Source organism: Lacrimispora sp. (assembly GCF_047605665.1).
In the GTDB taxonomy this organism is placed as follows: Bacteria; Bacillota; Clostridia; order Lachnospirales; family Lachnospiraceae; genus Lacrimispora.
Genome location: NZ_JASGFH010000005.1, coordinates 1 through 57671, shown reverse-complemented (window position 1 = coordinate 57671; position 57671 = coordinate 1). Strand labels below are relative to the sequence as shown.

Annotated in this window: 43 protein-coding genes (1 of these 43 running past the window's edge); 35 read left to right on the top strand and 8 right to left on the bottom strand. The window is 45.3% G+C overall.

Going from position 1 to position 57671, the window contains the following annotated elements:
* On the top strand, window positions 1-271 hold the final stretch of the coding sequence (locus tag QM657_RS05115; RefSeq protein ID WP_415065483.1) for an adenine deaminase C-terminal domain-containing protein. Its footprint begins 1433 nt before the window's first position; 271 of the gene's 1704 nt are visible here — the last part of the coding sequence; its start codon lies beyond the left edge, outside the window; it ends in the stop codon at window positions 269-271.
* Window positions 272-277: 6 nt separating this feature from the next.
* A complete protein-coding gene (locus tag QM657_RS05110) occupies window positions 278-1609 on the top strand; it encodes an amidohydrolase (RefSeq protein ID WP_415065482.1) in 1332 nt (443 codons plus the stop codon).
* Window positions 1610-1625: 16 nt separating this feature from the next.
* Here the strand turns inward: QM657_RS05110 and QM657_RS05105 are convergent, their stop codons facing one another.
* On the bottom strand, window positions 1626-4199 hold the full coding sequence (locus QM657_RS05105) for a PAS domain S-box protein (RefSeq protein ID WP_415065481.1): 2574 nt from the start codon (window positions 4197-4199) through the stop codon (window positions 1626-1628).
* Window positions 4200-4387: 188 nt separating this feature from the next.
* On the bottom strand, window positions 4388-6556 hold the full coding sequence (locus QM657_RS05100; protein ID WP_415065480.1) for a methyl-accepting chemotaxis protein: 2169 nt from the start codon (window positions 6554-6556) through the stop codon (window positions 4388-4390).
* Window positions 6557-6906: 350 nt separating this feature from the next.
* On the opposite strand from QM657_RS05100, the gene rpsO reads away from it, so the two are divergent.
* From rpsO to QM657_RS05075, 5 genes are all read left to right on the top strand, one after another.
* A complete protein-coding gene (gene rpsO, locus QM657_RS05095) occupies window positions 6907-7173 on the top strand; it encodes a 30S ribosomal protein S15 (RefSeq protein WP_415065479.1) in 267 nt (88 codons plus the stop codon).
* A gap of 181 nt (window positions 7174-7354) precedes the next feature.
* Window positions 7355-9475, top strand: a complete 2121-nt coding sequence (locus tag QM657_RS05090; protein ID WP_415065478.1) for a polyribonucleotide nucleotidyltransferase — start codon at window positions 7355-7357, stop codon at window positions 9473-9475.
* Window positions 9476-9564: 89 nt separating this feature from the next.
* The gene (locus QM657_RS05085) at window positions 9565-11205 is read left to right on the top strand and encodes an amidohydrolase (RefSeq protein WP_415065477.1); all 1641 of its coding nucleotides are present in this window, start codon (window positions 9565-9567) and stop codon (window positions 11203-11205) included.
* A 105-nt stretch (window positions 11206-11310) separates the two neighbouring features.
* Window positions 11311-12612, top strand: a complete 1302-nt coding sequence (locus QM657_RS05080; protein ID WP_415065476.1) for a DUF1576 domain-containing protein — start codon at window positions 11311-11313, stop codon at window positions 12610-12612.
* A gap of 18 nt (window positions 12613-12630) precedes the next feature.
* Window positions 12631-14508: an ABC-F family ATP-binding cassette domain-containing protein gene (locus QM657_RS05075; protein ID WP_415065475.1), complete on the top strand. Its 1878-nt coding sequence runs from the start codon at window positions 12631-12633 to the stop codon at window positions 14506-14508.
* Window positions 14509-14555: 47 nt separating this feature from the next.
* Here the strand turns inward: QM657_RS05075 and QM657_RS05070 are convergent, their stop codons facing one another.
* From QM657_RS05070 to QM657_RS05060, 3 genes are all read right to left on the bottom strand, one after another.
* Window positions 14556-15917, bottom strand: coding sequence for an NCS2 family permease (locus QM657_RS05070; RefSeq protein ID WP_415065474.1), 1362 nt, complete (start codon window positions 15915-15917; stop codon window positions 14556-14558).
* Window positions 15918-16154: 237 nt separating this feature from the next.
* Window positions 16155-20681 (bottom strand): SpaA isopeptide-forming pilin-related protein, encoded by a 4527-nt coding sequence (locus QM657_RS05065; RefSeq protein WP_415065473.1) that lies wholly within the window; start codon window positions 20679-20681, stop codon window positions 16155-16157.
* Window positions 20682-21020: 339 nt separating this feature from the next.
* Entirely contained in the window at window positions 21021-25877 is a 4857-nt protein-coding gene (locus QM657_RS05060; protein WP_415065472.1) for a collagen binding domain-containing protein, read from the bottom strand.
* Window positions 25878-26127: 250 nt separating this feature from the next.
* Between QM657_RS05060 and QM657_RS05055 the strand changes: the two genes are divergently transcribed.
* A complete protein-coding gene (locus QM657_RS05055; RefSeq protein ID WP_415065470.1) occupies window positions 26128-27582 on the top strand; it encodes a hypothetical protein in 1455 nt (484 codons plus the stop codon).
* 106 nt (window positions 27583-27688) lie between these two features.
* Here the strand turns inward: QM657_RS05055 and QM657_RS05050 are convergent, their stop codons facing one another.
* Window positions 27689-28324 (bottom strand): hypothetical protein, encoded by a 636-nt coding sequence (locus QM657_RS05050; RefSeq protein ID WP_415065469.1) that lies wholly within the window; start codon window positions 28322-28324, stop codon window positions 27689-27691.
* Between the two features lie 905 nt (window positions 28325-29229).
* On the opposite strand from QM657_RS05050, the gene QM657_RS05045 reads away from it, so the two are divergent.
* From QM657_RS05045 to QM657_RS05010, 8 genes are all read left to right on the top strand, one after another.
* The gene (locus tag QM657_RS05045; protein ID WP_415065468.1) at window positions 29230-30297 is read left to right on the top strand and encodes a PTS transporter subunit EIIC; all 1068 of its coding nucleotides are present in this window, start codon (window positions 29230-29232) and stop codon (window positions 30295-30297) included.
* A gap of 87 nt (window positions 30298-30384) precedes the next feature.
* Window positions 30385-30729 carry a cupin domain-containing protein gene (locus tag QM657_RS05040; RefSeq protein WP_415065467.1) on the top strand — a complete coding sequence of 115 codons (345 nt, stop codon included), beginning with the start codon at window positions 30385-30387 and terminating at the stop codon, window positions 30727-30729.
* Between the two features lie 182 nt (window positions 30730-30911).
* Window positions 30912-32345, top strand: a complete 1434-nt coding sequence (locus QM657_RS05035) for an ABC transporter substrate-binding protein (protein ID WP_415065466.1) — start codon at window positions 30912-30914, stop codon at window positions 32343-32345.
* Between the two features lie 75 nt (window positions 32346-32420).
* The gene (locus QM657_RS05030; RefSeq protein WP_415065465.1) at window positions 32421-33356 is read left to right on the top strand and encodes a carbohydrate ABC transporter permease; all 936 of its coding nucleotides are present in this window, start codon (window positions 32421-32423) and stop codon (window positions 33354-33356) included.
* An 11-nt stretch (window positions 33357-33367) separates the two neighbouring features.
* Entirely contained in the window at window positions 33368-34252 is an 885-nt protein-coding gene (locus tag QM657_RS05025) for a carbohydrate ABC transporter permease (RefSeq protein WP_415065463.1), read from the top strand.
* Between the two features lie 119 nt (window positions 34253-34371).
* On the top strand, window positions 34372-36195 hold the full coding sequence (locus tag QM657_RS05020; RefSeq protein ID WP_415065462.1) for a cache domain-containing sensor histidine kinase: 1824 nt from the start codon (window positions 34372-34374) through the stop codon (window positions 36193-36195).
* Window positions 36195-37802 carry a response regulator gene (locus tag QM657_RS05015; RefSeq protein ID WP_415065461.1) on the top strand — a complete coding sequence of 536 codons (1608 nt, stop codon included), beginning with the start codon at window positions 36195-36197 and terminating at the stop codon, window positions 37800-37802. Before QM657_RS05020 ends, QM657_RS05015 begins: the two co-directional genes overlap by 1 nt.
* Before the next feature lie 13 nt (window positions 37803-37815).
* Window positions 37816-39795: a heparinase II/III family protein gene (locus QM657_RS05010; RefSeq protein WP_415065460.1), complete on the top strand. Its 1980-nt coding sequence runs from the start codon at window positions 37816-37818 to the stop codon at window positions 39793-39795.
* Window positions 39796-39997: 202 nt separating this feature from the next.
* Here QM657_RS05010 and QM657_RS05005 read toward each other — a convergent pair whose 3' ends face one another.
* On the bottom strand, window positions 39998-40798 hold the full coding sequence (locus QM657_RS05005; RefSeq protein ID WP_415065674.1) for an ABC transporter permease: 801 nt from the start codon (window positions 40796-40798) through the stop codon (window positions 39998-40000).
* Window positions 40791-41558 carry an ABC transporter ATP-binding protein gene (locus QM657_RS05000; RefSeq protein ID WP_415065459.1) on the bottom strand — a complete coding sequence of 256 codons (768 nt, stop codon included), beginning with the start codon at window positions 41556-41558 and terminating at the stop codon, window positions 40791-40793. The genes QM657_RS05005 and QM657_RS05000 overlap by 8 nt, the downstream gene beginning before the upstream one ends.
* A 197-nt stretch (window positions 41559-41755) precedes the next feature.
* Here QM657_RS05000 and QM657_RS04995 point away from each other — a divergent pair, with 197 nt between their 5' ends.
* The 19 genes from QM657_RS04995 to QM657_RS04905 form a co-directional block, all read left to right on the top strand.
* Window positions 41756-42835: a sulfurtransferase gene (locus QM657_RS04995; protein ID WP_415065458.1), complete on the top strand. Its 1080-nt coding sequence runs from the start codon at window positions 41756-41758 to the stop codon at window positions 42833-42835.
* A 32-nt stretch (window positions 42836-42867) separates the two neighbouring features.
* Window positions 42868-43302 (top strand): hypothetical protein, encoded by a 435-nt coding sequence (locus tag QM657_RS04990; RefSeq protein WP_415065457.1) that lies wholly within the window; start codon window positions 42868-42870, stop codon window positions 43300-43302.
* The gene (locus QM657_RS04985; RefSeq protein WP_415065456.1) at window positions 43292-43972 is read left to right on the top strand and encodes a TVP38/TMEM64 family protein; all 681 of its coding nucleotides are present in this window, start codon (window positions 43292-43294) and stop codon (window positions 43970-43972) included. Before QM657_RS04990 ends, QM657_RS04985 begins: the two co-directional genes overlap by 11 nt.
* The gene (locus QM657_RS04980; RefSeq protein ID WP_415065455.1) at window positions 43962-44957 is read left to right on the top strand and encodes a (Fe-S)-binding protein; all 996 of its coding nucleotides are present in this window, start codon (window positions 43962-43964) and stop codon (window positions 44955-44957) included. Before QM657_RS04985 ends, QM657_RS04980 begins: the two co-directional genes overlap by 11 nt.
* 32 nt (window positions 44958-44989) lie before the next feature.
* Window positions 44990-45658 (top strand): TVP38/TMEM64 family protein, encoded by a 669-nt coding sequence (locus QM657_RS04975; protein WP_415065673.1) that lies wholly within the window; start codon window positions 44990-44992, stop codon window positions 45656-45658.
* Window position 45659: 1 nt separating this feature from the next.
* Window positions 45660-46112 carry a C-GCAxxG-C-C family protein gene (locus tag QM657_RS04970; RefSeq protein WP_415065454.1) on the top strand — a complete coding sequence of 151 codons (453 nt, stop codon included), beginning with the start codon at window positions 45660-45662 and terminating at the stop codon, window positions 46110-46112.
* A complete protein-coding gene (locus tag QM657_RS04965) occupies window positions 46113-47450 on the top strand; it encodes a TIGR04283 family arsenosugar biosynthesis glycosyltransferase (protein ID WP_415065453.1) in 1338 nt (445 codons plus the stop codon).
* Window positions 47451-47547: 97 nt separating this feature from the next.
* Window positions 47548-48552 (top strand): phosphotransferase family protein, encoded by a 1005-nt coding sequence (locus QM657_RS04960; RefSeq protein ID WP_415065452.1) that lies wholly within the window; start codon window positions 47548-47550, stop codon window positions 48550-48552.
* Between the two features lie 149 nt (window positions 48553-48701).
* Window positions 48702-49598, top strand: a complete 897-nt coding sequence (locus QM657_RS04955; RefSeq protein ID WP_415065451.1) for a rhodanese-like domain-containing protein — start codon at window positions 48702-48704, stop codon at window positions 49596-49598.
* 36 nt (window positions 49599-49634) lie between these two features.
* A complete protein-coding gene (locus tag QM657_RS04950; RefSeq protein ID WP_415065450.1) occupies window positions 49635-50906 on the top strand; it encodes an ABC transporter substrate-binding protein in 1272 nt (423 codons plus the stop codon).
* Window positions 50906-51781, top strand: coding sequence for an ABC transporter permease (locus QM657_RS04945; RefSeq protein ID WP_415065449.1), 876 nt, complete (start codon window positions 50906-50908; stop codon window positions 51779-51781). The genes QM657_RS04950 and QM657_RS04945 overlap by 1 nt, the downstream gene beginning before the upstream one ends.
* Entirely contained in the window at window positions 51778-52599 is an 822-nt protein-coding gene (locus tag QM657_RS04940) for an ABC transporter permease (protein ID WP_415065448.1), read from the top strand. Before QM657_RS04945 ends, QM657_RS04940 begins: the two co-directional genes overlap by 4 nt.
* A 44-nt stretch (window positions 52600-52643) precedes the next feature.
* On the top strand, window positions 52644-53666 hold the full coding sequence (locus QM657_RS04935; protein ID WP_415065447.1) for an ABC transporter ATP-binding protein: 1023 nt from the start codon (window positions 52644-52646) through the stop codon (window positions 53664-53666).
* Between the two features lie 6 nt (window positions 53667-53672).
* Window positions 53673-54542, top strand: a complete 870-nt coding sequence (locus QM657_RS04930) for a nucleoside hydrolase (protein WP_415065446.1) — start codon at window positions 53673-53675, stop codon at window positions 54540-54542.
* A gap of 273 nt (window positions 54543-54815) precedes the next feature.
* Complete coding sequence (rimP, locus tag QM657_RS04925) at window positions 54816-55283, top strand: ribosome maturation factor RimP (RefSeq protein WP_415065445.1); 468 nt, start codon at window positions 54816-54818, stop codon at window positions 55281-55283.
* A gap of 28 nt (window positions 55284-55311) precedes the next feature.
* Window positions 55312-56499, top strand: a complete 1188-nt coding sequence (nusA, locus tag QM657_RS04920) for a transcription termination factor NusA (RefSeq protein WP_415065444.1) — start codon at window positions 55312-55314, stop codon at window positions 56497-56499.
* 22 nt (window positions 56500-56521) lie between these two features.
* A complete protein-coding gene (gene rnpM / locus QM657_RS04915) occupies window positions 56522-56791 on the top strand; it encodes an RNase P modulator RnpM (RefSeq protein ID WP_415065443.1) in 270 nt (89 codons plus the stop codon).
* 19 nt (window positions 56792-56810) lie between these two features.
* Window positions 56811-57134, top strand: a complete 324-nt coding sequence (locus tag QM657_RS04910) for a L7Ae/L30e/S12e/Gadd45 family ribosomal protein (protein ID WP_415065672.1) — start codon at window positions 56811-56813, stop codon at window positions 57132-57134.
* The coding region (locus QM657_RS04905) for a translation initiation factor IF-2 N-terminal domain-containing protein (protein ID WP_415065442.1) at window positions 57121-57671 on the top strand (551 nt) is incomplete at its 3' end. The genes QM657_RS04910 and QM657_RS04905, both read left to right, overlap by 14 nt.

Below are 57671 nucleotides of genomic sequence, written 5' to 3'. Positions count from 1 at the left end.
TGTCAGAGACGGCAGGGTGACGGCTTCTGCGGCCCTTTCTGTAGGCGGTATTCTGTCTGATAAAAGCCTTTCCGATCTGGCTGCTGAAATGGCCGGGGTGAGAGAGGAGATTCAGGCCATGGGATATGAAAACAGCAATGAGATCATGTCCATTTCCACCCTGACCCTTTTAGTTTCTCCGGAATTGAAGCTGAGTGACAAAGGATTGTTTGATGTGAAGACAAAGCGGAAAATTCCCCTTGTAGAACGATATGAGAGTAAAAGAAGGTAGAGCAGTGTGAGAACGATAATTACAAATGTGGCAGCAGTAACCATGAATGAAAAAAGAGAAATCCATGCTCCGGGCTTTGTGATGTTTGAAAATGACATCATTACAGCGGCAGGTCCCATGGAGGAGCTTCCAAAGGAAGCCGGATTTCCGGATACAAAACAGATTGACGGCAGAGGCGGTCTCCTCATGCCCGGCATGGTCAATCTTCACACTCATATGGGAATGATCCCGTTCCGGGGGCTTGGAGATGACTGCAAGGACAGACTGCGTGTATTTCTTCTTCCCATGGAACAGAAGTCAGTGGATGAGGAGCTGGTTTACTTATCCACCCGCTATGCAGCCGGGGAAATGCTTCTTAGCGGAGTGACCACGGTGCTTGACATGTACTACTATGAAGGGGAAGCTGCAAGGGCTATGGATGAAATGGGGATGAGAGGAATTGCAGGGCAGACCATTATGGAAGAGGGAGCCTGTGATTTTGATGATCCATGGGAAGCCCTTCAATATGGGGAGAGACTGATAAAAAAATATGAATCCCATCCCCGTATTTCAGCCTGTGTGGCCCCCCACGGCACCAATACCTGCTCTATGGAGCTTCTTCAGAAAGCCTATCTTCTGGACTCTTCCTTAGGGGCAGCCTTTACTCTTCATACAGCGGAAATGGACTATGAAATGGATTATTTCCGGGAAGAATACGGCATGACTCCTGTACAGTATCTGGACAGCATCGGAGTTCTGGGTGAAAATACCCTGCTGGCTCACTGCATCCACCTGAATGAAAAAGATATTTCTCTTTTAAAGAACAAAAGGGCCAAGGTAGCCCACTGCATTGGCTCCAATACAAAGGCGGCAAAGGGCGTGGCTCCAGTCAGCGCTATGGCGGATTGCGGGGTCACGGTAGGACTTGGCACCGATGGTCCGGCCAGCGGAAACACCCTTGATTTATTCATACAGATGAAACTTTTTGCTGATTTCCACAAGACCGAAACGAGAAACAGGAGTGCATTTCCGGCGGAAACCATTGTGGCAATGGCTACCGCAGAAGGAGCAAAAGCCCTGGGCCTTGACCATAAAACCGGCTCTTTAGAGCCTGGAAAGCAGGCGGATCTGGTTCTGGTAGAGACGGATTCCCCCAACATGTTTCCGGTTTATGATCCTTATTCTGCCCTGGTTTACAGCGCAGGCCCTTCCAATGTGGAGGCCGTGTATGTGGCGGGGGAATGTCTGGTAAGAGATAAAAAGCTTTTAAAGGCAGATATGGGAAAAATCAGGGAAGAGCTTTCCGCTAAAATGAAGAAAACAGAATTTGCAGCCTATATGAAAGGCTATCATAAATAGAAGAAGCCGGCAGAATTTATAAAACCCTGCCAGCTTCTTTCTCCGCTTTAATCGCTTTTATCAAAACATATGTAATATTTGGATCAAACTGAATGCCCGCATTTCTTTCCAGCTCCAGAAGGGCTTCTTCGGTGCTCATGGCTTTCCGGTACACCCGGTCATTGGTCATGGCGTCAAAGGCATCAACCGGCGCAAGGATGCGGCAGATGAGAGGGATTTCCTCCCGCTTCAGTCCCTGAGGATATCCCTTTCCATCCCAGCGTTCATGATGGGAAAGGATGAAGTGAGAGACAGTGGCGAGCTCAGGAGTGGCCTGAGCGATTCGGTAGCCTATTTCCGGATGGTGTTTCATTTCCTCCCATTCCGACGGGGTGAGAGCGCCTGTTTTTTGCAGAACAGCCGGGTCAATGCTGACCTTTCCGATATCGTGGAGCAGGGAGAGAAGGGAAAGCTCATCCATTTCCTTTGAGGAAAGCTGAAGCTCTCTTCCCACACAGTGACAGTATTTCTCCAGACGCTTGGAATGCTCCTCGGTTTCATTGCTCTTTTCATAAAGGGTGGCGAGAAGGGTGTTGATGATGGAATTGCGGTAGCTCTGGCTGTCTAAAAGCTTCTGATGATACATGTATTCTTCCGCTTCCCTCATGACAGACTGAATGCCGTCTCTCATGGACTCCTTGCTGGCACAGCCAAGGGACAGGCTTAAGAAGAGTCCGCTTTCATTGATGGCGATATGAGCTTTTTTGATGTTCCGGATAATCCGCTCAGCCGCTTTTGCGCTGGTACGGGGCAGGAAGACCACAAACTCATCCCCTCCCCAGCGGGCAATTAAATCATTTTCCCCGCAGTTTTTTTCCAGGAGTCTGGCTACGCTTTGGAGCATAATATCTCCTGCATTGTGGCCGAACACATCGTTTGCAATTTTGAGGCCGTTGACATCTCCCATGATAACGGAAATAGGAAGATTTTCCGGCGTATCCAGCCTGTTTAAAATCCGTTCAATATAATAACGGTTGTAAAGGCCGGTCAGGGAATCGTGGTAGCTTAAGTATTCGATCTGCCTGTTGTGCTTTTTTTCATCGCTCACATCCCGGAATACCATGACAACTCCTGCGGTATGCCCGTCTTCCGTGCGGATGGGGGCTGCACTGTCGGCAATGGGAATGGCATGGCCGTCGCGGCGTACCAGCTCCGTATGGTTGGCCAGGCCGATGATCCGGCCCGTATCCAGAACCTTCTGAATCGGATTTTCCACCGTTTCCCCTGTATCCTCATTTTTTAATACAAACACATCGGTAAACGGCCTTCCAACGGCTGAGGAATTATCCCAGCCTGTCAGCTCCTGGGCCACGTTGTTTAGGCTGGTGATTTTGCCGCTTTTATCGGTGGTGACAACTCCATCCCCGATGGATTGGAGCGTGGTTTTGAGAAGCTCTTTTTCCTTTAATAAGGCGCTCCGGTAGATTTCCCGGTCTGTAGCATCAAATATAATGGAATAGATTAAGGTGCGGTTTCCATCGGAAATGGGGCAGGAATATACATCCAGCAGACGGATTTCCCCATTTTTCAGCCGGTATGGGACAGCGGAAAAATAGTTTCTTCCCGCCAGCTCACTTTGAAACTTCTCCCTCAGCTTGTCAGGCGGAAGCATGTTGATGTCCTGGACCATCATGCTGCAGAGCTCGTCCTTTGTATAACCGTAGAACCGGCAGGCGGAAGGGTTGGCTTCCACAATCTGTCCGGAATCGGGATCGTAGATCAGCTTAATGGCGCTGTGCTGGGTGAACATGGATTTCAGCCTCCGGGAAAGAAGCTCATTGTCCTTTTGCACCCGTTTCAGCTCTGACATGTCCTTGCTGAGAAGCAGGAGATAGCGGATGCCGTTGGAGCCGAATATGGGAGACACCTCTGTCTGCCAAATCCGCTTTCCTGGGGCAAAGTTAAATTCCTGTTCATAGCTGACAGGCCGTCCTGTCTTCATGCATTGCTCATAATATCTTTGAAGCTGCTTTCCTGTATAGCGCCCCACCAGATTGGAAAGCTCCATTCCTCTGACGTTTGAGGTGCCGGTGAGCTCTTGATGGACGGAATTGTTCTGTACGTAGAAGTATTTGCCGCTGCTGTATTCCAGAAGACTGACGGCGTCCCTGGAATTGCTGAACAAGGGTTCTAAGACTTCCAGAATATGAGCCGTCTCTTTATCCTGGGCAAGAGAAACAGCCTCTTCGCCGGACTCCCTCACTACGATCATAAGGGATACCCCTGCTGCAGGGATGACCGTAATCGTGATATATTTTTGCAATTCATCTATCCATTGGGTAGTTTCCTGGGTTTTATTGGAACACCGGACCGTTGAGTAAAGAGAAAGCCAGTATATCATGCCTTCTTTTGCCATGCGGGTAAAGGCGGAAGCCGGGACTCCGATGACTTCTTCCCTGGTCCAGCCGGTCAGATTTTCAAAAGCGGGATTGATTTCCTCAAATACAAAATCCACCGGTTCTTTTCGTTCATCTATCAAAAGTCTTACGTATCCGATGCCAAAAGACATTGCGCTTTGTTTTTGCTGTATATCATTTTCACATAAAATCATTTGTCCCCCCTGTAAAAACGTTTATTTGAATCAAATATAGTTTCCAGTATTTTCCTGTTTCATGTTCTTTTTAATTTACCACAATAAAGCGTGAATTTCAATAAATATTCTATGAACATTCCTCCTAAAAAACGACATAAATCGGGCCCTGAAGCATCTGTTTGATGCAGCAGGGCCTGATTTGAGATTTAAAAATATTTTCCTGGACCGGATGAAGGCTCAAAGGCCCATTCATCTGTTTCTGAAAAAGCTCTTTCAGGAGAAGGGGAAGAAGTACGCCCTTCATCAGAAGTATGCCTTTCACCGGAAGTCAGCTTGAATTTGCCCACTTCACTGCGCAGAGTGGCTGCCTGGGCTGACATTTCCTCGCTGGTGGCAGAGTTTTCTTCCGCTGTGGCGGCATTGGTCTGCACGACTGCGGAAATGTGGGACAGCCCCATGGTGATCTGTTCGATGGCAGAGGCCTGGTCTGCAGAGGCCTGCTCAATCTTTGCAAAGCTTTCGTTGATGGCTCTTCCCATAGTCTCCACTTCCAAAAGAATCTTTGCAGTGTCTGAGGTGAAGATCAAGCCTCTTTCCACGGTTTCCACAGAGGTCTGGATTAAGGAGGCGGTCTGATGGGCGGCTTCTGCCGATTTGGCAGCCAGGTTGCGGACCTCATCGGCCACTACGGCAAAGCCCTTTCCGGCTTCCCCTGCCCGCGCCGCTTCAATGGCTGCGTTGAGTGCCAGAATATTGGTCTGGAATGCAATATCTTCGATCACCTTGGTGATGTTTGCGATCTGGCTGGAAGCAGAGCTGATATCAGCCATTGCTCCGGTAAGCTGTTTCATATGCTCGTTTCCGGAATTGACACCGGTTACGGCCTGTTCCACATAATGAGCTGCGGTTTTGACGGCTGCAGAGTTTTCCTCTGCCTGTCTGGCGGTTTCTGCTACAGAAGCGTTTAACTCTTCTACAGAAGCGGCCTGTTCCGTGGCTCCTGATGCAAGGGCCTGGGCTCCGCTTGAAACTTGTTCGGCCCCAATGCTCACTTCCTCTGCTGCGATGTTGATTTTCGTCAGAGAATCGTTAAGGGAAACGGAAATGTTTTCAAAGGCAGACCGGATAGAAGCGAACTCGCCGGTATATTCCTGCTGCAAATGAATGCGCATATCGCCGTCAGCCATGCTTCCAAGGGTGTCTGTGATTTCTTTTATGTATGCAATGTATTGGCGAAGCTGTACCACGGTCCGGTTGATGGCCTCTGCCATCTGCCCCGTTTCATCCTGGGAAAGGACCTTGGCCTCCACATCCAGATTTCCATCCGCAATCAGGTTGGCAGTCCTGGTCAGGGACTTGATGGGCAGAACGATCTGCCTGGATATGAGTGAAAGCATGAGAAGGATGACCGCTGCAGCAGCGGCAAAAACAATCAGCAGAGTGATCCGCACTCCGTTGTACTCCTGATAAAATTCATCGTCAGGAAGGCCGGTGGCAACCACCCAGCCCGTGTCTCCGATGGACTGGACATAACCGTGGCTGTTTACCCCGTGAGAGGTATATTCCAGAGCGCCCTCCCGTTTTTCCAGAAATGCATTTTTAATGTTATCGGACATATCTGTTTCTGAAATGTTCTTATTGATGAATTCGGAAGCCGGATGGTAGATAAGCTGTCCAGCCTCTGTGGACAGTATGTAAAAGCCTGTGTTCCTTAATATATAGGATTTTATGGTGGCTGACAGACCGTCCAACATGAAATCCAGGCCCGCAACTCCTATGATCTCCTGGCTGCCTGGCTTGAATACAGGGGAAATAATGCTGACTACCTGTGATTTTGTAACACTGTCCTCATAAGGCTCTGTGATAATAGTATCCTGTTTTGCGGTAACCTGCTGATACCAGGGGCGTGTAGTCACATCCCAACTGGAGTCCGCCACATATCCGTCTGACATTGCAAGCTGGCTGGAATCCAGGTCCACGATCCAGGCGGCTAATATGGAGTCCGGATTTGCTTTATGGATATTTTCCAGGGTCTGTTTTACCTGCTGGAAATCTTTGGCCTGGCGGATATCATCGCCCCTGGCAATCGATTCGAACATTCCTACTATCTGGCTGTTCATGGAAACCTGGAACGTTATTTCATAAAATTTTTCCAGGTATGCCTGGATTTCGTTGGAGGCCGCAAGGGACTCGGAACGCAGTTCATTATTTGTAAGACGGGTAACTGTGGTTCCCACCAGGCTTGTGATGACGACTCCGACAATCACATAAGCGAGAACAATAGGTCCTCCTACAAATATCAGGATTTTGGAAAACAGGGTTTTAAAGCCCCGCCCGCCCTGATGATGGCGGCTGTCTTCTTTTTGTTTCGGCATAGCTTAACACTCCTTCTTTGCATTAATTTAACGTGGGTTTCAAATAATTGTTAAATTATATGAAAATTCATAAAATGTAACTAAAATAATTAACTTTTCCCCCTGGATTTCCAATAATTTTATATAATTTAACACATAATATGCCGGAAATCAACAGCATTCGACAGGGAATCCGGGGATTTTACGAAAGAAACTTTTTTGCTAACTTTTTTTGAGCTTTAACGGATTGACAGGGAATTGGGATTGTGATAAAATATGTTGGTGTAAATATGCGCCGTTGCCCGGTATTTTGGATACTCCAACCGATACTTGGTATGAGGTGAGAAGAAAAGAACAAGGAGGAAATCATCATGATTTCAAAGGAAAAGAAAGCAGCTATTATTGCAGAATACGGCAGAAAGGCCGGAGACACAGGTTCACCGGAAGTTCAGATCGCAATTCTGACAGAGAGAATCACAGAATTAACTGGTCACCTTCAGCAGAATCCAAAAGATCACCATTCCAGAAGAGGTCTTCTGATGATGGTTGGTCAGAGAAGAGGTCTTCTTGATTACTTAAAGAAGACAGATCTGGAAGGATATCGTTCTTTGATCGAAAAGCTGGGAATCAGAAAATAATAAACCATTTAGGGTGGAGAAGTTCTCCACCCTATCTGTCTATATGAAGAAAGAATATTAAAAGCAGAAGCATTTACCGAGACCGCTGATGTGGGTATAATAAATTGTATCCAGATCAGTAGTTTCGGACCTTCTGCTGTTAATTATAAAAAATGTAAATGTAAAAGGAGATACCTGAATTATGTACAAGAGTTTCAGTATGGAACTGGCTGGCAGAACATTGACTGTTGATGTCGGCAGAGTAGCAAAGCAGGCCAGCGGTGCAGTACTTATGCACTATGGAGATACTGTGGTATTAGCCACTGCAACTGCTTCTGATAAGCCAAGGGATGGCATTGATTTCTTCCCCTTGAGCGTGGAATATGAAGAGAAATTATATGCCGTTGGAAAGATTCCAGGCGGCTTTAACAAAAGAGAAGGAAAAGCATCTGAAAATGCTATCCTCACTTCCCGTGTCATTGACCGTCCTATGAGACCTCTGTTTCCAAAGGATTACCGCAATGACGTAACTTTGGACAACATCGTTATGTCCGTAGACCAGGACTGCAGCCCGGAGCTTACAGCCATGTTAGGCTCTGCCATCGCAACCTGCATCTCTGACATCCCATTTGACGGCCCATGTGCTTCCACCCAGGTTGGTCTGGTGGACGGAGAACTGGTCATCAACCCGACCCAGGCTCAGAAGCAGGCTTCTGATCTGGCTCTTACCGTTGCTTCCACGAGAGAAAAGGTCATCATGATCGAAGCAGGAGCCAACGAGGTTGCGGAAGATACCATGATCGAGGCCATTTTCAAGGCTCATGGAGTAAACCAGGAGATCATCAAATTCATCGATACCATTGTGGCAGAATGCGGAAGAGAAAAGCATACCTATACAAGCTGTGCTGTTCCGGAAGAATTATTTGCAGCCATTAAGGAAATCGTCACTCCGGAAGAGATGGAAGCTGCCGTATTTACTGATGAAAAGCAGGTAAGAGAAGAGAACTTGAGAAATATCACAAAGAAGCTGGAAGAAGCTTTTGCTGATAAGGAAGAGTGGCTGGCAGTGCTGGGAGAGGCTGTTTACCAGTATCAGAAGAAGACTGTCCGCAAGATGATCTTAAAGGATCACAAGCGTCCTGACGGACGTGCCATGAACCAGATCCGTCACCTGGCAGCAGAGATCGACATGCTTCCAAGAGTTCACGGTTCCGCCATGTTCACCCGCGGTCAGACCCAGATTTTAAATATCTGTACTCTGGCTCCTATGTCAGAGCGCCAGAAATTAGACGGCATTGACGATATGGAAACCTCTAAGAGATATATGCACCATTATAATTTCCCGTCCTTCTCCGTAGGAGAGACAAGGCCCTCCAGAGGACCTGGACGCCGTGAAATCGGTCATGGAGCATTGGCAGAGAAGGCGTTGATTCCGGTTCTTCCTTCAGAAGAAGAGTTCCCATATGCCATCCGTACCGTATCCGAGACAATGGAATCCAACGGTTCCACCTCTCAGGCCAGCATCTGTTCCTCCTCCATGGCTTTGATGGCAGCAGGCGTTCCTATTAAAGCTGCTGTTGCAGGAATTTCCTGCGGTCTGGTTACAGGAGACAGCGATGATGATTATATCGTTTTAACCGATATCCAGGGACTGGAAGATTTCTTCGGCGATATGGACTTTAAGGTTGGCGGCACCCATAAGGGAATCACTGCCATTCAGATGGATATTAAGATTCACGGCCTCACCAGACCCATCATTGAGGAGGCTATCCGCACCACCAGAGAGGCAAGGCTTTACATCCTCGATGAGGTTATGGCAAAGGCCATTGCAGAGCCACGCAAAGAAGTGGGCAAATATGCTCCAAAGATCGACCAGATATCCATTGATCCTCAGAAGATCGGCGATGTGGTAGGAAAGCAGGGTAAGGTGATCAACAAGATCATTGATGAAACCGGTGTGAAGATCGATATTTCTGACGACGGCAACGTAGCTGTATGCGGAACTGACCGTGAGATGATTGACCGTGCAATCCAGATCATCAAGAGCATCGTGACTGAGATAGAAGCAGGCCAGGTATTCACCGGCAAGGTAGTGAGAATCATGAACTTCGGTGCCTTTGTTGAACTGGCTCCTAATAAAGACGGTATGGTCCACATTTCCAAGCTTTCTGATAAGAGAGTGGCAAAGGTGGAGGATGTGGTAAATATCGGCGATGAAGTGACTGTCAAGGTAATGGAAGTTGACAAGATGGGCAGAATCAATTTGAGCATGAAGCCCAGCGACTTAAATCCCAAGGCAGAAACAGCAAAAGAATCCCAATAATCCGGCTTATGCCTATGGCAGGCAGTGGACAGAACCATTTCTGTCTGCTGCCTGTTTTTGCATTGGCTGACCGGAAACCAGGAGGTATTATGAAAGATATTTATTATAATGCAGTGATTTATGTCAAAAAAGGCATGTATGTGTCTGCGATTGGGGTAGAAAACGGGCGTATTGGAGCCGTGGGCGACAGGGCGGATATGAAAGCCTGGGAAGAGGAAGGCCCGGCAGTGTGGCACGATCTGGAAGGCCGTTTTGTGGTTCCGGGATTTGTGGATTCCCATATGCATCTTTTGGAATACGGATACAGCTTGGCAACAGTGGACCTGGCTTCTGCCACCTGGTCCATGGCTGATGTTTTGGACCGGGTTTCCGGGTATATGGCGGATCATGGGGAAAGCTGGATTGTAGGACGGGGCTGGAATCACGATTATTTCCAGGATGAAAAGCGATTCCCCAACCGGTATGATCTGGACCGGGTCACAAAAGGGCGTCCGGCGATTTTATACCGCGCCTGCGGCCATGTGGCCTGTGTCAATTCTGCTGCACTTGCTTTGGCTGGAATTACAGGGGACAGCCCTCAGCCGGAGGGAGGCTGCTTTGACACTGATGAAAATGGAGAGCCTACGGGAGTGCTCCGTGAATATGGGATCAACATGGTGAGCCGGATTATTCCACCTCCGGGGAAGGAGGAAATTAAGGGATATATCCTGACTGCCATGGAGAAATTAAACGCAAATGGAATTACATCGGTTCAGAGTGATGATTTAGAGGCGTTTTCAGGGGTTTCCTATGAGGAGGTAATAAATGCTTACCGGGAGTTGGAGTCCCAGGGGCTGATGACGGTAAAGGTATATGAACAGTGCCTTCTTTCGGGCATGGACACTTTAAGGGATTTTGTTTCCAGGGGATACCGGACGGGAGCGGGTAGCCGTTTTTTTACCATCGGTCCCTTAAAAGTCTTCACAGACGGCTCCCTGGGGGCCAGAACCGCCCTGTTAAGCCGGCCTTATGCCGATGATGCTGAAAATCCGGACAACTGCGGAATCTCCATCTACAGCCAGGAAGAGCTCGATGAGAAGATTTGTTTTGCGGCTGAACACGGGCTTCAGGTCGCTGTTCACGCCATCGGGGACCGGGCCATGGATATGACGGTCCGGGCTTTTGAAAAGGCTGGGACGGGAAAAGAGGGAAACAGGCTGCGCCATGGAATTGTCCATTGCCAGATCACCACAAAGGAGCTTTTGAAGAAATTTCAGGAGCTGGATTTACACGCTTATGTGCAGTCCATTTTTCTGGATTACGATAACCACATCGTAGAGGACAGGCTTGGAAAGGAGAGGGCAGGAGAGACGTACCAGTTTAAGACCCTACTGGATATGGGGGTGGAGGTTTCCAACGGCTCTGATGCTCCGGTGGAAAATCCCGATGTGCTGGCAGGAATTCAGTGCGCCGTGACAAGAACGACTCTCGATGGAAGCAAGGCTTTTCTTCCTGATCAGGCCCTTTCGGTGGAGGAAGCGCTGGAAACGTATTTGTCCTTGGGAGCCAGAGCCAGCTTTGAGGAGAATGAGAAGGGGATGCTCCTGCCTGGCATGACGGCTGATTTTACTGTCCTGGCAGAGGATTTGAGGTATTGCAGGCCGGAAAGGATTAAAGATGTGGAAGTGTGCCGGACATTTGTGGATGGAATCTGCGTGTTTAATGGGGTTGGTGGACTAAAAAGAAGATAACTCCGGAAAAAAAGAGGTTCAACCAGTAAAAAAAGTGTTGAACCTCTTTTTTAAAAATGATAAAATATCTCTGGTAGAGAAAATTATATAGAAGAGAGGAACGACATGACAGGACAACTCTTATTAAAAATCAGAAATTGTGAAACGCTCTCAAGGCGCACACAATTCCAGATTCTTGCCCTGGTGCCGGTTTATTTTATTGTTGCAGGTTTCTTGCTGCAGCCGTTTGATGGAATCTGGAAGGGTATCATTACGATCGTCAGGGAGCCGGATTTCCTGATTACAGATTATTTTGCCATTGGCGGTGTGGGAGCCGCATTTATCAACGCAGGTGTACTTACTTTATTGAGCATTGCAATTGTGTATTTTCTTGGTATGGAGATAAGCGGCCATACGATAACTTCATGCTTTCTCATGTTTGGATTTTCCTTATTCGGAAAGAATATTCTGAATATATGGTCCATCATGATGGGCGTCTGTCTGTATTCTTATTATCACAAAACTTCCTTGTCACGCTACATTTATGTGGGTTTTTACGGGACTTGCTTATCGCCCATCATCACCCAGATCATGCATGTGGTCACCCTTCCTTTGGGGGTCAGACTGTTACTGAGCCTGACTGCGGGACTCTTCATCGGCTTTGTGCTTCCGCCTCTGTCCACCCATACCCACTACGCCCATAAGGGTTATTCCCTTTATAATGTGGGATTTTCCTCAGGAATCATTGCGACCATTGTGGTATCCCTGATGAAATCATTTGGCATCTCAACAGAGGCCAGACTGATCTGGTATACAGGCCAGAATAGGGCTTTTGCAGTGCTTCTTCTGCTGCTGTTTTCCGGAATGGCGGTGTTTTCCTTCTGCATTTCAAAGGATGTGGTGAAAGGGTATCTGGAAATCCTGAAAACTTATGGGATTGGCGGAACCGACTATGTAAAGAGCGAAGGTTTTGCCCCCACTCTTCTCAATATGGGAATCAACGGGATCGCCGCCACCCTCATACTTTTGGCAGTGGGCGGAGACTTAAACGGGCCTACAATAGGCGGAATATTAACCATTGTCGGTTTCAGCGCGACAGGTAAGCACATCCGCAACATTCTGCCCATTATGACGGGAGTGATTCTGGGCGGTCTTGTCAAGAACTGGACCATTACGGACCCAAGTGCTATCCTGGCTCTTTTGCTTTCCACCACTCTTGCGCCGGTTGCCGGGGAGTTTGGGATCATAGCCGGAATCATAGCCGGATTTCTCCATTCGTCAGCCGCTTTAAATGTGGGCATTGTCTATGGAGGGATGAACCTTTACAACAACGGATTTGCAGGCGGGCTCATTGCGACCTTTATGGTACCGGTGCTCCAGTCGATTCGTGACAGACAGGCCAGGGCCAAGCTCCACGACTCATTATAATCAAACAGAGGACAGAACATGCTATATCAGATTAAAGACGGAACAGTGACCGCAGGCGGGAACGTGATTCTGTCGCACATTGATTTTGAAATACACGGCAGTGAAAAGATTGCAGTAACAGGCAAAAACGGGGCAGGGAAAACCACTCTTTTAAGGCTGATTGCCGGAGAACTGGACTTGGACCGGGATGACAAAAGAGAAGGCCCCGGAATTGTCTGCTCCAGAAAGCTGACAGTGGGATATTTAAAGCAGCAGGCATTTCTAAATAAGGACAGGACTGTGGAAGAGGAGATTTTATCAGCCTGCCCCTGTACGGACCCTTATGCTGTGGAGCGGTTTGAATTTGAAAAGGAGTATGACAGGCTTTTTACTGGCCTGGGCTTTTCCAAAGAGGATAAAAGAAAGAGGCTTTCTGAATTTTCCGGAGGGGAGCAGACGAAGATTGCACTGATCCGCCACCTTCTTTTAAAACCGGATATTTTGCTTCTCGATGAACCTACCAACCATCTGGATATTGAAGCGGCAGAGTGGCTGGAGCAGTATATGAAGCAGTATGAAAAAGCAGTGGTCATGGTATCTCATGACCGCTTTTTTCTGGATCAGACCGCAACCGTAGTGTATGAGCTGTCAGGAGGCAAGCTGACCCGGTATCCGGGCAATTACAGCCATTACCGGGAGGAGAAGGAAAAGTTCCTTAAGATCAGGACAAAGGCTTATGAAAGGCAGCAGGAGGAGATCAGGCGCTTAAATGAGGTGATTGAGCGATTTAAACACAAGCCCAGCAAGGCTTCCTTTGCCAGGTCTAAAAAGAAGGCAATTGAGCGGTTTGAATTAATTCCCAAGCCGGAAGAGGACGATATCCGCCCCTTTACCCTGCCTTTGGAACCGGAATTTCCCGGCAGCAAATGGGTGTTTGAATCAGAGCATTTAAAAATCGGCTACGATACGCCTCTTCTGGAAATCACCATGAGAATACGAAGGGGCCAGAAAATCGGAATCATTGGGGCAAACGGAGCGGGAAAGAGCACATTTTTAAAAACAGTGACAGGGCTGATTCCGCCTGTTTCCGGAGAATATTCCATAGGGAATCAGATCACCATAGGATATTTTGACCAGCACTCCGCAGAGATTCACTCGGACAAAACAGTGGCGGAGCATTTTCGGGAGCTCTTTCCGTCTTTGCCGGAAAAGGAGCTGAGAAGTATTCTGGGAGCCTATCTCTTTGGAGGAAAGGAAGCGGGGAAAAGGGTGGATTCTTTGTCAGGAGGAGAGAAGTCCAGGCTGGTTTTAGCGGAGCTTTTGCAGAGCAGGCCTAATTTCCTGGTTTTGGATGAGCCCACCAACCACATGGATATCAGGGCTAAGGAAACCCTGGAATCCGCATTTAAGGCCTATCAGGGAACCATGCTGTTTGTATCCCATGACCGCTACTTTTTAAGCCGGGTGGCAGAATCGGTGCTGATCTTTGAAGGACAGTCCGTCTACTATTATCCCTTTGGCTATGAGCACTATCTGGATCGGATGAGAAAATCAGAGAGCGGAGAGGGCATAGCAGCCCAGGTCAAGGCAGAGGAACAGGCGCTGATTGCAGGAATGAGGGCTGTTCCAAAGGCGGAACGCCACAGGCTGCGGGAGATTCCTGAGGAGGAAGCCTATTTGGACTGGAAGCTGAGGCTGGTGATGGAACGGCTTTTGCCTGTCAGGGACAGGGCCGGAAAGTTATGGGAGCGGCTGGAAGCCATGGAGACAGAATGGAGAGAGTCAGAGGGCTTTTGGAATGGAATGCCGTGGGAAAAGGCAGGAGAGTATGAAAGGCTGAAAGAGGAATGGGAGAGAGCCTGGGAACAGTGGCATGAGCTGTGCCTGGAGTGGTATGATGTGGAAACAGGATTATAAAAAAGGGGCGCCGAAGCGCCCCTTTTGCTATTTGAAAATATTTATCTTTATTTAGGAAGCATAGCCTGTAATAAGAAGTTCAGAACGAATAAGATGCTGGCAATGACAATGATTGGGCTTAATTCGTTTGTTTTCTTCTTTGCAATTTTAACGATACAGTAGAAGATGAATGAGGTTGCAATACCGTAGGAAATGCTATAGCAAAGAGCCATAAATATTCCTGCAAAGAAAGCTGGAATTGCTTCTTCTAAGTTGGTCCATTCGATTTCTGTAAAAGCAGAGATCATCATACATCCTACGATGATAAGAGCAGGTGCTGTAGCTACAGAAGGAATAGCGCTTACAAAAGAGGACAGGAATGCACTGAGTGCAAAACAGATTGCTGTAACAACGGAGGTAAGTCCTGTACGTCCGCCTGCTTCGATTCCGGCAGCACTCTCTACATAAGTAGTTGTGTTGGAGGTACCGATGATAGCGCCGATAGAGGTTGCTGTAGCATCTGCAAACAATGCTTTATCCATTTTGGAAGAAAATCCTTTTCCGTGTTCCAATGCTGCTTCGTCTTCTGCACTGAAGATTCCGCTTCTTCTGCCTGTTCCGATAAAGGTTCCGATGGTATCGAAGGTATCAGATAAGCTGAAGGAGAAAACAGTGATCAATACGAGAGGAAGTTTTCCCATATCATTAAATAAAGAAGCAAGACCTTCGTGGGTAAAGATTACGCCAAAGGTGGTTGGAAGTACGGACAGAGCTTCTACAAAGCTTACGCTGTCACCTGTCTGAGTAACTCCCATAGGAATTCCTATGACGGTTGTTATGATGATGCTGAGCAGAATACTTCCTTTTACATTACGAACAGTCAGTACAATGATCAGGATAAGGCCTATAACGAATAATATCAGAGATTTTGTTGTAATATCACTCATGGCAGGAACGCCTGCACCGAAATTAATTGCGCCTACATTAAGAAATCCTATATAGGCAATAAAGATACCGATACCGCCGCTGATTGCGTTCTGCAAACTGGCTGGAATCGCTTTAATGATGTACTTCCGGATCTGGGTTACGGTGATCAGGATGTTCAAAACGCCGCAGATGAAAACCATTGATAATGCTTGCTGCCATGTGAACTTCAGTGTAAAACAAACGGTGTAAACAAAGAATGCATTCAGTCCCATACCCGGTGCCTGTGCGTAAGGCACATTAGCTACAAGTCCCATGATCAAGGTACCTATAATTGCCGAGATAAGAGTGGCTAAGAACACGGCTCCCCATTCCATGCCTGCCTGACTGAGAGTGTTGGGATTTACGACAATAATGTATCCCATTGCGAAAAACGTGGTAATCCCCGCCATGATTTCCGTAGGAACTGTCGTCCCATTTTCCTTAAGCTTGAAAAACTTCTCCATGTTGTAACTCCTTTGATATTTTATTTTAAAAGACGGCCGTCTTTTAATATGTTCTAATTATACATGTTTTGTCGAAAATCTTCAATAAGAATTTTATAATGTTCACAAAAAGTTTAATATTTGAGGAAAAATATAACAAAAATTTTTAGATAAAATTAATATGTGGCTATGCATACAGCATAAAATCAGGCGAAAGGGAGAATCCTTTCGCCTGAAATGGTGTATTTCCGTTATAAGTTATTTTTCTTCCTGTTTCCGAAAAAGGATTGAGGAGGCAGATATTCCCATGCCGATAGAGAAGATAAGCAGTATCAATGCTGCATGGGCGCCAAATCCGCTGTCACCGGTCTTTGGTAAACCTGCTAATGGAATATCGCCTTCGATTTCAACCAGTTCTTCCTGGGCTCCGCCTATGTTTCCGGTCGGTACATTTCCTTCAATAGTAACCAGTGGATTTCCTGGTGCAGGTCCTGATGGACTAGAGCCTCCGCCTCCACCGCTGCTTGAACGCCTTCTGTAGGTGTTGGTAAATGCGGCAGTTGCACTGGACTTGGTCTCTATGGTACCTTCTGCATTGGTGCTCACAGCGGTGTATCTTTCTGCGGAATAATCAGCCTCTGTCACTTTATATACCGTGCCGTCGGGCAATCCTGTTATAGTGGCGCTTTCCCCGTCTGCGAGAGTGAGCTTATCACCGCTTGCAATGGTTGCTCCATCAGGAACTCCGGGTCCGCTGTAAGGATATCTGCCTTCTGCATTGAAGGTTACTGTGAACTCGAATTTCTTTGTCCTGTCAGCTCCGGTTCCGAGAACGGTCTTGCTGATTACCAGGCTTCCGGGAAGAGTTCTTGTATTGGTAAAGACGACTTCATAAGTTTCGCCGCCTGTGCTGCTGTCTGCTGCGATCCTGCCGTTTGGATTACCGGTAACGGTCTTTGTATATCCAAAACCGCTGTAGTCTTCCTCAGTGATTGAATACTCCGTATCTTTTGGAAGTCCGTAAATGGTAATTCCCTGGCCGTGTTTTAAAGAAATGACGTCTCCGCCTTTGATGGTTCCGTTTGGAATGCCTGTTCCGATGTAGTTATATACGCCTTGTGCACTTAAGTCCACTTTGAAATTAAATGCTCTGTCTGTCTCTCCATCTTTACCAGCTACTGTCTTTTTAAATGTCAGCTTTCCGAAATCGTCTGACTTGAAGTTTTCAACTGTGATTTCATTGGTCTCTTCGCCGTCAATAGCAGTGATGACATTGGTGCCGTTTTTCGTAACGGTCACACGGTAGGTCTTGACAGCGGGTGCATAACCGCCTGCCGGTGGATTTGTTTCTGTCAATGTATAGGTGCCTGGCGGTATTGCGGATATGGTGTAGACACCGTTGATATCTGTTTCACCCAGCCGGATTATGTTTCCGTTTTCTTCTGAAATCAGAGAGAACTCTGCACCCTGAAGGGTTTCCTGGGAGAAGCCGTCGATCTTGGTGATTTTTATGTGGCCGCCTAAATGGATATTGGCCCAGCCTTTTTTATATTCTACTCCATACTCTACATCTGTATTTGTTATGTTTTCCTTGCTTCCCTTCAGCGTAACGGAGTTTTTAACCTTGCCGCTGTCCACGGTAATGTGTGTCACATACGTTAACCGGTAAGCCTGATCACTGTCAGGAACCTTAAATGTTAAGGTGCGTGTTGCCGCATCATAGGTGATATGATCCTGAGGATTAAGGGTTGCATTTTCTCCTGTTAAGTCCTGATATACGCCGTTGGCTGCCATTTCCATCTTGGTGATGGTGATGTTTTCCCAAATGGGCTGGCCCGTACTGCTGATCGGTAATTCAAGGCCTTGCTGGAGTGTATCTATGATTTCCACGTCTTTATAATCTTCCAGATCTTTTAACTTAACGTCAAATGGCTGGTATTTTACCTGCCATGTCAGGGACCGGCTGGAATCGCTTGGATAAGTTATTATATTTTTATCCATCAGCCTGGTTTTGACTGTGACAGACTGTTTGACAACAGGAGTCGTGAGGTTCCAGTTTTCAATAAATAATGTTGCCTGATTGTCAACAGTAACAGTGCCTGCATTGCTCTTTAACAGGTTCTCATAAGCTTCTTCCGTCAGCCTTGCCCGTACGAGAATGACATAATGTTTATTGAGGTTCGTAAAGGTGAATGCTGCTTGTGAAGCAGAATCGCTGTCCGGATTAAATGCTGCTGTCATGTCGGCGGCGGCTTCTGTACCTAAGTCAGTGCCTTCAAATATTTTATAGCCCTTATTGCTGTTAAATGTTCTGTCAAATACCCAGCCGTTAGGAAGAGTATCGGTTACTGTGATGTTGCCTCCGCCTAATTGACTGAAATCCAGGACATCTTTGTTGATATCCAGGCGGAAGATTGCTGTTCTGGTTTCGTGATTGAAACCGTTAGCGCTGTCACCGATCTTACTTGGGTCCTCATTTGAATCAAGTGAGAGAATCCCTTTTCTTAAGATGTTGCTGTTATATTTTACTGTGCCCGTTGCCGCAGCCACTCTCGTGATTCCGTTGTATAATGCGGCGGTATTGAGCACATCCTTTGTGCCGTTGCTGGCATATATTTCAGGATTTGTTATCTGTGACTGGAATTTAAAAGTACTGGATTCATCGTGTTTAACCGATACAATCAGTAAATCAGCCACTGTTTCCCCGTTTGAGTCCTTAAGTTCAATGTGATTATGGGTACTTGGGGAAGTGGGAGTAATCCAGCCGGCAAAACTCTGATTCAGTCTTTGAGTAATCGTATCAGGAGCGCCGCTTGGCCAACCGTCTAATTGGGTGAGGTCCGTAATTGCAGCGTTGCCGCGAACTAATAAGTCGTAAATCTTTAAGTCGCCGGTGAAACCAGAACCCTGGTTCCTTGGATTGAAGTTTACTGTCCATTCAATTTTGCGGTCATTTTTTTGTACGCCGCTTTTTTGAAGAGATGAATAACCGATTCCTACTGTGACATTGCCTGTGCTGGCGCCTGTGCCGTTGCCTTCCCATGTGATGGTGGCTCTGTTGGTGTAGTTTGTTACCTCGAAAACACCATCCGGATCATCCGGTAAACTGGTTACAATGGTCACTGTAATTTTGTCACTGAGGTTCTTAAATCCTTCTATATATACGCTGTTCGGATCGTTTTCATTATAAGATAAGGTGCCTCCGCCAGAGTTGAATTTGGCAAGCTGTGCTGCACCGAGACTGACCGTAGTGCTTCCAATGGTATAGCTTACGGATTTCACTGTCTGCATCTTGCTTCCGGAGCTGGGTCCCAAAACGTCTTTAATGGTGACATTTTCTAAAGGAAAGCCTTCTTCATTGGCGACGATGGTCCATGTGATTTCACGTCCTATCCGGTCGTCAGGGTTATAGCTTCCGAAATCTTTATTGGGTTCTCCGTTTTTTGTAATCCATCTCTTTCCCGGAATCTTTACTTCTGCTGTATTTGATTTTGTCGCTTCGCTGGCTGTCGCTTTAAGGCCAGCCTGGTTTGCGATGGTTTCTTCCGCGTTTGAGTTAAATTTATTATCCGGAATTTCTGTGGAAAACTGGATCGTCTGGGGTGCCGTCTGGCCCTCAGGGAAGGTGTAGATCAGGGAGTGATCTGTTGATTCGCCATCGGGTGCCATACTCTGTCCTCCGACCATTAATGAGTCGGGGATATATTTTCCAACAGCCGATAAATCATCTGAAAACTTAAACCCGCCTAAATCCGATCCATCCGGGGTTGATTCAATGGTGACTTCCCATGTGACCGCTTTTTCAGCGATGCTGGGACTTCCTTTTTTCGTCAGTTTAAATTCAATTGGTTCTTTTACAAAATAATCTCTGTCTAAAATAGTGATGACTTTTTCATCGTTATTGCCGGACCCTGCGCTGTCTTTGTTATATTTCAGTCCGACTTTGAAACCGGCTTCCAGGTTATAGGCGTTTTTATTGACTTCATCCCAATCCCAGTCGAATTCGATATAGGCGATTACCTGACCGTTTTCTTCCTTCAGTTCTGCGGTACCGATTTTGATGGTGGTTCCTTCTACTATTAAATCGATTTTTCCAGTTACTGCTTTTAAGCCTGTTCCTATTACGATTTCAGCTTTGTCTCCCGGCTTTACAATATCGCCTGTTCCATCAAACGATACTGGAATCTTGGTAAAATGGAATTCAATGTCGATAATTTCTCCGTCTTTTATTTCCAGTGTTGTGTCGGGTTCGAAGACGGTTCCGTCTACTGTTACGGATGCTTCATATTCAAGTTTGTCTGCTACATTTTCATCTGCCTGTAATGCAAATTGTAACGGTAAGATTTGAAGAGCTGGGGCTGTAGGAACAGTGGGCTGACCCTCCGTTTCCCCGGCAGGATTTTCATTGTCCTCGTTTGTGGCTTCAGATTCTTCTGAAGTCTGTTCGTTGTCCTCGCTTGCAGCTTCGGATTCTTCTGAATCCTGTTCGTTGTTTTCATTTGAAGCTTCAGATTCTTGTTCGTTTTCATTTTCAGAAGATGTTTGATCTTCTTCGTTCAAATTTTCCTGTTCATTTCCGGCGTCCTCTGATTCGGCAGCCGTTTCCTGTTCTGTTTCATCGGTAGGGGACGTGTCGCTTTCCTCGTCAATCGTGGATGTCACTTCCTGCGAAGTTTCGGGTTCATTTGCCCGGACCGTCGTAGCAGGAAGAAGCACGTTCAATACCAGCAGCATGGCTAAAAACCAGCTCATAAATCGTTTATGTTTTTGTTTTGTCCCTTTCATAGTATTCTCCTCCTCTTAAACAAAGCCGCTCATGCACTTTACCTCAGCCTTTAGATTCAGGCTTTGCTTTCTATAAAGTAACCTTTTAACATAGGTATAATCTATGTGAATTAGATTCTATACTAAGTATATAGGAATTGTAAGTTTTGTGCTTGAAAAAAATAGAAAAATTTTAAGATAAATTTAAGAAAGAAATAAAAAAATACTGCCAAAATTTCCAGAAAAAGAAAAAACTAGAAGATACAGGATGAAAGTTTGAACATTATTAAGAGGAGGAAAACCAATTATTGGTTTTCCTCCTCTTAGGTTCATGTAATAAATATTATTCAAAACTTATTTTCAGGAACGTTTTTTTCGCAGACTATTTACGGAAATAGCCATTCCCAGAAGTGCTGAGATGGAAACCAGTCCAAAAACAGCTGCGTTGTGGAATCCTCCGTCACTGGTCTTTGGAAGGCCGCCGAGGGGAACAAGCATTCCATTAGGGCCAACCATAAAGCCAAGAGGCACCTGTCCGAAGACATCGTATAACTGCTGAGGCGTGTAGTAACTGCCGTCAGGGCCTTCCAGATAACCTTGCGGTACCGGACCGGGATTTACTGGTTCCGGTGTCGGAGCTGGCGTAGGTGTAGTCGGTGTTGGGTTTGTTGGTGTCTTCGGATTTCCACCGCCGTTGCCACCGCCACCTCCATGATAATAGTTTGAATTGGTAAACTCGGCTTTTGCGGTTATATCCTTTGAAATAGTACCTTCATGGCCAGAGGATTCGGTTTTGTATCCCTCAGACGAATAGTCATCTTCAATAACAGTGTATTTCATTCCGTGAAGCAGACCGCTAATGGAAATGCTTTGTCCGTCGGCAAGTTCTATCTTGTTGCCGCTTGTGATTTTTCCATTTGGAACGCCTTTTCCCACATAATCGTAGGTTCCATTATTATCAAATGTAACAGTGAAGGTAAATTTCTTTGTCTTACTGCCTCTATTTCCTATGACAGTCTTGCTGATGATTAAGCCTCCTAGGAGTGACTGGGAATTTTTAAAGACAACGGTAGAATCTTCTCCTGCTAAAATCTTATCAGATGCTTTACCTGAAATTGTAGGTTCTTCATATCCTTCAGAAGCATAGCTGGTTTCTGTTACCTTATACTCAGTATCTTTTGGAATGTTCGAAATAGTAATGGATTGTCCGTCGGAAAGAGAGATCGTATCTTTGCTCTTGATTGTTCCATTAGGAGCTCCGTTGTTTCCGGTATAAGTATAGGTAGTTGTGTCTTCAATTCCATTTTTTGTAAAAATCACAGTAAAATCAAAAGGCTTTTTAGAATCTCCTAAGGTGACCTGCTTTTTAATTGTCAGACTTCCTGGCTGGTAGTTGGTGAAGTGGGCTTCAGCTGGTGCTATTGATGAAATATTACCGGTAAAGCTTCGATCAGGCGTTACGTATCCTTTTGCACTAAGATCTTCCTCTTCAATGGTGTAAGTTGAGGCGGTTGGAAGGTCGTACACAGTCATTGTCTGATTGTGCTTGAGAGAAACAGTATCTCCATTTTTGATAAATCCAGTTTCAATAACTCCTGTACTGTCTTTTTTCTCATAGGGGTATCTGTCAGGAGCACTTAAAGTGACTGTAAAGTTAAAGGAATCTTTGGTTTTATCGCTGTTTCCTTCTACTGTTTTCCAGATGATTAAGTCTCCGAGGGCATTTGTTTCCATATTGGTAATCACTAACTCATCTGCTATTTCTACTCCGTCTACCAGTGTAATTGGAGGCTTCGAAGAATCAGGATTCTGTTTGATCTCTACGTTATAAGTGGTTTTGGATACTTTATAGGGATCAGGAGCATATGTTTCTATTAAAGTGTATTCACCCATCGGGAGCACAGCCAGGGATATCTTTCCGCCGTTTTTACTGGTTCCAGTTCTAAACGGAGTGTCTTCTCCTTTTTTGCGCAATTCAAAAGTTACTCCGTTAAGGTCAGTACCGTTTCCTTTCTTGTGGATTTTTATAGCACCGCCGAATTTGAACCGGGCCGAAGCTTCTGCACCCTTTACATAATAATCAGCACCTGTTGTTACTCCATTTGTTTTGCTGCCAAAGAGTTTGACGGTATTGGACAGTTTTTCATTATTTGTTTCGGAAACGATAATTGTGTTATAGGTCAATTTATACGCCTTGGTTTTGTCAGGAAGATAAAAGGTCAACAGACGATTTGCATTCTTATATTCAATGTGGGCTGTACTTGTAATGTCACTACCTTCTGTAAGGGTTCCATCCGCATTAAGTGTCATTTCATGTACTTTAACACTGTCTTCTTTTAACTCCATTCCCTCTGGCATTTGATCTTCAATTCTCATGTCCGTGACACCGTCAAGAGCAATATCTAATTTGTAGGGGTTATATATTACCTTCCATTCAACTCGGGCATTCTCTTGCCAAGCATATGTTTTGTCAAGAATAGTGCTTTTGACTTCAACCTTTTGTGTATCTGAGATGCCTGTCGTCCATTTGTCTGTTTTCAGACTCAGTTTATTTTCTGGATTCTGTGTCTGCGTGGAACTGGAAGGACTAAAGTATTCTTTTAAAGTTGTAGCATCAGGTCTGGCCTTCACCAGGATTACATATGGCTTTTTTAAAGAGGTAAAGGTAAATATAGCCGTTCCTCCGCTGATATTGGAGGTCATGCCCTCTGGTGGGGGATTCAAATAGCTGCCTGTGGCAGACACAGATGTAATACTTCCTTTAGTACCTTCAAAGATATAATACTGATTGTTACCATCAAATGGAACAAATTCCCAACCTGGTGGCAAGCTATCTATTATTGTAACGGCGCCTAATAATTCATCTTTTTCATTTTTCAGACTTGTCCAGTCTAACCCGTTGGCATTGACACTCAATCGATATATTACAGATTTATCTACGTAGTCAAATCCTGCGTTGAGAGCACTTGTTTTTTTTGTATTAACATCGGTGGAACTTTTTGCATCAGCGCCCCGTGTCAGCATTTCCTTATCCAGCAGCTGGCTGCTATAAGGGACAGTTCCAGTATCGGTGTTTATTACTTTATAATCACCGGAAATATCACTGATAAGGGAGGCTGTGTTATATAAATCCTTTGATTTATTAGCCGCAAAGAAATCTGGATTAGTAACCTTGGCATCAAATTTAATTTGGGTTTGGCCATTGGTTGAGCCAGGATTATTCAAGCCTGTAAATATCAGCAGATCAGCAACCGACTCTGTACCCTTCGTGAGAGTGACTTTAGTTAATGTAAAAGAGGAGTCTGCATTATGTGTTACACTATCTGGTATGAATTTTTGATTGTACTGCGGAGTGAGGTGGTCTTTGTTGACACCAGCAGCTGTTAATTGGGCGCTAAAATCAGCTAATTTAAAGCTTCCATCGTCTTTTCCATAGACCAGCAGGTCATATACCTTCAAATTTGTGAAAGTCTGATTTCTGGTATTCACATTAATTTCCCATGTGATAAGCTGATTTTCTTTGCTTTTTACAACGCCTGTTTTTGAAATTGCATTATAACCTACAGTAACCGTTGCATTTCCAGATGAAAGGCCGGAACCTGAGCCGGAATAACCATCCCATATAAGAGTGGCCTGATTAGAGTAATTCGTTGTTGCGCCTGTACTGCCGCCAGCATCATTAGGGATATTTGCCACAATAATAAGACAATATTTTCCGGTAATCTCACCTAGCAGGTATTCATTGCCTGTATGAGTGGAATTCCACGTTCCGCCTGCAACAGGTATATCATACTTTGAGGTGATATCGTTCCATTGCATTAAGCGGGCTTCTTTTAAGCTTACACCTGTACCAGTGAGAGCGTCTATAATTTTTGCATTTGGAAGTTTGGTTCCATTGGTATTTATGTTAATGCTCCATGTAATGGTACGATCTGTCGGATTATAATCACCCGTTACTGCATTACTTTCTACACCATTCTTAGTGATCCATGTAGGAGGATTATATACAACGTCTTGTGTTGTTTGGATTTCTACCTCTTCTTCACTCTTTCTTACCCAAGCTGTATTACTGAAATGTTTGCTGGAGGTAGAATAGTAGTGGATATCCTCTATTTGTGTATAGAACTCAATGGTTTGTTTACCTGAGGAATTAGGAGGAAACGTATATGAGAGAATTTTACTGGTGGCATTCCAGTCCGGGGTTACCGGATTATCGTTTACTTCCATTGGATCGGGGGTTGCCATATAAGGCCCTATTCCAGACAAATCGTCAGAAAAGGTATAGCCGTCCAAACCAGTATCTTTCTTAGTACCCGACGGAAGAGCTTTGTATGCTTCAACCTCGACTGTCCATTTAATTCTCTTATTTGCTTCGTCAAGCTCTCCTTTTTTGCTCTTATCATACGATATAGATGTAGCGGGAACATTTACGAGATATTTGTTTTCCAGAAGGATTACTTCAATATTATTGTGTTCTTCACCATCATGTTCGCTGTTATCGTATTTAAGATTTGCTGTAAAGCTTGCACCAGCATCAAAACCATTAGTAAAGACCACATCATCACCATTAAAGACAACTGTAGCTATTACTTCTCCGGCCGCATTTTTTGATAGAGTCAGTTCTCCAAGTTTATTATTACCCCACGGCAACATAAATGGTCCGGTAGTTTCAATATTGAAGCCTTTCCCCAATGTAAAGACTGCGGTATCTCCTTTAATAATATAGGTATCCGGATCGATATCGTCCTCCGTTGAGCCGTCAGGAGCCGCCTGGAGGCGATCAAACAACAGGGGCACATCAAACGAAAGGTTAACAGAAATAGGCTTATTAAAGTCTATTGGATCGCCATCCGCAATAGGAGTATCCTTATCACCTTTGTGTTGGGTTACAGATAATACAAATTGTCCGAAAAGAGCCTTGTCAGCATCCCCAAAAATCTTAACAGCTCTGGCTGCAAACATTCCCATTCGCAGCAACGGCTGTAACGGAGTGCTGGGAGAAGCTAATTTCGGTTCCTCCTCATCTTTATCCTTTGGCTCTGTCGGGGTACTGGGAGAGGCAACGGGAAGTTTGTTATCATCATCAGTGACAACTTTAACTATTTGTTCCTTTTGCTCACCTTGCTCATCGGCCTGTACGTTGACTGCCGGCAAAAACATATTCAGTGCTAACAGCACAGCCAGCAATCCGCATAGAAATCTCCTTTTTCTTTTCAAATCTCGTTCCTCCTTTATCGCAAAGTTTTTTCGGATTTTTAATTCTCATTCCCGATATAAACTTTGCTTCCTATATTAAATAAAGTAATTCTTTAATTATCATAAGATTTTACCTATGCAAAAGAATTCTACGTAAATTATATAGGATTACTATTTTTAATGCTTGAAATTGGCAAAAAAAAGTTACGACAAAATGGACAAAATAAAAAAAAAATGTTACAATAATTTCCATAAAGAGAAAGAACGGAGAATGGGAATGAAAACGGGCACATTATTAGAAGAGCTTATCTATATTTCTCAGGCATCAAAGACAGACTTTGCACTCAGCATGAATATGACTCCAAGCGGATTGAGTAAAATTTTAAAAGGAGGAAGGCTTCCGTTTTTAAAAGAGAAGAGGGCCTTCAGTAAGATGGCCGCCGGTTATTTTGCTGAGGTTTTATACGGTGACTTTTGTTATTTGAAATTTGAACGGATTTTTCCGGTATTATATGATTTCAGTTCTAAGTATGAATTGGAAATGTTTTTATCCTATGCGATCGAATACGCCTTTGACAAGGACTTTGATGAAGAAAATAACGGGAGTTTGGGATATCCTGACAGGGAAGCCAGCTTTCTTGGAAAAAAGACCATATTGAATATGTTCTGTGTGCTTGTTTCGGACTACCTCACCAGAGAAGAGGGGGTTCCTATGGAATTTTACAGCACACTTCCCTGGTTTGATAAGATGTATAGCGATATTTTATCCAGAATTAAACTTTTGACATCTAAGAGGCAGAAGGACATTCTGCTGAATCAGTTTGTTGAGCCTCATTCTGTTGATGATGCGGACAAGAACTATAATATTGGCGTTCTTTCATCCATTGTCAACTGCCAGAAGAGCGTTGATTTAAACTTATGGCGGGTCAAGAAAGAGATAAACAGCACCTTTTTCCTTTTGAAGGGGCGGTTCCTCATGCTTTTCAGTTTCCAGATTGATGGAACTCCTCTTATGACATTTATCACACATAGAGGGTATCTGACTTCATTTTACAATTCTCTCATGAAGAAAGAAGCGAAGAAGGTCAGTTATAATGGAATAGAAGCGAGAGCAGCACTAAAAGAAGATCCTTCCCTTCTTTCCAGGCTGGTTGACCGGCAGATTGATGCGGTATACAATTTTATATCCATAGGGTATTTGATCACAGAACAGGAGTTGGAACGTGCCAGAAGTGAGGAGTATTTGAAAAAGAGTCTTTTATCTCTTTTTAGAAATATTCTGGACAAGGAGACTGTTTTCTATGTGACCATTGATGCCATGCTTGGATTTTGTGCAACAGGAAAGGCCATCATACCCCTTGTAGGGGCTATTGATTTTCCGTCTAAAGAACGAATTTCGTACCTGACCCGGTTTAATACTTCCATTAATGATCAAAGCTCCGACAAAATCAGGGTGGTGAACAGTGAACTTCCCAAAGCGGCAGTTCTTTGCTCTAAGGGTTTTAGCATGATCTATATGATTGACAGCAAATATGAGTGTGAAAAAATTCACTGCTTTGAATCGGACCTGATCAACGATATTTTGAAAAAAGAGGTGGATGGCGACGGCATGATTTTGATGGATTTCAGTCTGGATTTATGGGAAAATTATCTTGATGAAATGTCCGGAAGCTTTGTCATGGCTGATTTTGAAATGGGACAGGACTCCAATGAAATGGATTTATAGGAAATAGAATTGGGATGAAGAAAAGCCGCCGTACATCAGGTGCTGAATTATCTGATGTATGGCGGCTTGTGGTTTATGTGTGGGGAATGATGCTGGGCCTGCCGATTTAATTTAAGGTTTCAATGCCTTCTTTTTGGGCAACGGAGAGAATTTTGCTTTCGGGTACACCCAGCATTTTGGCGGCCAGACTTATGTGATTATCGTTTTTTAGGAAATTGGCGATTAATCGTTCCATACCTATTTCTATGCCTCGTTCTCTTGCTTCTTCTGCAATTCCTTCGCCTAAATTACACATAAAGTTAATCCTCCTTTCCAAATCAGAGTTCATTGGTATTTTGAACTCGTCTGATAAAATATCCTTTTTTTCCTCAGGTGACAAATGAGTGGAAAATAAAGCTCCTAAAAGTCTATGCAGACCTGTTCCTTCTGTTTCTGCAGCCAGTTCTTTTGATAACCCGATGATGATAACGCTGAGAAGATCATATCTTCCTAAATAGCCAGGATCTCCTACAAGGTTCTTTTTATTGATAGAAAACTCCGCAATGGTATTACTCACTCTTTTGGGGGTATTCATACAGATCCATATGGAATAGACCTTTTTAATATCATCGTAGTCAGGTGCCTGAAATTCTGTGCCCATTTGAGCAGAAATCATACGGGAAGTATAAAAGATTCCTCTTGTGACGATGTGATAACCTGGATGAAAATTTTTCTGAGTTTCGATATCCAGAAATATTTTCATTCGTTCTCTTTTTCCGGAAGTCCAGACAAAGAAATAAATATCGTATGTAACCTTCCCTTCCCGGACAATGCTGCTTTCGGTGTTGATGCCAGTGATTACGGGCATATTTTTTCCGCAATTCGTTTCTCCCGGAGCTACGGGGATCGTTGATATTTCTGGCATTTCCTCGATAAGGGGAACTACCTGCTCCGGATTCATTCCTGAAAATTCAGAAACCGTACTTATCAGAATGTGAGCCAAAATAATCTTATGAGACAACAGCCTTTTGGCATGTTCATCATATTCCGCTTCCACACCGGATGAATATAGTGCTTGTTTGAGGTGTTCCTCCACGTGATCAAACCTCCCTTTAGGGTTAAACCCATATCAATAGCAGGGAGTATCATTGATGATATCCGGCTGAAATACAGTTTCCGCAGAACATCATCTGTGAAGTCATACGAGACTTGTAAATTACCATTTTCAAGTGAAATATTATATGCCAATTATAACATTTCAGATAAATGGTTGCAAGAATGGAATACAGAAATGATGTTTTTGGAAGTAAGTTATGATATGGGTTTTAAAATAATTGTTTTAGAAATTGGAAAATAAGAGAAATAGAAAATTTTGAAAATAAGTCATAAAGATTAAAATGAAATTTCATGCAGAAGAATATCTTACGCATTCCATTATAAACCAATGAATCAAACGTGTAAACATGAAAGCTCAAAATATTTTAACGCTCCAACGAGTGGGAATGAAAGAACTTAAAAAGGGGACTTCCTGAATGTATCCGGTGTTTACATTGGTGGGATTAAGAGGTATCATAATATCAGGTATCAGAGAGGTCTTATCGGCATCCTGCAATACTTTATGGCCGAATGAGTTTTATAAGAAAAATTTTACCATAGGAGAGGGCATTCATGAAAGAAAAGAAGTCTATGATCAGTGTTGTCATTGACGGAGTTTCGGGGATTTTTCTTCCGATTATCAACCTGTTAAGCGCGGCGGGAATATTAAAAGGGGTACTGGCTATCCTGACCGCGGCAAATCTTCTGTCGGGAGCCGGTGAAACCTATATGGTGTTAAATGCCATGGCAGACAGCTTGTTTTATTTTCTTCCTATTGTATTGGCATTTACGGCGGCAAAGAAGCTTGGGGCTGACCCATTTACGGCAGTGGTCATCGGAGGGGTGCTTTTATACCCTGCTTTGACCAATGTATTCGAGGCAGGCACCGGCATCTTTTTTGCAGGAATTCCTATGAAGGCCGTTATCTACCATTCCAGCGTAATCCCCATCATACTTGCAGTGGGCTTGCTTTCTTACGTGGAACGGCTGGTGGATAAGATATTGCCGGATTTGATCAAAGGTTTTTTAGCGCCTTTAATCTGCATCGTAACAGTGGGACTGGTTACGTTGTTTGTGTTTGGACCAATTGGAAAAGTCGTAGGGGATGGAATGGCGGTAGCTTATGAATTTGTATACCAGATCAGCCCTATGCTTGCCGGAGGAATTTTAGGAGCAGTGATCCAGCCCATGGTTATTTTCGGATTTCACTGGAGCCTTGTGCTGGTTGCAATGAACAATGTTTCTGTAAAAGGCTCTGATACGATACTGGCTTTAATCGGACCGGCGGTATTTGCTCAGGCTGGTGCGGCTTTTGCAGTGTGTTTAAAAAGCAGGGATAAAAATTTTCGGTCCACCTGCTTATCAGCCGTACTGTCGGCCTGCTTCGGTGTCACGGAACCGGCTATGTTTGGTGTGAACCTGCCCTTAAAAAAGCCTATGGCTGCTGTTTGTATTGGGGGCGGAGTGGGTGGTGCTGTAGCAGGACTTTCCGGAGCCCAGGCCATGGCATTTGCATTTCCAAGTCTGGTCACTTTACCTGTTTTTCTTGGGAACGGGTTTGGATTATACGTGATAAGCTGTGTGGTTGGATTTTTGACCGCATTTTCTCTGGCAATGGTTCTAAAATATGACGTTGCATGAGGATGGAAGCATTATAGGAATTCTTCTGCCGACGATACGGAGGGGCAGGTTTCCTTATACCGGTTAAAAAAGAGAGGAGACATCAGAATGAAAAAGACAGAAAAAGATCAGAAGTGGGTATTTAACAAAGACATAGACGGAGAACAGGCGGCAGAGGGTGTTGTCAGAAAGGTCCTGGCATATTGTGACAGCATGATGTGCGTGGAAAACCATTTTGAAGAAGGTGCAGTGGGGAAAATGCACGGCCATCCCCACACCCAGATCACTTATGTGGCGAGCGGGGCCTTTGAGTTCACCATAGGAGATGAGACAAAGATCGTGAGAGCAGGGGATACCCTTTTAAAGCAGGATGGCATCATCCATGGATGCGTTTGCCTTGAGAAAGGAATTTTAGTGGATTTCTTCACGCCCATGAGAGAAGATTTTATATAGGAAACACCCATTTTAAAAGTCCAGTGAATGCTGGACTTTTTATTTGCCTTCAACGCAAATGTGTCTAAACTGTGAACTGGAACATCGGATTTTGAACATGGGAGCGACGGAAATTGCATTTACGGTCATACGTTTATTTCGTATAATGTACCCATAAATAACAAACGGGAGGTAATGATCTTATGAGATTAAAACGATTCGGTGCAATGGCGATGGCAGCACTTATGACTGCCGGTGCGCTGGCAGGCTGTTCGGGCGGGGCAGAAAGTAACAGCACAACAGCAGCACAGACAACGGCAGCGGGGGAAACGACTGCAGCTCAGTCCGGCGGTGAAAAAACAGTGATCAATATCTGGTCAAAGGACCGTCATGATGCTACTTATGTTCAGGGAAAAGTTGACGAATACAATGCAACCAATACAGATAATATTCAGATTAACTACCAGCTTTATACTGACAACTATGTTCAGGCCATTGATATGGCAGTACAGAGCGGCGAGCTCCCTGATATTCTGGTACAGCAGGATCAGATGTTTGATAAATACGTGAATGAGGGCCAGTGGGCCAATCTCTATGATCTTATGGATGACGGTATGAAGGAATATTTTAAGAGCGTAATTTTCCCCGGTTACAATGAACTGGATGGAAAGCTTTATTTTATTCCTACCACCGGAACTACCTGCCGTCTTTTTTATAACAAGGAAATTTTTGAGCGTGCAGGCATTGCAGAGCCGCCAAAAACTTTAGAAGAGGTCGTAGAGTATTCAAAGATCATCACTTCTAAATTATCCAGTGAAGGCATTTATGGGTTTGCTGAGAACATGAAGAGTGCAAGCTCCGGATTACAGCGTTCCTTAATGGTTGGTTTAGAGCGTGAAACAGGTCTTGTCCGCGGATATGATTTTGTAAAGGGTGAGTACAACTTTAGCCCATGGGCAGACTCCCTGAAATTATGGAAGGAACTGCTTTCTGAAGAAAGTGCTTTCCCAGGATGTGAGTCTCTTGACATTGATCCGTTAAGAACCCAGTTTGCAGCAGGCAAGATCGGTATGTACATGTCTTACAGCCATGCAGAACCGGGTGTGTACCAGAATCAGTTTCCCATGGATTCCGGCAAATGGGATTGTGTGCCGATTCCTACCGTAGCAGGCAAGGCAGCAGGAAAACAGTATTTCATAGGAACAGGCGGATATGTTTTTAATGCAAAGAGCCCGAACCTGGAAACGGCATTCAAAGTATTTAAAGACATTTTTGCAAAAGAAGATTATCTGATAGGGTATTATGAAGGCGGATACGGAGTCAGTATTCTTCCCAGTGTCATTGAAAAAGCAAAGCCAAGTGAAGATTTCCAGAATAAGGAATGGCTGCTGATCACTGACATTGACAGCCTTCTTCCAAAGCCGCCCCACACTGCGTTTGCTTCCGGTATGGTAGTGGAAGGTGAGGATATGTTTAAGACGTGTGAATCCGTTTACTACGGAGATGCAGATGTGGATGCAGCATTAAAAGATTTAACAGAGCGCTATAACAAGGCTTATCAGGAAGCTGTTAAAAACGGTACAGGCTTTGAAATTAAGATTGACGGATATGACCCGATGAATCCAACATTACAGTGATCCGTGAGTGAAAGAAAAAGAGGGGCCGATTCACAAAAGAGGCAGCCCCTCTTTTGTTAAGAAGGGAGTACACAGATGGAAGAAAGGAAAAACAGGAGTCCTCTTCAGAACAAGGCCATAAAGCGTAACCTTCAGGCATATTCGTTTTTGCTGCCTAATCTGATTCTATTTACAGCCTGTTCTCTGTATCCGGTTGTCTGGACGTTAAAGTATGTATTCTATCAGTATGGAGGCTATGGAACCGGTGCGCCGAGGTTTACAGGCCTTGCCAACTTAGCAAGAGTGTTTCGCGATAAAGTTTACTGGGAAAGTGTGCTTCATACGTTTACTTACGGATTTGGAAAAGTTGTTATTATTATACCTCTGGCTTTTTTTCTGGCCTTTCTTTTGAACCAGCAGAAGCGGGGAAATGGAGCTGCCCAGAGCATTATGTTTCTCCCCACGATTATGAGTTCCGCTGTTATGGGCCTTGTATTTTACCTGTTATTTAATGCCTACAACGGAGAAGTTAATAAATACCTTCTGGAAGCCGGAATCATCACCCGTCCCATTAACTGGCTTGGAAAAGGCCATGCGATGAAGACTTTGATTATTACGGCAGTCTGGGGAGGTGTGGGAAATTATATGGTGTATTTTATTGCCGGTATTCAGCAGGTGTCCGGGGATGCCATTGAAAGTGCCAGAATCGACGGCGCAGGAAAGCTGCAGACGATCTGGTACATCATTGTTCCCATGCTGGGGCCAATTTTAAAGATTATCATGATGCTGGCCATCACATCGGCATTTAATGACATCACCAATGTCATGGTACTGACTGAGGGCGGCCCCAATAATGCGACCATGGTAATGTCCCTGTACGGCTACCGGTATTTCTTCCCCATTTCCGCAGCGGAAGCAACAGTTCCCCAGTATGGCTACGGTGCCGCCGTCAGCGTGGTTTCGGCAGCGATTGCAGGTACGGTTACAGTGATTTATTTAAAGGTTTCCAAGAAACTGGATGATATTTATTAAGGAGGCGGATTATGGCAGAAGAAAACGTACAGGAAATAAAAATCAATCAGGTACATCTGTCTAAAAAAGCCTGGGCATCTTTGATTGCAAAATGGATTTTTTTAGCGGTTATGATTGTTTTTACGCTGTATCCGGTCATCTATACAGTTCTGGGATCGTTAAAGACAAATGCAGAGCTTACTCAGGGAGGCGGGTTTTTCCCGGAAGCCTGGCATTTTGAAAATTATTACAAAGCCTTTATACAGGCGGATTTTACCAAATATACGTTAAACAGTCTGGTTGTCAGCGTGTCGGTGACCCTTCTTGCAGCAGTGACCACTTCCTTTGCAGGATTTGTTATGGCAAGAATGGATTTTGTGGGTAAAAGGGTCTTGCTTGCCCTCTATGTATCTATGATGTTTGTGTCTCTGGGATCAGTTACCTTATATCCTATTTATGAACTGCTTAGAGCTTTAAAAATCAACAAGACCATGCTGGCTCTGGTAATTGCTTTGACGGGAGGCCAGGCCACCAATGTATTTCTAGTTATGGGATTTACAAAGGGGATTCCAAAGGAACTGGATGAAGCTGCCATTATTGATGGATGCAGCATCTACGGGGGGTATGCTCGCATCATTCTTCCCTTAAGCAAACCGATCCTTGCAGTTGTGGCTTTGTTTTCCTTCCGGAATGCCTGGAACGATTATATCACCAGCCTTATTATGACGATCTCCATGCCAAAGCTTCAGACTTTAACTGTTGCGGTTGTTCAGTTGAAATACTCCGTCAATGCGGCAGCAGAGTGGCATATCATGCTTGCAGGTGCTTCCATTGCTATCATACCGATCCTTATTGTATACTTATTTGCCAATAAACAGTTTATTGCAGGGCTTACGGCCGGTGCGGTAAAGGGTTAGTCAGACAAACTCCAATGGCCGGAACATACCCATGTTCTGGCTATTTTGCCCTTCGGATGATATGATATAAGTGTTGTCATGCAGATGCTTAACCGGGCTTTAAGAGAAGGAAAATGAGTATGAAAAAAATTTTTAACAACCTGCACTTTCGGAGTAAAATCATCTGGATATTTGGGATTATGTTTTTCTTAACCACGGCAATCAGCGGGGTTTCCTATTATAAATACACCTCTCATGATATTGAAGAAAACTTTCGGGTAAGTGCGGAAAGTGTGCTTGTGCAGATCGTGGACACTCTCGATATGCGGCTTGGAGTGATCCGGCAGAGGTCCCAGGGAATGCTGACCAATTATACTTTTGTAGTCACCTTTTCCGACTATTTAAACAATCCAAGTGACATCAATCTGGTAAAAGCCATGGGAACAGTTTCTTCTTTTTTAAAGGATTTGGAGATGGGAGAAAGCCTCCTGCATTCCTCCTATATTTATACGGATAAAGGTGAGTTTGATAATTTTGCCAGAATAAGAAACTGGCAGTTTGATTTTAAGGAGTCGGAATATTATAAATTCTACATGGAAGAACCAGGGAAAGCGATCCAGTGGTTTCCGCCCCAGAAGGACCGGATATTTCAGGATACGGATGAAATCATTCCTTGTGTAAGAAAGTTCAGCGTTCATGGATATGAAGGCGGATTATATCTGGTGCTTCAGCTAAAAGCCATGCAGCTTGAACATCTGTTAAAAGGAAAGTATGAGTTTTTTGACAAGATTCTAATTCTGGATCAGGAAGGAAATACGATCATAGGCTCAGAAGGCACTGATCCTGCAGAGCTTGTGGCACTGGCAGGGAAAAGGGAAGGAACGGGAACGGTGATTACCAGTGATTATCAGTATGAGGGCAATACCTATCTGGTAACGTGTGCCGGTCTTTCAGAAAATGGCTGGAAGATTTGGGGTCTGAAATCCAGGGAAACCCTTCTTGGAAGCCTTCAGAATCTAAGAAATGTCATTTTGGAAACCATGGGAGTTATATTTCTCCTCGGTGTGGCTGCTATTTTGCTGTTGTCCCATCAGTTGACGGATTCTCTCAGAAAACTGGAAAAGCGCATGAGCCTGGTTGAAAAAGGCAATTTCAATACAAGGTTTTTTTATCCTTATAAGGACGAGGTGGGAAGTCTGGCAAAGAGCTTTAATTATATGATCGGGGAGATTCAAAGCCTGGTGGTAAAGCAGGAAGAGACGATTAAAGAGCTGAAATGGGAGCGGGATTATGCGGCTGAAGTGGAGAAACAGAACCGAAAGGCTGAATTAAGAGCTTTGCAGGCTCAGATCAATCCCCATTTTCTCTATAACACCTTAAATGCCATAACGTGGCAGGCCGCGGATCAGGGAGCAGAGGAAATCAGCATTCTGTCCAGTTCTTTGGGGAAATTTTTTCGCATTTCACTGAGTAAAGGCGCTGAAGTGATTCCATTAAGGGAAGAGCTTGAACATGTAACCAGTTATCTGGATATTCAGAGAATCCGCTATCACTCAAAGTTAAATTATCAGATTGACGTAGGAGAGTTGTGGCTGGACTGCAAGGTGATTAAACTGATTTTACAGCCTCTGGCGGAAAATTCTATTTATCACGGAATTAAAGAGAAGCAGGGGACAGGGCTGATACGGATATACGAAGAGCCGCCCTGTTCAGGAGAGGAGCAGATATTAAGGCTGGTCGTATGGGATGATGGAGCAGGCATTTCGCAGGATAAGCTGAAGGTTCTCAATGAAGCCTTAAAAAAAGGCGAAACAGACCGTTCAGAAGGCTATGGAATCTACAATGTAAATGAAAGGCTCCGCCTTTTTTTCGGAAAAGATTACGGACTCCAGTTTGAAAGTGTACAAGGTCAGTGGACCAAAGCAATTCTTACGCTTCCGGTGAGAGATTGGGGGATTGATTGATGTATCGGATTATGATCGTAGATGACGAGGATTATGTAAGAGACTTACTGGTGAAAAATATCCGCAGCTCTTCTTTGCCAGTAGAAGTGGTGGCAGTGGCGGGAGATGGAAGAGAGGCTTTAGAATCGGCGGTTCTTTTAAGACCGGATATCTTGATTACAGATATATCCATGCCTTTTATGAATGGGCTGGAATTGATCAAGGGAATGCAAAAGGCAGGCCTTTCCAGTAAGAATGTAGTGATCAGCGGATATGATGAATTTGACTATGCCAGGCAGGCGATTTCTTTGGGAGTAAAGGACTATCTTTTAAAGCCGTTTCTGCCTCAGGAGCTGGTGGAAGTGATTCAGAAAATGATACAGGAGCTGGACAGTCAGAAGGCTCTTTGGCAGAATATGAGTTTGCTTCGGGAACAGGCTTTCATCAGAGAAGGTCTTGCAAGGGAAAAAGCGCTGAAGGATTTGCTGGAGGGGCGGGACTGCAAGGATACCGTCTGCCAGCAGTTAGGCGTTGAACTATCAGGAGATTACTACCTGGCAGGAGTTATAGGACTTACCGGGGGAACCTGGGATTTTGGAAGCCAGGAACGGGTAGAAGAGTTTTTGCTTCTGATACGGGAGGGATATCTCCCGCCGGGAATCAGAATCTATGGTGTCAGTTTCGATGGAACCCATCTGGCAGTGATCTGGTGCGGTACAGGGGACCGTGAAACTGTATTTTTAGAAAAAGTCAGGGCGGCAATGAAGAAAATCCAGGCCAGCTTAAAAAAATACTATCAGATACAGCTTAGCTGTGCTCTGGGCCGTCCTTATAAGAGCTTAAAGGACTTAAGCACATCCTATCAGGAGTCTATGGCTGTCTGGCGAGGAACTCTGGATGCAGAAAAACCTGTTATGTTCTATGGGGAAGAAAATGATATACAGGAGGAAAGCAGCAGTTCCCAGATCAGAGACTGGAAAAATCAGATCCGGCTTTCTGTCCGTACCGGGCAGAAAGAGGAAGCCGCTGCCCAGCTTCAGGGGCTGATGAAGAGCTATGCCTCCTTAGCCAATAAGAAAAATGATTATATCAGCGTATCCGTGAAGGAATTGGTCTATGCAATCCAAAATGATATGGAACAGGCAGGCTATGATAAAGAGGAAATGGAGCCCATTGCCTATATCCAGGACAGGATTCATTACGGCAGCCTCATGGATATGAAGAAAATGCTGGGAAATTATATAGAAAAGTGCTGTCTGATCGTTTCTGAACATTCTGAGGAAACAAAGGCGAGTGCGGTCGTAAAGCAGATCAAGCTTTTGCTGGATAATAATCTGAAAAACAGTGATATAGACCTGGAATGGATTGCCGCCCAGGTGCATTTCAGCTCCAGTTATGTACGACAGATTTTCAAGCAGCATACTGGGGAAGGTTTTGGTGAGTATTTAATACGGAAACGGATGGAACAGGCAGGCATCCTGCTTCAAAAGACCGGCCTGAGGATACAGGAAGTGGCAGAAGAGTGCGGCTATGATAACCAGAGGTATTTTGCCAGCAGCTTTAAGAAGTTTTACGGTTGTACGCCGACAGAATTTAAAAAAGTAGTGGAAAAAGAACGCTTATATTGAGGGAGGCCATAACATGATACAGTTTACGGAAGCAGAAGTCAGACATTTACAGGAAAAAGGAAAGCTTTGGCCCAAGTCCATAGAACGGCTGAGGCAGGAAGTCCGTGAAGTTATGGAAGAACCGGTTATGGTTCCGAAAACGGGAATTGCCAACTGGTCTCTTTATTATTACTGTCCCAAATGTTCGGTTCAATTGGAATTTGACCGCAAAGATGAACACCGCCATCGATGCCGTGTCTGCGGCCAGGTATTTTCCGGGGAACCTTATGACAGCACCTGGTGGGGAATTATCAACACTAAAAATTATACAGCCGCTTTTCAGATGGGGCTGCTTCATCTGGTGACCGGTGAGGAGGCTTATGGGAAAAAGGCTGTTTCCATCATGACAGAGTATTCCAGATATTACAGGGATTATGAAGTACATGGAGATATTCCTTATAACGGCCCCGGTAAATCAGGAGCTCAGACTCTTGATGAGGCCAATTTTCTGCGTAACTTTGCCATGACCTATGATCTGCTGTCAGATATTATGACAGAGGAAGAAAGGGTTTCTGTCCGTGATGGGATGCTGCTCCCCGGTGCAGAGTTTTTAATAGAACACCGCCATAATCAATTGCATAATCATGAGGTCATTATTAATTCAGCTATTGCGATTATCGGCTTGATTTTTGATGTGGAATCTTATGTGAAGTTTGCAGTTTATGAGCCATATGGTCTCCTTTATCAATTAGAGAAAGGAATGCTTAAGAATCATATGTGGTTTGAAGGAGCTTTTGGTTACCATTTTTACGCTTTAACCAGCTTTTTTGCATATGAAAAGTTTGCTTTACATACACCCCACAGTCATATCAGCCATCCCAATTACAAGGCAATGATGGAGCTGCTAGTGGATTATCTGGAACCGGGATTTGCTATTCCCATGTTAAATGATACAAACTATGGACATACATCTTCCAGCCTCTATCTCTATGAGTTTGCTTATCGGGAAATAGGGGGAGACAGGCTGTTGTATGTTTTAAATGAACTGTACAAAAAAGAAAAAAGGGATAACCTGGAAGCTTTTATTTATGGTATGGATGAACTTAAAGAGTGCAGCCATACATTTAAAAATTATCATGTGGAAGAAGGACTTTGCGGAAGTACCATTTTAAGAGGGGCTGGTGACCGGTATCTCCTGTTTAAGCATGACAGCTATGGAGGCGAGCATGATCATTATGACCGTCTGGACATTAGCTATCTCGCCTGCGGAAAACGGATTTCTCCTGATCTTGGAACAACCGGCTACGGTGCACTCATGCATTATGATTTTTATAAAAATACAGGTTCCCACAATACGGTTACCATTGGAGAAGAAAATCAGGCTCCTGCAAATGGGATTTTGAAGCGGTATGAAGAATTGGATGGTGTGGTCTATGTGGAGGCAGAGGCGGATTGGACAGCTCCTTACGAAATGCCGGACAGCTTTACCATTGTTCAGTGGAAGGAAGAGAATTATAAATCTGTTAAAATGACAAGGAAAATTGCCTGGACAGATGATTATTTTGCAGAGGTATTTGTTGTAAAAGGGGCTGCCCCTCAATTGCCTATTGACTGGGTGATGCATGTTTCGGGAGAGACAATTCTGGCTCCGGAAGGCCAGCCGGTGGAGGTATTTTCTGAAAAGAAACCTTATAAGCACCTTCATTCCATGGTACAGACAGAGGCTGACGGCGAAATCGTGACTGCTTATCGAGATGGGGAGGTTACCACTCATATCTTTGGGTTTGGCTTTGGTCAGACCGTATTTAACGGAAGAGGACCTGATAACCCGTCTGTATCTGATATTAATTACAGGATTGAGCGCAGCTTTGGAGGCGAAGCAGTGTTTGCCCATGTGATTACCAGCAGTGACGGGGAGTGCAAGGTGAAACATGTATCCTTTGAAGCATCGGACGGGAAAATTAGCATTTGCGTCACGGAAGCAGACGGAGGAGAGAGGAAGATTTTATTATAGAAAAAATAAGGAGCTTTTATCCGGTAGGTACTGTTGTGCACGCTTGGTAAAAGCTCCTTTCATTTTTTTATTTAAAATTCAATTCCGAAATTTTTGGATGACCGTATACGATGGAAAGTTCCATAATACAATGCTTGTATTTGATATTAAATAAAAGAGCAGTCCGCCTATTCTAACGTCCTGCCCTTTACAATTCTAATCCTTAATTATGACCTATCTTCTTCTCCAGCAAAGAAATTCCCTGATACAAAACGGCAGACACAAAACACAAAATCACAATACTCATCACCACCAAATCCATCTTAAACACCTGGCTTCCGTAGATGATCAGATATCCCAATCCTTTATTTGCCGCCAAAAATTCCCCAATAATCACTCCCACCAGACAAAGCCCGATATTCACCTTCATATTGCTGATGATAAGCGGCACAGAACCGGGCAGCAGGACCTTTAAAAGTACATCTCTTTTTCCTCCCCCCAAAGAATAAATCAATTTGATCTTATCCGGGTTGATTTGTGAAAATCCGGTGTGCAGGGTCATAATGCATCCGAAAACAGCCACAGAAATCGAGGCTACAATAATGGTTTTAATATTATTCCCCAGCCAAACGATCAAAATGGGGGCCAGGGCGGACTTTGGCAGGCTGTTGAGCATAACCAGATAAGGCTCTAAGACCTCTGTGATGCTGCGGCTGGCCCATAAAAGAATGGCTGTTGCCAGCCCCAGGGTAATGACCAGGGAAAAACTTATGATGGTTTCCATTACCGTCACCCCGATGTGTAAAAATATGCTTCTGTCCTTCACCATATCGATAAAGCAAAGGGTCATCCGGGAGGGAGAACTGAATATGAAATCATTGAGAATCCCAAGGCTTGCGGACAGCTCCCAAAGGGAAAGAAGCAGAACCAGAAGCATAAAACGCCACACCCGCACATTGCGCCGGTGAAGCATTTCCTTTTGGATAAATTCCTGCTGTGCTAAAGTGGCATGAGGTTCAATCATCATTTTGCAGCTCCTTCCATACCTGATTGAAGTAAACGGAAAATTCCGGCATGTTTCTCCGGGCCAGGGGGCGCACGTAATCCTCGCCAAAGGAAGTGGGAATAACGGCTTTGATCCTGCCGGGCCTGCTTGTCAGCACGATGACCCGGTCAGCGACGCTGATGGCCTCGGAAAGGTCGTGGGTGATGAGAATGGCAGTTTTTTCGGCACTTTTTATGATGGAACTGATATCATCACAGACGGCAAGCCTTGTTTGATAGTCCAGTGCGGAAAAAGGTTCATCTAATAAAAGAAGGTCCGGTTCCAGGGCCAGGGTGCGGACCAGTGCGGCACGCTGACGCATACCTCCGGACAGTTCAGACGGCCTTGCCTGCTCAAAGCTTCCAAGACCGTAAGTATGAAGCATTTCATGCAGCTTTTCTTTGGAGCTGCTGTTTAATTTTTTCTGAATTTCCAGCCCTAACTGTGCATTTCCCATGATGGTCCGCCATTCGAAAAGATGGTCTCTTTGCAGCATGTAACCGGTGGTTCCTCTGGCCTCTGCCTGGGGAACTCCATCCATGTAAATTTCCCCTTTATCGGGCGATAAAAGTCCGCTGAGAAGGGATAAAAGGGTTGATTTCCCGCAGCCGGAGGGGCCGACGATGGCGAGAAATTCCCCATTTTCTGCGGTGAAAGATATATCGGAAAGGGCCAGTGTCTCACCCTCAAGAGAATGATAGGAGTAACTGACCCCACGAATTTCCAGCTTTGGCTTCATAGGTCCTCCTTATATGACATAATCCAACTTCTTTATAGTGTTATGATATGTACTGAAAAAGGGAGTGTGAGGAAAAAACATTTATAGGACATATCTATAAATACCCCTTATATATTGGTTAAATCAATTAGACTCAAAAGCAGTACCTCTTTATAATAGATAACAGCGACAAAATATACATACTAGGAGAAGGTATCATGAAGAAAAAAGTATTAGGCATTCTGCTGTGCATCACTATGGCAGCAGCATTGACAGCAGGCTGTGGGGTAAAGCCTGAGCAGAAAGCAGCAGACAGCGAAAAAAAGGAAACAGCAGAAGCGAAAACCAGTGTGGAAGCTGATCCTGTGGATAAGAAAAAGGTGTATGTATCCCCTGACTGGGTACAGAGTGTGATTGACGGAAATCAGGAAGAGTCCTCTGATTACGTTATTCTGGAATGCGGCTGGGGAGAAGAAGCGGACAACCCCGGATATTTAGAGGGACATATCAAAGGGTCCTATCATATGAACACAGATTACGTGGAATCTGAGGAATACTGGAATATCCGCACGCCGGAGGAGATTGAAAAGCTGGTGGCTGATTACGGAATTACCAAGGATACGACGGTAATCTGTTACGGAACAGACGGAACGAATTCCGCCGATGACAGAGTTGCATTTACCCTGTTATGGGCAGGCGTTGAAAATGTAAAATGCCTCGACGGCGGTCTTGAAGCCTGGACAAAGGCCGGATATGACCTGGAAAAAGGCAGCAATAAGCCAGAAGCCACAGACAAAGGTTTTGGAACCACAGTTCCCGCCCATCCGGAATATATTATTTCCATTGACGAAGTAAAGGAAAAGCTTGAAAATGACAGCAATTTCAAATTGGTGAGCATCAGAAGCAAGGCGGAGTTCTTGGGAGAGACCAGCGGCTACGGATATATTGACAAGGCTGGCGAGCCCAAAGGCGCTATCTGGGGCCGGGATACAGACGACGGTTCTTACTTAAAGGAAGACGGCACAACAGTGGGAGCGGATGTGCTGGAAGGATATTTAAAGGAAGGCAAAGCCTCTCTTGATCAGGAAGTGGCATTTTACTGCGGTACAGGCTGGAGAGCTACCGTTCCATTTCTTATCAGCTATGAAAATGGATATACTAATACAAAGCTTTATGACGGAGGCTGGTATCAGTGGCAGATGGACGACAGCCTTCCCGTACAGTTAGGCGATCCTGCAGGCAGTGCGTGTGAATACACCACCGTAGGAAAGCTTTCTACGGATAAAGCGAAAAAATAAAAAGCATGAAAACCGGAGTGTGAGCGCCTGACATGAAGAAAATAGGATATGCTGCCATGACTTTTACAGAAGTGCTTTTCCTGGCAGGTGCATATCTGGTCCATTATTTTACCCGAAGGAAGATGGGGATGGCCAGATATGTGATTTATAAAAACCAGAGCTGGGAGCAGGACTTTCCCATGGAAACATTAAAGTACACGGCGGTGGCGGTTCTGACAGCAGTGACGCTTTTGCTTTTGGCAATTTGGATAAAAAGACGGAAGGGACAGGAAAAACCTGCCCCTTTCACGTATGCAGCCATGACAATCCTGACAACGCTGTATGTTTCCTATACCTGCATCAGCTCCATAAAAACCATGAGAGCGTATTATTTTATCAGCCTGCTGCTGGGGCTGGCCGCCCTGCTCCAGATCGTGAAGGCAGGGGCAGCGCTCATCATGGGGGGAAAGAAAAAAGATGAAAGATAAAAAACTTTGGATATTTGCGGGAACCGTCCTTGTGATTTTTTGTTTCAATCATATATTTGGCTGGTCTTCCTATATCAGTGACTTAGATAATCTGGCTTTTTTTAAGCAGGGGGTGAGGGAGAATCTCCCTTATGCCATTGCTGTCTATACCCTGCTCACCATAGCAGGCTGTACCTTTCTGGCTCTTCCGGGAATTACATTTGCCGTGTTTGCCGGACTTTTATTCGGTCCGGTGCTGGGTACGGTATGCTGTTCAGCGGCGACTACAGTCGGAGCTGCTCTGGCTTTTGGAGCGGGAAGGTTCTTTTTAAAAGACAGCGTGAAACCAATGGTAAGCAGGAACCGGTATTTAAACAAGTGGCTGTTTGACAGCCCGGAAGAAAACAAGCTGTTCGTTCTCGCCATTACACGGCTTGTTCCGGTATTTCCCTACAATCTTCAAAACTTTGCCTACGGCATTACAGATATTAAATTCAGCACCTATATCATCGGTTCCCTGGTCTTTATGCTGCCGGGAACAGCCATGTATACTGTGGGAGCAGCCGGATTTGCGGATCAGGAAAACCGCGTTTTGTATCTGACAATTGCAGCGGTATTGGCAGTTGGAGTCATGGGAATCGGAGTGTTTTTAAAGAAGAAATATATACAGGAGGGACAGTATGGAAAATAAGCCGGGAATTACGGACCCGTCTGCATGTACCCATTGCCATGTGTGCAGACATAATTGTCTCTTTCTGGAAAAATATAAGATTGATATCGGAGATGTCAAAGAGCTTGAGGAGCTGGCTTACCATTGCTTTTTATGCGGCAGATGCTCCCAGGTCTGTCCTGAGGGCATTGACGGAAGAGAGATCATTTTAAGGATGCGCCAGGAACAGGTGAGGGAGAACCAGGGAAAGCTCCGTGAAAAGGGCTATGGAATGGTGGTGAAGGAAAAGCAGAACTATTTATTCCGCAATTACGGACAGGGGATGAAAAAGACTGTGCTTTTTCCGGGCTGCAGTTTTCCTTCCTATTATCCTGAGACAACGGAGTATTTGGCAAAGCTGTTCCGGGAAGAACTGGATGGGGGAATTGTGTTTGACTGCTGCGGAAAGCCCATTGCAGAACTGGGGCTTAAGAAGCAGGAACAGAAGATTATTGAGCGAATTGAAGAGGGGCTGAGAGAAAAGGGCGTGGAGGAAGTGGTTACCATGTGCCCCAACTGCTATGATTTTTTAAAGCCCCGTCTGAATATAAAGATTGTGAGCATCTATCAGAAGCTGCAGGAACTTGGAATCGGAAAAGTGATTGAAGAAAAGCTTACCGTATTTCCGCCCTGTCCGGACCGGGAAAGCCGGGAACTGCTTGGACATATACGGGCATTTTTAAAGGAGGACCCGGATATCATTTCTGATGTGCAATGCTGCGGATTGGGAGGGTGTGCAGGAAAAAAAGAAAAGGACCTGGCAGATGAGATGGTGCGCGGCATATTCCGGGAGAAAGAGGAAACCGTTTATACCTACTGCGCCTCCTGTTCAGGGAATTTTGTGAGAAATGGATATGACGGTACGAAGCATATCCTTTTGGAAATATTAGAAAGAGAAGAAAGGCCGGATACGGGCCGGTCTGTCGTAAACCGCCTGAAGGCGAAATACCGGAGAGAAGGACAATGACTGAAAAACGTGATATAATGAAAAAAGCAGGAATGATTTTAATAATCGGAGGCGCAGTTGTAAGCTATTATGCGATTCCGTCAGTAAGAGGAACCATGAATCAGGTGTTTAAAATGTTTGCAAGCGGAGATTTTGGGGTGGTGAAGGATTTTATCGCCTCCTGGGGTGTTTATGCGGCTGCAATATCCTTTTTACTCATGATATTTCAGTCCGTGGCTGCGCCCCTTCCGGCCTTTCTCCTCACCTTTGCAAACGCCAATTTATTCGGCTGGTGGCAGGGCGCCATCCTTTCCTGGACAAGCGCCATGGCAGGGGCAGCGGTATGCTTTTACATCGCAAGAATCCTGGGAAGAGACGCCGCAGAAAAGCTGACGAGCAAAACAGGATTAAAGCAGATTGATTCGTTTTTTGAAAAGTATGGAAGAAATACGGTGTTAATCTGCCGCCTTCTGCCTTTTGTGTCCTTTGATCTGGTGAGTTATGGGGCAGGACTCACTTCCATGTCCTTTGGCTCTTTCTTTCTTGCAACCGGAATCGGACAGCTTCCGGCTACCATCGTTTATTCTTATGTGGGAGGCATGCTGTCAGGAGGCACCAGGCTGCTTGTGACAGGGCTTCTCATACTCTTTGCGCTGTCAGCTCTCATTGTTATGGCAAGGAGGATATACGTAGAAAGACAAATGAAAAAAGGAGGCAGATAAAATGGAAGATTTTCAGGGACAGGAAACAGGCCTTGAAGAGATCAGAGAATTATTCCTCCAGGGGATCGACTGTTCCCAGGTGGTGACAGGGGCATTTGCAAAGGAACTGGAAATGGATAAGGAAATGCTTTGGAAGGTTTCCTCCTGCTTTGGAGGGGGAATGCAGTGCGCAGAAACCTGCGGCGCTGTCACAGGCGCCTTGATGGTTCTTGGGATGAAGTACGGGCACTGCAAAGAGGGGGATGTCCTCCAGAAAGAGATGATGAAGCAGAAAACGGCAAAGTTTAAACGGATGTTTGCGGAAAAATACCCCTCCTGTATCTGCCGTGATTTGCTGGGGCATGATATTTCAAAGAAAGAAGAACTGGAAAAGGTCATGGAAAAAGGCCTGTTTCTCCGGTTCTGTCCCCAGGTTGTAGAGGATACGATAGAAATTTTATGGAAGATTGTATAGATGAAACAGGCGATTATTATATTTACAAGAGTGCCGCTGCCGGGAAAGACGAAGACCAGGCTGATGCACACCTTTTCGCCCCGCCAGTGTGCCAGGCTTCATATCTGCTTTTTAAAGGACATTGGCCGGGAATGTGAAAAAACCGGGGCGGATATTTTCGTCTGTCATACCCCGGATGGGGAAAGGGAGCAGAAGTTTCTGGAGGGAATTTTAGGAGAACAGAAAGGGTATTTCGGGCAGCAGGGTGAACATCTGGGAGAACGGATGCACCGGGCTTTTGAAGAAGTGTTTTCCAGGGGATACGACCAATGCCTTCTCATTGGAACGGATATTCCGGAGCTGCGGTCCGGTTATTTAAAACATGCGTTTGCGGTGCTTGAAAACCGGGATGTGGTCTTTGGTAAAACGTATGACGGCGGCTATTATCTCATAGGGCTGAAAAAAGCCTGCCCGGAAGCTTTTGGCCTTGGACGGTATGGCCATGGGACTGTTCTGGAGGATACGGTGAAGACTCTCTCCCAGGCAGGAATGACTGTCGGCTACACAAAAAAGCTGTGGGATATAGACACCCTGTCAGATTTAAGGGAATACCGGAAACGGATGCAGGGAAGGGAAAGCTTAAAGTATAGAAAAACCGGGAAATACGTTGCAAAAACAGCTTCTGTCTCCATCATCATACCGATCTATAATGAAGAAAAAGACATTAAAAAGCTGCAGAAACAACTGAAAGACCTGCGGGGAAAATGTGAAATTCTGTTTGTGGACGGAGGCAGTACAGACCGCACCCTGGAACTCATAGAGCCGGGATACCGGGTGATTCACAGTGAAAAGGGAAGAGGAAAGCAGATGAACACAGGGGCAATGGCCAGCCGCGGGGACATTCTGTTTTTTCTGCACTGTGACAGTGAACTTCCTGAAAAGCCTTTGGAAGAAATCAGAAGAGTGATGAGGGATTACCGGGCCGGATGCTTTGGAATCGCATTTCATTCCCGGAATTTTTTTATGTTTACCTGCCGGGTGATTTCCAACCACAGGATTAAGGACAGGAAAGTCATGTTTGGGGACCAGGGGATTTTTATAGACCGGGAACTGTTCTTTGAAGCCGGTATGTTTCCTGAGATTCCCATTATGGAGGACTACCGGTTTTCCCTGACCTTAAAGGAAATGCACGTGAAGCTTGGAATGGCAAAGAAGCGGATTTATACATCGGACAGGCGTTTTCCCAAAGGCACAATACCGAAATTGAAACTTATGTGGAAGATGAACCGGCTCCGGAGCATGTACCGGAAAGGCGTTCCCATAGAACGGATTTCGGATATGTACCGGGATGTGAGGTAGACGGAGTAGAGTTGAAAGAAAAGCATCTTTCAATTTTGAGTTTGTGAACCAACCGGATATACTTGCATATCCGGTTGGTTCATCAGGAGATAAAATTATGAATCAGGTACAGGGATTGGCGGAATATATCGGGTGGAGCGGATACCGGGAAGGTCTGGGGCTTCCGGAAAAGGTGACAGAGGAGTACCGGATGCTGGCTCAGGGGGAGTATAACAGAAATTATCTGTTCCTTCATCCGGTTACAGGCAAAAAACTGGTTCTGCGGGTGAATTTTGGGAGCCAGATGCATCTGGAGGACCAGATTGGATATGAATATAAGGCTCTGGAGCTGTTAACTGGTTCAGGACGGACTCCAAAGCCGTTTTATGTGGATGGAACAAAAGAACGGATTCCGTATGGAATCATGGTGATGGAATACCTTCCGGGACATGGGCTGGATTATGAAAGGGAACTTCATTATGCGGCGGACTGTCTGGCGGATATACACAGCGTTCCCATTGCAGACGACCATTCTCTCCTCGTTCCGGAGAATCCTTTAAAGGCGATTTTGGAAGAGTGTGAGGCGATGTTTTTAAAGTATGAAAGTTCTGATCTGGGTGACGGGGAAAAGAAGAAAAAGATAAGACGGATGCTGAAAAAGGGCTGGGAGCGGGTGGACAGTTTAGAAAGCCCTGTTTACCGGTGCTGTATTAACACAGAGCTGAATTCTACTAATTTTCTCATCAATGGAGAGCAGGAAGGCAATTATCTGATCGACTGGGAAAAGCCTCTTTACGGCGACCCGGCTCAGGACCTGGGACATTTTCTTGCGCCTACCACAACCTTCTGGAAAACAGACGTGATTCTGGAAAAGGACCGGATGGAGGACTTTCTGGACGTGTATCTGGAAAAGGTGGGGGGAAGGTTTGATACAAAGGGCTTAAAAGAGCGGACAATGACCTATATTCCGGTCACATGCCTAAGGGGGATTACCTGGTGCGCTATGGCCTGGGTGGAATATCAGCAGCCGGGAAAAGAGATATTCAATGAGTCCACGGCCCGGAAGCTGGAAGCGTATTTGAGTCATGAATTTTTGGATAAAATGGCAAAAATTGTGGATTAATAGAAAGTATCTATAGGCATATGGAATAAATGAATAGGTGATTCGGGTATTTTCACTTGAATGAACAGGAAGAAACATTTATAATCATGATCATGCAGTGTCGAAATAAGAGACGAACACTGAGCAAACCCAGGAGGAAAAGATTTATTATGAAGAAAAGATTTTTAGTACTTATGTTAGCATCAGCCATGACAGCATCCATGATCACAGGCTGTGGTTCAGGAAATGCAGGAGCAGCGAAAGAAACAACTGCAGCAGAGAGCACAACAGCGGCAGCAAGCACAGCGGCAGAGAGCACAACAGCAGCGCAGAGTGCGGCAGCAGAAACCGCTTCAAAAGAAGAATACCAGTTCGTATCTGCTCAGGAAGCAGTAAAAGCGGCTACTGACGGAGGCATCCATGTTCTCGATGTAAGAGAGTGGTCAAACTACGGTTCAGGAAGAGTTGTCAATTCAGAGTGGCAGCCTATTTTCCCGCTGGAGGATGAGTCCCTGGCAGATAAAATGAAGGAATATGCAGAAAAGAATTTGAAAGATGGAGAGAAAATCTACATCATCTGCAACAGCGGACAGAGAGGCGCCCAGAAGGCTACAACTGTGCTGCAGGAAGCCGGAATTGATAAAAACTTAATCTATACCGTTGAGGGAGGCGCAAAAGCCCTGAAAGAAGAGGGTGTCCTTACAACAAACCGTGTAGAAGAAGGAATTGAGTGGCAGTATATCAAGGGAGCAGACGTTCTCGTCATAGAGAATGCACAGATCGTGGATGTGCGTGACAAGGGCGCATATGCAGAAGGTCATATCGAAAATTCCCTTCACGTGGACTTAAAAGAGTTTCAGAATGCTGATGCCCAGAAGGCTATGTATGATATGGCAGTAGAGAAGCTCAATAAAGAAGAACCTGTATATTTCTTATGCTACATCGGAGACCCGATTGCCAAAACAGCCGTTTCTATTTTAAAGGATGCTGGATTTGATGAAAAGAACTTATTCATCATTGAAGGCGGCGCAAAGAACAGTGATATTCAGGCGGCATTTGTAAAATAATAAACCGCATAGAAGAATAAGAGACGGAGACATGAGATGAAAAAGAGAATTTCAGCAGCGCTGCTGGCAATGGCTATGGCCCTTTCCATAACAGCCTGCGGAAACGGGGAAAAAACAAAAGACGAGACAACCCAGGCCACGGAAGCGGCGAAAGTTACAGATGCCGCAAAAGCGGAAGAAGTATCCTTTGACAGCCTGAAAGAGGAAGCAAAAGGGACGGTTGTCACATTTTATGGCTGGGGCGGAGATGAAAAGCTGAATCAGTGGCTGGACAATACCTTCGCTTCTGTCATGAAGGAAAAGTACGATATCACCATGGAGCGTGTCCCCATGGACATTGACCAGATATTGAGCCAGTTGTCGGGAGAAATCCAGGCAGGGGAAAAGGACGGAACCATTGACATGATCTGGATCAACGGGGAGAACTTCCGGTCTGCAAAGGAAAATAACATGCTGTACGGCCCATTTGCAGATCAGCTTCCCAACTTCCAGGACTATATTGATCCGCAGTCTGAGGATGTGACTCTTGACTTCGCATATCCCATTGAGGGATTTGAAGCTCCTTACGGAAAGGCCCAGATCGTATTGATCGCTGATACAGCCGTAACACCGGAGCTTCCTGAGAGTGCAGAGGCATTAAAGGAATTTGTCCGCAAGTATCCCCAAAAGGTGACTTACCCGGCTCTGCCTGATTTTACAGGAAGCGCATTTGTGAGAAATATCATTTATGAAATCTGCGGATATGAGCAGTTTTTGGATATGGAAGCGGATAAGGAAACTGTGAGAGCGGCAGTAGAACCTGCTATGGCGTACTTAAGAGAGTTAAACCCTTACTTATGGAATGAAGGGAAGACCTTCCCGGATTCCGCTCCCACTCTGGACAACATGTTTTCAGACGGAGAAGTAGTTTTGAATATGACTTATGATGCTTACGGGACGGCTGTTAAAATAGCAGACGGAGCTTATACGGAAACAACCCAGTCATTTCAGTTTGACAAGGGGACCATTGGAAATACCAATTTCATGGCCATTGCAGCCAATTCCGGCAATAAAGCCGGAGCCATGGTGGCGATCAATGAGATGCTGTCTCCGGAGATTCAGGCAGACCGCTATGAAACCATGAAGGTGATTCCGGTGCTTGATAACTCAAAGCTTTCCAGGGAACAGAAAGAGGCATTTGATCAGGTGGACCTTGGAAAAGGAACCATTCCCCAGGATGAGCTTTTATCAAAACGCCTTCCGGAAATGCCTGCCCAGCTCGTTGTGCTGATTGAGGAAATATGGGCAGAGGAAGTAGCAGGAAAATAATGAAAAAAAAGCTGATGCCATACTTGCTTCTGGCTCCTCAGATCATACTTACCGTTTTATTTATGATAGGACTGATTACTGGAATTACCCAAAGTTTAGGGGTAATTCCAGCTTTTGGGTTAAAGGAGCCAACTCTTTTTTACTATAAAGAGGTTTTATCACGGCCTGATATGATTCACTCCCTGTTGTACAGCCTTAGAATTGCCCTGATCTCGGCAGTTTTGGCAACCGCAGGAGGAGTGTTTTTTTGCTGTGTATGTGTCGCAAGACAAAAAAACAGAGGAATGATGATGCGGATTGTTCAGCTTCCCATTATCATTCCTCACGTTATGGCGGCTCTTTTTATCCTCAATATTTTTTCCAGAAACGGAATTCTTGCAAGAATCGCATACGCCCTGGGCATGATTCAGGAACAGGTCCAGTTTCCCCTGGTAATTTACGATTCTCACGGGATTGGAATTATTCTGGCTTATCTGTGGAAGGAAATTCCATTTATTATTTACTTTGTCATTTCCCTCATGGCAAATATCAACGGGAGCCTGGGAGAAGCGGCTGTGAATTTGGGAGCAGGGCCGTTGGCAGTCTTTTGGAAGGTGACTCTTCCCTTGTGCAGAAATACGATTGTGAGCGGCTTTCTGATCATTTTTGTATTTGCCCTTGGGGCCTATGAACTTCCCCTTCTTTTGGGCGCCACACTTCCTAAAGCCCTGCCGGTTCTGGCCTATCAGCAGTATATTCACCCGGATTTGAGAAACCGCCCTTATGCCATGGCTCTCAATGGAATCATCATTGCGGTTTCTCTTTTGAGCGCCTTGCTTTATTTTTTAATGATGCAGAAAAATATGAAAGATTTGACGGATGAGGCACAGATATGAAGAAAAAAAGAGCGCCATTGTTTTCCAATATGATCCTATGTCTGCTGATTGCCGGAATTCTTCTGCCTGCTGCCACTTTATTAATATGGATATTTACAGAGAGGTGGGCATGGCCAAAGCTGATCCCTCAGGTGTTTTCCATAAGGGCTGTCTTGGAGGTGGCGGGAAGGAAAAGAGAGCTTTTGCAGATATTGGGGTCAAGCATTCTGATCTCCGGAGTTACGGCGGTTTTATCCGGAGTGATCGGCCTTATGACGGCAAGAGCCATGATTTTATACTGCTTTCCCGGAAAAAGGCTGATGTATTTTTTCACCATCCTTCCCTTTATGGTGCCTGCCACTGTATTTGCAATGGGAATACAGATCACATTTATTAAGATGGGGCTGAATAACAGAATTTCAGGGATTATCATCGCCCATCTGATATCATCCCTTCCCTATGCGGTACGCCTCATTATGGAGGGAACCCAGGCAGTGGGAAAACGGCTGGAGGAACAGGCGCGGGTATTGGGGGCCTCTCCGTTCCAGGCTTTTTATAAGGTGTCTCTGCCGGTGCTGATGCCTGTTATTCTGCCGGCCATAAGCATGTCTTATGTGGTTTCCTTCAGCCAGTATTTTCTCACGCTGATGATCGGAGGGGGAAGGGTGAAGACCTTTACCATTGTTATGGTTCCCTATCTCCAAAGCGGAGACAGAAATATTGCCAGCATTTACAGCGGGGTTTTTCTCGGTGTTACATTGGCGGTATTTGCCGTGTTGGAAGGGGCTGCCGGGCGCTATATGAAGCGGGGCGAAGGAGAATTTTATACGTCGGAATAACGTGAATCAGGGACTCCCCGGCGGGTCAGGAAAAGGAAAAAATCATGAGTCTTACCATTGAAAATCTGAAAGTAGTGTTGCAAAAAAAGGAGATTCTTCACGGAATCAGCCTGGATATGAAGGAAGGGGAATTCATTTCCCTTTTAGGGCCATCCGGCTGCGGAAAGACCACGCTTTTAAAAAGCGCAGCAGGACTTCTGGAAATCAGGGAGGGAGATATCCGGGTACGGGATACTTCGGTTGTGGGAATGCCTCCTGAAAAAAGAGGGATGGTCATCGTATTTCAGGATTTGAGGCTGTTTCCCCACATGACCGTGGAACGAAACATCGGATTTCCCATGGAGATTCAGAAGGTGCCGAAAGATGTCAGAAAAGAAAGGGTGAAACGGCTGCTGGAGGAAGTGCAGCTTTCCGGTTTTGAGAACCGGAGAGTGAAGGAAATCTCAGGGGGGCAGAAGCAGAGGGTTGCCCTGGCAAGAGCCCTTGCCGCTGATCCGGGAATCCTGCTTTTAGATGAGCCCTTTTCCGGTCTTGACGAACATTTGAGGCAGGAGATGGGCAGTCTTGTGAAGAAGCTTCATCGGGAGCGGAACATCACCACCATCCTGGTGACCCATGAAAAAAGAGAAGCTCTCCAGATGTCGGACAGGATTGCGCTCATGAGCGGCGGAGGGATTCTGCAGTATGACACGCCAAAGAATATATTCCGCAATCCTGCGTCTAAAGAAGTGGCGGAATACTTTGGAAAGGCAAACTATGTAAAAGGGAAAGTTAAAAATCACAGGTTTTGCAGCAGGCTGTTTGAGGCGGAGGCTGATTTGGAGGATGGGAATTATGAAGCGATGATCAGGCCCCTTTCTGTAAGGCTTGAAAATGGCGGAGCCGATACCGTCTTGAATATTACGTTTATGGGAGAAATGGCGGAAGTGGAGATGGGGACATCGGAGGGAATTATGTTCAGCCATATGCCAAGCCGCACTCTGGAAGAGCTGGAACTGGAGCGGGGAGGACAGGCCCGTATTATAATAGAAGAAAAAGAAGCCGCATGGTTTCGGATAGAAGGGTGAGATCAGATGAAGCATATCGTATTTGACTGTGACAATACCTTTGGGGTAAAGGACTGTGATGTGGATGACGGCCTCGCCCTCATGTACCTCCTTGGCAGCCCGTCGGCAAAGCTGCACGGGATTACAGCCACTTATGGGAATAACCGGCTGGATGTTGTATACACTACGCTTCAAACCATGTTAAAGGAGCTGGGGCGTGAAGACATTCCGGTGAAGATGGGAGGGAAGGCCTGCGGAGTCTATGAAAGTGAGGCTGCGGATTACCTCGCTCATATGGCGGATCAATACGAAGGCGAATTGTCCATTCTGGCGACAGGTTCTCTCACCAACCTTCGGGGAGCCTATGAAAGAGACCGGAATTTCTTTAAAAAGGTGAAGGAAATCGTGGTGATGGGAGGGATCACAAGCCCTCTTGTTTTTGAAAAAAAGGTGATGGATGAGCTTAATTTTTCCTGCGATTCCCTGGCTTCCCGGACAGTTCTCACAAAAGGAAGAAACCTCTCCGTGATCACCGGAAACAACTGTCTGAAAGTATTGTTTACAAAAGCGGAATACAAAGAACGCCTATTTGCCTCAGACAGCAAAGCGGCTTCCTACATCCGCACAAAGACCGATTACTGGTTTGGATATAATGAAGAGGATTATGGCATCAAAGGATTTTATAACTGGGATGTGACGGCAGCGGTATATCTGATGCATCCGGAGCTCTTCATGGATGAGAAGAAGACATTTCTGGTTTCCCAGGAGGATTTAAAGAGGGGATATCTGCGTGAAGCGAAGGAGGGAAACAGCGTGTGCAACCTTCCTGTAATCGGAGAAGAAGAGCCGTATAAAGACCATATCTACCACACATGGTTTCAGGTTCCCATGGCATAAACTGCGGGAATACTGAAAAAATCCAAAAAACCCTTGCAATGCGGAGGGAACAGTGCTATACTAGTTAAGATAACATGAATATTTGGCTGGAAAAGAGTGGGCATATGTCCACTCTTTCAATTTGTGTAAGAGCAGGTCAAAGAGATCAATACCCCGCAGCAAGCTACAGGGTATTTGATCCTCGCAGCATTCGCCAAATGCAGGAATGCTTGCATTTCTGCATTTGGCTCATTGCTTGCGGGAATAAAGGCGGTTTGGAAAGGTGGGAAGAACATGACAAAAAGAGAAGAGTACGAGGTAAAGACGGAACGCTTTCTGCAGCCCCTTGTAGAAGAGAACCATTTCGAACTGGTTGATGTGGAATATGTAAAAGAAGCAGGAAACTGGTATTTAAGAGCTTATATAGATAAAGAAGGCGGAATTACGGTGGATGACTGCGAGGTCATAAGCCGCAGGCTGGGAGAATGGCTGGATGAAAAGGACTTTATTGCAGACAGCTATATTTTAGAAGTCAGTTCTCCAGGCCTTGGAAGGCCTTTAAAAAAGGAGAAGGACTTTGACAGAAGCATCGGAGAAGATGTGGACATCAGGCTTTATAAACCCCTTAACAAGCAAAAAGAATTTACAGGAACACTGAAAGCGTATGACAAGGAAACTGTGACCATTACCTTAGAGGATGGAGCGGAGCTTGAGCTGAACCGGCGTGAGATCGCATTGATCCGTCTGGCATTTGATTTCTAAACAGTAAGTATATTAGGAGGATAAAAAAATGAATAAGGAACTGTTAGAAGCACTGAATATTCTGGAAAAGGAGAATAATATCAGCAAAGACACTCTGCTGGAGGCTATTGAAAATTCTCTCATTACAGCGTGCAAGAACCACTTCGGGAAAGCGGATAATGTAAAGGTCAGCATCAATCGTGAAACCTGCGATTTCAATGTTTATGCGGAAAAAGAAGTGGTTGAAACAGTGGAAGATCCTCTTCTTCAAATCAGCCTGGCAGAGGCTAAGATGACAGATCCCAAATACGATATCGGAGATGTGATCCAGACTCCCATTGATTCCAAGAAGTTTGGCAGAATCGCCACCCAGAATGCCAAGAACGTGATTCTGCAAAAGATCCGTGAGGAGGGAAGAAAATCTCTTTTCAACGACTGGTATTGCCAGGAGAGAGAGGTTGTTCCGGGTATTGTACAGAGATATTTAGGCAGAAACGTGAGCATCAATCTGGGAAAAGTGGATGCCATTCTCAATGAGACTGAGATGGTAAAAGGTGAAGTGTTTAAGCCAACCGAAAGGATCAAGGTTTTTGTCCTGGAGGTAAAGGATACGCCAAAGGGCCCAAGGATTTCTGTTTCCAGAACCCACCCGGACCTTGTCAAGCGCCTCTTTGAATCTGAGGTTGCAGAGGTAAAGGACGGAACCGTTGAAATCAAGGCCATTGCAAGAGAAGCGGGCTCCAGAACCAAGATCGCAGTGAAATCCAACGATTCCAATGTAGATCCGGTAGGAGCATGTGTAGGCTTAAACGGAGCCAGGGTCAACTTCATCGTCAGTGAGTTAAGAGGCGAAAAAATCGATATCATCAACTGGGATGATAACCCTGCGTACTTAATTGAAAATGCATTGAGCCCGGCAAAGGTTATCTGTGTTGTGGCAGATGAGGAATCAAAGGAGGCACAGGTCATTGTGCCGGATTACCAGCTTTCCCTTGCCATCGGTAAGGAAGGACAGAACGCCAGGCTTGCAGCAAGGCTGACCGGTTTTAAGATTGACATCAAGAGTGAGACACAGGCGAGAGAACTGGGACTTTTTGAAGAGCTGGGGCTTGAGTATCAGGAGGAAAATTCCGGATATGAGAGCTACGGAAACGTTCAGGATGAAGTGCACGGCTTTAAGCCGGAGTTTAAAAACGACTACCAGGAAAGCAGCCTGGAGGGAGATGACCAGGAATAAAGAAAACAGGAAGTGATGGAACGTGAGTACAAAAAAGATACCGCTAAGACAGTGTGTTGGCTGTGGTGAGATGAAAAGTAAAAAAGAGATGATTCGTGTACTGAAAACCCCGGAGGAAGAACTGATTCTTGATGCAACCGGACGTAAAAACGGACGGGGAGCTTACCTCTGCCCTTCGATGGAGTGTTTTAAGAAGGCAGTGAAAAGCAAAGGACTGGAACGTTCTTTCAAGATGGCGATTCCCAAGGAAGTATACGAAACCCTGGAAAAGGAGATGGAGCAGTTTGGATAACAGACAGAAAATCCTGGGCATGATCGGCCTGGCCACAAAGGCGGGAAAGATCGCCAGCGGAGAATTCATGACAGAAAATTCCGTTAAGGCGGGTAAGGCAAGTCTGGTGATCATTTCTGAGGAGGCCTCGGATAACACCAGAAAGATGTTTACCAATATGTGTACTCACTATAAGGTTCCAATCTATTTCTTCGCAAGTAAGAATGAACTGGGCCACGCTATGGGCAAGGAGATGCGAACCTCTCTGGCTATCGTGGATAATGGGTTTGCAAAGGCAGTCGTGAAACTAATGAATACAGAGGCAGAACCTGCACAGAATGGAGGAAAGCATGAGAGTATATGATTTGGCAAAGGAACTGGGAAAGGATAGCAGTAAGGAAGTACTGGATATCCTGGAAAAGCATAATATAAATTTAAAAAGTTCTTCCAATGTTACGGATGAACATGTGGCGATTGTGAAGAAGGAGATGGGCGGCAGACCCCAGGGTTCCTCCCCGGCCCGTTCCAGCGAACCGGCAGGAGAGGGCGATGCTCCGAAGAAAAAGATCGCAGCAGTATACAGGCCCCAGAACGCCCAGATGAAGCCCCAGGGACAGGGACAGGGCGGCAGAGAGGTCAGAGGCCAGCAAAGAAATGACAGCAGACCTTCTCAGGCTCCCGGACAGGGCGGAGCTCCCAGAGATTATGCACCGAGAGGACAGCAGACTTCAGAGCAGACCGGAGCTGGAGAGCAGGGAAACCGCGAACCAAGACCCCAGGGTCAGGGCGGCTACCAGGGAAACCGTGAAGGAAGACCCCAGGGCCAGGGCGGTTACCAGGGAAACCGTGAAGGAAGACCCCAGGGTCAGGGCGGTTACCAGGGAAACCGTGAAGGAAGACC

Excerpts from the sequence above, each read along its gene's own strand:
- QM657_RS05045 (WP_415065468.1), top strand. The coding sequence starts at position 29,230 with ATGAAAGAAAAGAAGTCTATGATCAGTGTTGTCATTGACGGAGTTTCG.
- rimP (WP_415065445.1), top strand. The coding sequence starts at position 54,816 with ATGACAAAAAGAGAAGAGTACGAGGTAAAGACGGAACGCTTTCTGCAG.
- QM657_RS05100 (WP_415065480.1), bottom strand. The coding sequence starts at position 6,556 with ATGCCGAAACAAAAAGAAGACAGCCGCCATCATCAGGGCGGGCGGGGC.
- QM657_RS05070 (WP_415065474.1), bottom strand. The coding sequence starts at position 15,917 with ATGGAGAAGTTTTTCAAGCTTAAGGAAAATGGGACGACAGTTCCTACG.
- QM657_RS04990 (WP_415065457.1), top strand. The coding sequence starts at position 42,868 with ATGAAGAAAATAGGATATGCTGCCATGACTTTTACAGAAGTGCTTTTC.
- QM657_RS04940 (WP_415065448.1), top strand. The coding sequence starts at position 51,778 with ATGAAGAAAAAAAGAGCGCCATTGTTTTCCAATATGATCCTATGTCTG.
- QM657_RS04950 (WP_415065450.1), top strand. The coding sequence starts at position 49,635 with ATGAAAAAGAGAATTTCAGCAGCGCTGCTGGCAATGGCTATGGCCCTT.
- QM657_RS05040 (WP_415065467.1), top strand. The coding sequence starts at position 30,385 with ATGAAAAAGACAGAAAAAGATCAGAAGTGGGTATTTAACAAAGACATA.
- QM657_RS05050 (WP_415065469.1), bottom strand. The coding sequence starts at position 28,324 with ATGAAAATATTTCTGGATATCGAAACTCAGAAAAATTTTCATCCAGGT.
- QM657_RS04945 (WP_415065449.1), top strand. The coding sequence starts at position 50,906 with ATGAAAAAAAAGCTGATGCCATACTTGCTTCTGGCTCCTCAGATCATA.
- QM657_RS05025 (WP_415065463.1), top strand. The coding sequence starts at position 33,368 with ATGGCAGAAGAAAACGTACAGGAAATAAAAATCAATCAGGTACATCTG.
- QM657_RS04955 (WP_415065451.1), top strand. The coding sequence starts at position 48,702 with ATGAAGAAAAGATTTTTAGTACTTATGTTAGCATCAGCCATGACAGCA.
- QM657_RS05090 (WP_415065478.1), top strand. The coding sequence starts at position 7,355 with ATGTACAAGAGTTTCAGTATGGAACTGGCTGGCAGAACATTGACTGTT.
- QM657_RS04995 (WP_415065458.1), top strand. The coding sequence starts at position 41,756 with ATGAAGAAAAAAGTATTAGGCATTCTGCTGTGCATCACTATGGCAGCA.
- QM657_RS04975 (WP_415065673.1), top strand. The coding sequence starts at position 44,990 with ATGATTTTAATAATCGGAGGCGCAGTTGTAAGCTATTATGCGATTCCG.
- QM657_RS05030 (WP_415065465.1), top strand. The coding sequence starts at position 32,421 with ATGGAAGAAAGGAAAAACAGGAGTCCTCTTCAGAACAAGGCCATAAAG.
- QM657_RS04910 (WP_415065672.1), top strand. The coding sequence starts at position 56,811 with ATGATCGGCCTGGCCACAAAGGCGGGAAAGATCGCCAGCGGAGAATTC.
- QM657_RS04960 (WP_415065452.1), top strand. The coding sequence starts at position 47,548 with ATGAATCAGGTACAGGGATTGGCGGAATATATCGGGTGGAGCGGATAC.
- QM657_RS05020 (WP_415065462.1), top strand. The coding sequence starts at position 34,372 with ATGAAAAAAATTTTTAACAACCTGCACTTTCGGAGTAAAATCATCTGG.
- QM657_RS04965 (WP_415065453.1), top strand. The coding sequence starts at position 46,113 with ATGAAACAGGCGATTATTATATTTACAAGAGTGCCGCTGCCGGGAAAG.
- QM657_RS05065 (WP_415065473.1), bottom strand. The coding sequence starts at position 20,681 with ATGAAAGGGACAAAACAAAAACATAAACGATTTATGAGCTGGTTTTTA.
- QM657_RS05005 (WP_415065674.1), bottom strand. The coding sequence starts at position 40,798 with ATGATTGAACCTCATGCCACTTTAGCACAGCAGGAATTTATCCAAAAG.
- QM657_RS04985 (WP_415065456.1), top strand. The coding sequence starts at position 43,292 with ATGAAAGATAAAAAACTTTGGATATTTGCGGGAACCGTCCTTGTGATT.
- QM657_RS05000 (WP_415065459.1), bottom strand. The coding sequence starts at position 41,558 with ATGAAGCCAAAGCTGGAAATTCGTGGGGTCAGTTACTCCTATCATTCT.
- QM657_RS04930 (WP_415065446.1), top strand. The coding sequence starts at position 53,673 with ATGAAGCATATCGTATTTGACTGTGACAATACCTTTGGGGTAAAGGAC.
- QM657_RS05075 (WP_415065475.1), top strand. The coding sequence starts at position 12,631 with ATGCTATATCAGATTAAAGACGGAACAGTGACCGCAGGCGGGAACGTG.
- nusA (WP_415065444.1), top strand. The coding sequence starts at position 55,312 with ATGAATAAGGAACTGTTAGAAGCACTGAATATTCTGGAAAAGGAGAAT.
- QM657_RS05010 (WP_415065460.1), top strand. The coding sequence starts at position 37,816 with ATGATACAGTTTACGGAAGCAGAAGTCAGACATTTACAGGAAAAAGGA.
- QM657_RS05055 (WP_415065470.1), top strand. The coding sequence starts at position 26,128 with ATGGGAATGAAAACGGGCACATTATTAGAAGAGCTTATCTATATTTCT.
- QM657_RS05035 (WP_415065466.1), top strand. The coding sequence starts at position 30,912 with ATGAGATTAAAACGATTCGGTGCAATGGCGATGGCAGCACTTATGACT.
- QM657_RS04935 (WP_415065447.1), top strand. The coding sequence starts at position 52,644 with ATGAGTCTTACCATTGAAAATCTGAAAGTAGTGTTGCAAAAAAAGGAG.
- QM657_RS05080 (WP_415065476.1), top strand. The coding sequence starts at position 11,311 with ATGACAGGACAACTCTTATTAAAAATCAGAAATTGTGAAACGCTCTCA.
- QM657_RS05085 (WP_415065477.1), top strand. The coding sequence starts at position 9,565 with ATGAAAGATATTTATTATAATGCAGTGATTTATGTCAAAAAAGGCATG.
- QM657_RS05015 (WP_415065461.1), top strand. The coding sequence starts at position 36,195 with ATGTATCGGATTATGATCGTAGATGACGAGGATTATGTAAGAGACTTA.
- QM657_RS04980 (WP_415065455.1), top strand. The coding sequence starts at position 43,962 with ATGGAAAATAAGCCGGGAATTACGGACCCGTCTGCATGTACCCATTGC.
- rpsO (WP_415065479.1), top strand. The coding sequence starts at position 6,907 with ATGATTTCAAAGGAAAAGAAAGCAGCTATTATTGCAGAATACGGCAGA.
- QM657_RS05105 (WP_415065481.1), bottom strand. The coding sequence starts at position 4,199 with ATGATTTTATGTGAAAATGATATACAGCAAAAACAAAGCGCAATGTCT.
- QM657_RS04970 (WP_415065454.1), top strand. The coding sequence starts at position 45,660 with ATGGAAGATTTTCAGGGACAGGAAACAGGCCTTGAAGAGATCAGAGAA.